Annotated in this window: 50 protein-coding genes and 1 pseudogene (1 of these 51 only partly in view); 30 read left to right on the forward strand and 21 right to left on the reverse strand. The window is 73.1% G+C overall.

Going from position 1 to position 52662, the window contains the following annotated elements:
• The 9 genes from ABD340_RS20980 to ABD340_RS21020 all read left to right on the forward strand — a co-directional run.
• Positions 1 to 156, forward strand: partial view of a tetratricopeptide repeat protein gene (locus ABD340_RS20980; protein ID WP_344590917.1) — the 3' portion only. It extends 1167 nt beyond the left edge of the window; the window shows 156 of its 1323 coding nt (coding positions 1168–1323); the start codon falls outside the window, past its left edge; it ends in the stop codon at positions 154 to 156.
• 147 nt (positions 157 to 303) lie between these two features.
• Positions 304 to 1581, forward strand: a complete 1278-nt coding sequence (locus ABD340_RS20985; RefSeq protein WP_344590919.1) for a DUF5685 family protein — start codon at positions 304 to 306, stop codon at positions 1579 to 1581.
• A gap of 41 nt (positions 1582 to 1622) precedes the next feature.
• Entirely contained in the window at positions 1623 to 3290 is a 1668-nt protein-coding gene (locus ABD340_RS20990) for an AMP-binding protein (protein ID WP_344590921.1), read from the forward strand.
• 71 nt (positions 3291 to 3361) lie between these two features.
• A complete protein-coding gene (locus ABD340_RS20995; RefSeq protein WP_344590923.1) occupies positions 3362 to 3688 on the forward strand; it encodes a hypothetical protein in 327 nt (108 codons plus the stop codon).
• On the forward strand, positions 3681 to 5807 hold the full coding sequence (locus ABD340_RS21000; protein WP_344590924.1) for a bifunctional copper resistance protein CopD/cytochrome c oxidase assembly protein: 2127 nt from the start codon (positions 3681 to 3683) through the stop codon (positions 5805 to 5807). Before ABD340_RS20995 ends, ABD340_RS21000 begins: the two co-directional genes overlap by 8 nt.
• A 74-nt stretch (positions 5808 to 5881) precedes the next feature.
• The gene (locus tag ABD340_RS21005) at positions 5882 to 7177 is read left to right on the forward strand and encodes a sensor histidine kinase (RefSeq protein ID WP_344590926.1); all 1296 of its coding nucleotides are present in this window, start codon (positions 5882 to 5884) and stop codon (positions 7175 to 7177) included.
• On the forward strand, positions 7174 to 7851 hold the full coding sequence (locus ABD340_RS21010; protein WP_344590927.1) for a response regulator: 678 nt from the start codon (positions 7174 to 7176) through the stop codon (positions 7849 to 7851). Before ABD340_RS21005 ends, ABD340_RS21010 begins: the two co-directional genes overlap by 4 nt.
• On the forward strand, positions 7848 to 8456 hold the full coding sequence (locus ABD340_RS21015) for an LLM class flavin-dependent oxidoreductase (RefSeq protein WP_344590929.1): 609 nt from the start codon (positions 7848 to 7850) through the stop codon (positions 8454 to 8456). The genes ABD340_RS21010 and ABD340_RS21015 overlap by 4 nt, the downstream gene beginning before the upstream one ends.
• 106 nt (positions 8457 to 8562) lie before the next feature.
• Entirely contained in the window at positions 8563 to 9657 is a 1095-nt protein-coding gene (locus tag ABD340_RS21020) for a baeRF3 domain-containing protein (RefSeq protein ID WP_344590930.1), read from the forward strand.
• Positions 9658 to 9660: 3 nt separating this feature from the next.
• Here the strand turns inward: ABD340_RS21020 and ABD340_RS21025 are convergent, their stop codons facing one another.
• Entirely contained in the window at positions 9661 to 11085 is a 1425-nt protein-coding gene (locus ABD340_RS21025; RefSeq protein ID WP_344590931.1) for a hypothetical protein, read from the reverse strand.
• 102 nt (positions 11086 to 11187) lie between these two features.
• Between ABD340_RS21025 and ABD340_RS21030 the strand changes: the two genes are divergently transcribed.
• Genes ABD340_RS21030 through ABD340_RS21040 form a run of 3 tightly spaced genes read left to right on the forward strand, consistent with a single transcriptional unit; the run spans position 11188 to position 13900 of the window.
• On the forward strand, positions 11188 to 11862 hold the full coding sequence (locus ABD340_RS21030; protein ID WP_344590932.1) for a response regulator: 675 nt from the start codon (positions 11188 to 11190) through the stop codon (positions 11860 to 11862).
• Positions 11859 to 13346: an ATP-binding protein gene (locus ABD340_RS21035; protein WP_344590933.1), complete on the forward strand. Its 1488-nt coding sequence runs from the start codon at positions 11859 to 11861 to the stop codon at positions 13344 to 13346. The genes ABD340_RS21030 and ABD340_RS21035 overlap by 4 nt, the downstream gene beginning before the upstream one ends.
• Complete coding sequence (locus tag ABD340_RS21040) at positions 13343 to 13900, forward strand: hypothetical protein (protein WP_344590934.1); 558 nt, start codon at positions 13343 to 13345, stop codon at positions 13898 to 13900. Before ABD340_RS21035 ends, ABD340_RS21040 begins: the two co-directional genes overlap by 4 nt.
• Positions 13901 to 13908: 8 nt before the next feature.
• On the opposite strand, the gene ABD340_RS21045 is transcribed toward ABD340_RS21040, so the two are convergent.
• The gene (locus tag ABD340_RS21045) at positions 13909 to 14625 is read right to left on the reverse strand and encodes a metal-dependent hydrolase (protein WP_344590935.1); all 717 of its coding nucleotides are present in this window, start codon (positions 14623 to 14625) and stop codon (positions 13909 to 13911) included.
• 176 nt (positions 14626 to 14801) lie between these two features.
• Positions 14802 to 15170: a winged helix-turn-helix transcriptional regulator gene (locus tag ABD340_RS21050; RefSeq protein ID WP_344590936.1), complete on the reverse strand. Its 369-nt coding sequence runs from the start codon at positions 15168 to 15170 to the stop codon at positions 14802 to 14804.
• An 88-nt stretch (positions 15171 to 15258) separates the two neighbouring features.
• Between ABD340_RS21050 and ABD340_RS21055 the strand changes: the two genes are divergently transcribed.
• Positions 15259 to 15882, forward strand: coding sequence for an NAD(P)-dependent oxidoreductase (locus ABD340_RS21055; protein WP_344590937.1), 624 nt, complete (start codon positions 15259 to 15261; stop codon positions 15880 to 15882).
• Here the strand turns inward: ABD340_RS21055 and ABD340_RS21060 are convergent.
• The 4 genes and pseudogenes from ABD340_RS21060 to map form a co-directional block, all read right to left on the reverse strand.
• Positions 15866 to 16435, reverse strand: coding sequence for an ATP-dependent DNA ligase (locus ABD340_RS21060; RefSeq protein ID WP_344590985.1), 570 nt, complete (start codon positions 16433 to 16435; stop codon positions 15866 to 15868). The two genes, ABD340_RS21055 and ABD340_RS21060, sit on opposite strands and share 17 nt — an antisense overlap.
• A pseudogene (locus ABD340_RS21065) lies at positions 16430 to 16843 on the reverse strand (DNA polymerase ligase N-terminal domain-containing protein); the annotation flags it as partial. The pseudogene ABD340_RS21065 and the gene ABD340_RS21060, both read right to left, overlap by 6 nt.
• A 22-nt stretch (positions 16844 to 16865) precedes the next feature.
• Positions 16866 to 17558 carry a ComEA family DNA-binding protein gene (locus tag ABD340_RS21070; RefSeq protein ID WP_344590938.1) on the reverse strand — a complete coding sequence of 231 codons (693 nt, stop codon included), beginning with the start codon at positions 17556 to 17558 and terminating at the stop codon, positions 16866 to 16868.
• A 78-nt stretch (positions 17559 to 17636) separates the two neighbouring features.
• The gene (gene map, locus ABD340_RS21075; RefSeq protein WP_344590939.1) at positions 17637 to 18488 is read right to left on the reverse strand and encodes a type I methionyl aminopeptidase; all 852 of its coding nucleotides are present in this window, start codon (positions 18486 to 18488) and stop codon (positions 17637 to 17639) included.
• A gap of 70 nt (positions 18489 to 18558) precedes the next feature.
• Between map and ABD340_RS21080 the strand changes: the two genes are divergently transcribed.
• Positions 18559 to 18741, forward strand: a complete 183-nt coding sequence (locus ABD340_RS21080) for a hypothetical protein (protein WP_344590940.1) — start codon at positions 18559 to 18561, stop codon at positions 18739 to 18741.
• A gap of 97 nt (positions 18742 to 18838) precedes the next feature.
• Here the strand turns inward: ABD340_RS21080 and ABD340_RS21085 are convergent, their stop codons facing one another.
• A complete protein-coding gene (locus tag ABD340_RS21085) occupies positions 18839 to 19432 on the reverse strand; it encodes a hypothetical protein (RefSeq protein WP_344590942.1) in 594 nt (197 codons plus the stop codon).
• Between the two features lie 100 nt (positions 19433 to 19532).
• On the opposite strand from ABD340_RS21085, the gene npdG reads away from it, so the two are divergent.
• The 4 genes from npdG to ABD340_RS21105 all read left to right on the forward strand — a co-directional run bounded on the left by npdG (position 19533) and on the right by ABD340_RS21105 (position 22473).
• Entirely contained in the window at positions 19533 to 20222 is a 690-nt protein-coding gene (npdG, locus tag ABD340_RS21090; RefSeq protein WP_344590943.1) for an NADPH-dependent F420 reductase, read from the forward strand.
• 11 nt (positions 20223 to 20233) lie between these two features.
• Positions 20234 to 21265, forward strand: a complete 1032-nt coding sequence (locus ABD340_RS21095) for a potassium channel family protein (protein WP_344590945.1) — start codon at positions 20234 to 20236, stop codon at positions 21263 to 21265.
• 165 nt (positions 21266 to 21430) lie between these two features.
• A complete protein-coding gene (locus tag ABD340_RS21100) occupies positions 21431 to 21772 on the forward strand; it encodes a hypothetical protein (protein ID WP_344590947.1) in 342 nt (113 codons plus the stop codon).
• Positions 21769 to 22473: a hypothetical protein gene (locus tag ABD340_RS21105; RefSeq protein WP_344590949.1), complete on the forward strand. Its 705-nt coding sequence runs from the start codon at positions 21769 to 21771 to the stop codon at positions 22471 to 22473. The genes ABD340_RS21100 and ABD340_RS21105 overlap by 4 nt, the downstream gene beginning before the upstream one ends.
• A 2-nt stretch (positions 22474 to 22475) precedes the next feature.
• Here the strand turns inward: ABD340_RS21105 and panB are convergent, their stop codons facing one another.
• On the reverse strand, positions 22476 to 23339 hold the full coding sequence (gene panB / locus ABD340_RS21110) for a 3-methyl-2-oxobutanoate hydroxymethyltransferase (protein ID WP_344590951.1): 864 nt from the start codon (positions 23337 to 23339) through the stop codon (positions 22476 to 22478).
• 195 nt (positions 23340 to 23534) lie between these two features.
• On the opposite strand from panB, the gene ABD340_RS21115 reads away from it, so the two are divergent.
• The 3 genes from ABD340_RS21115 (at position 23535) to ABD340_RS21125 (ending at position 28023) form a co-directional block, all read left to right on the forward strand.
• The gene (locus ABD340_RS21115) at positions 23535 to 25100 is read left to right on the forward strand and encodes an MFS transporter (RefSeq protein ID WP_344590952.1); all 1566 of its coding nucleotides are present in this window, start codon (positions 23535 to 23537) and stop codon (positions 25098 to 25100) included.
• Positions 25101 to 25113: 13 nt separating this feature from the next.
• On the forward strand, positions 25114 to 25761 hold the full coding sequence (locus ABD340_RS21120) for a TetR/AcrR family transcriptional regulator (RefSeq protein ID WP_344590953.1): 648 nt from the start codon (positions 25114 to 25116) through the stop codon (positions 25759 to 25761).
• 144 nt (positions 25762 to 25905) lie between these two features.
• Positions 25906 to 28023: a SpoIIE family protein phosphatase gene (locus ABD340_RS21125; protein ID WP_344590955.1), complete on the forward strand. Its 2118-nt coding sequence runs from the start codon at positions 25906 to 25908 to the stop codon at positions 28021 to 28023.
• 84 nt (positions 28024 to 28107) lie between these two features.
• Here the strand turns inward: ABD340_RS21125 and ABD340_RS21130 are convergent, their stop codons facing one another.
• Entirely contained in the window at positions 28108 to 29940 is a 1833-nt protein-coding gene (locus ABD340_RS21130; protein ID WP_344590956.1) for an NAD+ synthase, read from the reverse strand.
• Positions 29941 to 29993: 53 nt separating this feature from the next.
• A complete protein-coding gene (locus ABD340_RS21135; RefSeq protein ID WP_344590957.1) occupies positions 29994 to 31238 on the reverse strand; it encodes an MDR family MFS transporter in 1245 nt (414 codons plus the stop codon).
• Between the two features lie 54 nt (positions 31239 to 31292).
• On the opposite strand from ABD340_RS21135, the gene ABD340_RS21140 reads away from it, so the two are divergent.
• A complete protein-coding gene (locus ABD340_RS21140; protein WP_344590958.1) occupies positions 31293 to 32267 on the forward strand; it encodes an ArsR/SmtB family transcription factor in 975 nt (324 codons plus the stop codon).
• Here ABD340_RS21140 and ABD340_RS21145 read toward each other — a convergent pair.
• Positions 32264 to 33304: a terpene synthase family protein gene (locus ABD340_RS21145; protein ID WP_344590960.1), complete on the reverse strand. Its 1041-nt coding sequence runs from the start codon at positions 33302 to 33304 to the stop codon at positions 32264 to 32266. The two genes, ABD340_RS21140 and ABD340_RS21145, sit on opposite strands and share 4 nt — an antisense overlap.
• A gap of 145 nt (positions 33305 to 33449) precedes the next feature.
• Between ABD340_RS21145 and ABD340_RS21150 the strand changes: the two genes are divergently transcribed.
• From ABD340_RS21150 to ABD340_RS21170, 5 genes are all read left to right on the forward strand, one after another.
• Positions 33450 to 34274 carry a transporter substrate-binding domain-containing protein gene (locus tag ABD340_RS21150; RefSeq protein ID WP_344590961.1) on the forward strand — a complete coding sequence of 275 codons (825 nt, stop codon included), beginning with the start codon at positions 33450 to 33452 and terminating at the stop codon, positions 34272 to 34274.
• The gene (locus tag ABD340_RS21155; RefSeq protein WP_344590964.1) at positions 34235 to 35101 is read left to right on the forward strand and encodes an amino acid ABC transporter permease; all 867 of its coding nucleotides are present in this window, start codon (positions 34235 to 34237) and stop codon (positions 35099 to 35101) included. The genes ABD340_RS21150 and ABD340_RS21155 overlap by 40 nt, the downstream gene beginning before the upstream one ends.
• Positions 35098 to 35916: an amino acid ABC transporter ATP-binding protein gene (locus ABD340_RS21160; RefSeq protein WP_344590966.1), complete on the forward strand. Its 819-nt coding sequence runs from the start codon at positions 35098 to 35100 to the stop codon at positions 35914 to 35916. The genes ABD340_RS21155 and ABD340_RS21160 overlap by 4 nt, the downstream gene beginning before the upstream one ends.
• Positions 35917 to 36268: 352 nt before the next feature.
• Complete coding sequence (gene glnA / locus ABD340_RS21165) at positions 36269 to 37630, forward strand: type I glutamate--ammonia ligase (protein ID WP_344590986.1); 1362 nt, start codon at positions 36269 to 36271, stop codon at positions 37628 to 37630.
• Positions 37631 to 37793: 163 nt separating this feature from the next.
• Complete coding sequence (locus ABD340_RS21170; RefSeq protein WP_344590968.1) at positions 37794 to 41021, forward strand: bifunctional [glutamine synthetase] adenylyltransferase/[glutamine synthetase]-adenylyl-L-tyrosine phosphorylase; 3228 nt, start codon at positions 37794 to 37796, stop codon at positions 41019 to 41021.
• Here the strand turns inward: ABD340_RS21170 and ABD340_RS21175 are convergent.
• On the reverse strand, positions 41006 to 42064 hold the full coding sequence (locus ABD340_RS21175) for a phosphatase PAP2 family protein (RefSeq protein WP_344590969.1): 1059 nt from the start codon (positions 42062 to 42064) through the stop codon (positions 41006 to 41008). The genes ABD340_RS21170 and ABD340_RS21175 overlap by 16 nt on opposite strands.
• A 219-nt stretch (positions 42065 to 42283) precedes the next feature.
• Between ABD340_RS21175 and ABD340_RS21180 the strand changes: the two genes are divergently transcribed.
• A complete protein-coding gene (locus ABD340_RS21180) occupies positions 42284 to 43846 on the forward strand; it encodes an alpha/beta hydrolase (protein WP_344590970.1) in 1563 nt (520 codons plus the stop codon).
• Here the strand turns inward: ABD340_RS21180 and ABD340_RS21185 are convergent.
• Both ABD340_RS21185 and glnA (ABD340_RS21190) read right to left on the reverse strand, forming a co-directional pair.
• Entirely contained in the window at positions 43843 to 44247 is a 405-nt protein-coding gene (locus ABD340_RS21185; protein ID WP_344590972.1) for an OsmC family protein, read from the reverse strand. The two genes, ABD340_RS21180 and ABD340_RS21185, sit on opposite strands and share 4 nt — an antisense overlap.
• A 143-nt stretch (positions 44248 to 44390) precedes the next feature.
• On the reverse strand, positions 44391 to 45815 hold the full coding sequence (glnA, locus tag ABD340_RS21190) for a type I glutamate--ammonia ligase (RefSeq protein WP_344590974.1): 1425 nt from the start codon (positions 45813 to 45815) through the stop codon (positions 44391 to 44393).
• Between the two features lie 208 nt (positions 45816 to 46023).
• Here glnA (ABD340_RS21190) and ABD340_RS21195 point away from each other — a divergent pair, with 208 nt between their 5' ends.
• Positions 46024 to 46527: an RDD family protein gene (locus ABD340_RS21195; RefSeq protein WP_344590976.1), complete on the forward strand. Its 504-nt coding sequence runs from the start codon at positions 46024 to 46026 to the stop codon at positions 46525 to 46527.
• Positions 46528 to 46685: 158 nt separating this feature from the next.
• Here ABD340_RS21195 and ABD340_RS21200 read toward each other — a convergent pair whose 3' ends face one another.
• Positions 46686 to 47381: a DUF4191 domain-containing protein gene (locus tag ABD340_RS21200; protein WP_344590977.1), complete on the reverse strand. Its 696-nt coding sequence runs from the start codon at positions 47379 to 47381 to the stop codon at positions 46686 to 46688.
• Between the two features lie 75 nt (positions 47382 to 47456).
• A complete protein-coding gene (lipA, locus tag ABD340_RS21205) occupies positions 47457 to 48386 on the reverse strand; it encodes a lipoyl synthase (protein WP_344590978.1) in 930 nt (309 codons plus the stop codon).
• 145 nt (positions 48387 to 48531) lie between these two features.
• On the opposite strand from lipA, the gene ABD340_RS21210 reads away from it, so the two are divergent.
• On the forward strand, positions 48532 to 49071 hold the full coding sequence (locus tag ABD340_RS21210) for a YfbM family protein (RefSeq protein ID WP_344590979.1): 540 nt from the start codon (positions 48532 to 48534) through the stop codon (positions 49069 to 49071).
• Between the two features lie 9 nt (positions 49072 to 49080).
• On the opposite strand, the gene lipB is transcribed toward ABD340_RS21210, so the two are convergent.
• The 4 genes from lipB to sucB all read right to left on the reverse strand — a co-directional run.
• Positions 49081 to 49752 (reverse strand): lipoyl(octanoyl) transferase LipB, encoded by a 672-nt coding sequence (gene lipB, locus ABD340_RS21215; RefSeq protein WP_344590987.1) that lies wholly within the window; start codon positions 49750 to 49752, stop codon positions 49081 to 49083.
• Between the two features lie 83 nt (positions 49753 to 49835).
• Positions 49836 to 50573 (reverse strand): Type 1 glutamine amidotransferase-like domain-containing protein, encoded by a 738-nt coding sequence (locus ABD340_RS21220; protein WP_344590980.1) that lies wholly within the window; start codon positions 50571 to 50573, stop codon positions 49836 to 49838.
• A gap of 82 nt (positions 50574 to 50655) precedes the next feature.
• Positions 50656 to 51555: a TIGR01777 family oxidoreductase gene (locus ABD340_RS21225; RefSeq protein ID WP_344590982.1), complete on the reverse strand. Its 900-nt coding sequence runs from the start codon at positions 51553 to 51555 to the stop codon at positions 50656 to 50658.
• A gap of 78 nt (positions 51556 to 51633) precedes the next feature.
• A partial coding sequence (gene sucB, locus ABD340_RS21230) for a 2-oxoglutarate dehydrogenase, E2 component, dihydrolipoamide succinyltransferase (protein WP_344590983.1) occupies positions 51634 to 52662 on the reverse strand: 1029 nt, incomplete at its 5' end.

The raw sequence follows: 52662 nt of genomic DNA on the forward strand, positions 1-52662 counted from the left end.
CTCACCCGGGCCGCGACCCATCTGGAGCAGATGGAATCGTCCCGGGAGGCCGCCCAGACCTGGTTCGACCTGGCCGAGCTGCTGGCCGAGACCGGCGCCCCGGAAGGGCCCCGGCTGGACGCCTACCGCCGCGCCCTGACCTGCGCGGGGGTCTGAGAAGGGCGGGGCCGGCCCGGCCGGTCGCGGATCGGAGGAACCTCCGCCGCGACGGTCGCGTCGATGGTGTGTCGATGACGTTCCGTCGTAGCTCGCGCATAGGCCTGGCCGAGAACGCGAGTGCCTGATCTAGGAGTGCTCCCCGAGATGTTCGGAGTGGTTCGGCCGTGCAAGCACGTCTTGTGCGGATCTTTGTTCAAGGACTGGATGGCCCACCTGTGCGGGTTGTGCCTGACCCTGCGCGACCAGCACGGGCAGGCGGCCCGCCTTGTCACCAATTACGACGGGCTGCTGGTGTCGGTGCTGGTCGAGGCGCAGGCTCCGGAGCTGTCGCCGCGCCGCAAGGCCGGGCCATGCGCGCTGCGCGGGATGAAGGCGGCCGAGGTGGTCGAGACGCGGGCGCAAGGGGCGCAGCTGGCGGCGGCGGCCTCGCTGCTGCTGGCGGCGGGCAAGACCCGTGACCATGTGGCCGACGGCGACGGGCCGTACCGGCGCCGGCTGGTCGCGGCGGCCGCGGGCCGGGTGGCCGACCGGTGGGACACCGCGGGCGCCGGGACGAGCGCGGCGGTCGGCTTCGACCCGTCCGTGCTGCGCGACGCGGTCGCCCGGCAGCCCGAGCTGGAGGCCCGGTCGGCGGCGGGGGGCGGGCTGGGCCTGCTGGAGCTGACCGAGCCGACCGAGACCGCCGTCGCCGCGGTGTTCGCGCACACGGCGGTGCTGGCCGGCCGGGAGGGCAACGCCGAGACCCTGGCGGAGGCGGGCCGCTTCTTCGGCCGGCTGGCGCACCTGATCGACGCGGTCGAGGACGTCCACGAGGACATGGAGTCGGGCGCGTTCAACCCATTGCTGGCCTCGGGGACCGATCCGGCCCAGGCACGTCGTTACTGCGACGACGCGCTGCAGGGGTTGCGGTTGGCGTTGGCCGACCTGGAGGTGGAGCAGCCGCGCCTGGTGCGGGCGCTGCTGGAGCGCGAGGTCGGGCGGTCGGTCGACCGCGTCTTCGCCGCGTACCCGCCCGGGGCGCCCGGTTATCCGCCGCAGGGGCCGCACGGCCCGCAGCAGCCCTACCCGCCGCAGCAGCCGCACGGGGGCGGGTACCCGCCCCCGCAGCCCGGACACCCGGGGCACGGCGCGCACGGCGGCGGTGGCGGCGACTGGTCGGGCGGCGGTGGCGGTGGCGGCGGCTGGGGTTTCGGCGGTGGCGGCCACGGCGGCAAGGGGGGCAGGCCGCCGCGGCCGGGCCTTCCCATCCCCTGCTTCACGGGCTCGCTGGTCTGCGTCACCTGCGGCGTCTACCAGCCGAAGTGGAGCGAGCACCACGGCAAGAGCTGCGGAGATCGGTGCTGGTGCACCCGGCACGGCTGCGGCGACTGCGGCGACTGCTGCAGGTGCTGCGACTGCTGCTGCCCCTGCGACGGCTGCTGACGCGCTTGACCAAGCGACTGCTTGGGTGACACCCTCGCGGGGTGGCGAACGCGACCTTCGCGGAAATGGTGCTGGCGCGGGCCGGGGACGATCATCCCGGGCTGCTGTTCGAGGACGAGTCCTACACGTGGGCCGAGGTCGTGCGGGAGGCCCGCAGGCGTGCCGGGCTGCTCGCCGCCCTCGGCCCGCCCCCGCCCGGACGGCCCCGCCATGTCGGCGTCCTGCTGGAGAACGTCCCGGAGTACGTCTTCTGGATCTGCGCGGCGGCCTTGGCCCGGGCCACCGTCGTGGGCATCAACCCGACCCGGCGCGGGGCGGAGCTGGCCGCCGACATCCGGCACACCGACTGCGACCTCATCGTCACCGACTTCGCCCACGCCGGGCTCCTGGACGGCCTCGACACCGGCGTCCCGGACGGCGGCGTCCTGCTGACCGGCACCGCCGCGTACGCGGCCGCCCTGCCCGGGCCCGCCGAGCCGGTGCCGGCCGACCCGGGGGACCGGCTGCTCCTGCTGTTCACCTCCGGCTCGACCGGGGCGCCCAAGGCGGTCGCGTGCGGACAGGGCAGGCTCGCCGCCATCGCCCAGCACGCCGAGCGGATGAGCATCACCCGCGACTCGGTCACCTACATCGCGATGCCGCTCTTCCACGGCAACGCCGTCATGGCCAACCTCGCCATGGCCGTGCACGCCGGGGCCACGGTCGCCATGCGACGCAAATTCTCCGCCTCGGGCTTCCTGCCCGACGTGCGCCGGTACGGGGTCACCTACTTCAACTACGTCGGCCGCGCGCTGGCCTACATCCTCGCCACGCCCGAACGGCCCGACGACGCCGACAACACCCTCCAGGCCCTCTTCGGCACCGAGGCGTCGGCCCAGGACCTGGCCGGCTTCGCCGCCCGCTTCGGATGCCGCGTCATCGAGGGCTACGGGTCCAGCGAGGGCGCGATCTCGCTGCAGAAGACCCCGGACACGCCGCCGGACGCGCTCGGCGTCCCGCAGCAGGGCATGGAGGTGGCCGTCCTCGACGGCCAGACGGGGGCCGAGTGCGAGCGGGCCCGCTTCGACGCGAGCGGCGGCCTGCTCAACCCCGGCGAGGCCATCGGCGAGATCGTCGGGCTCAACGCGGCGGGGGCGTTCGAGGGCTACTACAACAACCCCGAGGCCGACGCCGAACGGGTGCGCGACGGCAAGTACTGGAGCGGCGACCTCGGCTACCGGGACGCCGAGGGCTACTTCTACTTCGCCGGCCGGGGCGCCGACCGGCTCCGCGTCGACGGCGAGAACTTCGCCGCCGCGCCGGTCGAGCGGATCCTGTCCTGCTGGGACCCGGTGGTGATGTGCGCGGTCTACCCCGTGCCGGACCCGCGCACGGGCGACCAGGTGATGGCGGCGCTGGAACTGCGGGAAGGGCCGTTCGACGCCGGGGCGTTCGCGGCGTTCCTCGCGGCCCGGCCCGATCTGGGCACCAAGTGGGCGCCCCGCTTCGTCCGGATCGTCGGGGCGATGCCCCTGACCGCGACCGGCAAGGTCGACAAGCGGCCCCTGCGGAAGGCGCGCTGGGACGCGGGCACCAGCGGACACGGCGGGGTCGTCTGGCGGCGGCCCGGACGCGCCCTGGCGTACGAGCCCCTCACCCTTGAACAGGCCGATGCGCTGCGGGCGGAGTTCGGCGCGAACGGCCGGGCGCACGTACTGACGACCCTGTGACAAGGGCTCAGTAGGGTAGGGAACGACTTCATTGCCCGCGAGAGAACCCGTACGAGAGAACCCGGCTTCCCATGACGACCCTCATACCCCTTCCGCGGGCGCGCCGCGCCGTCACCGTCGCCGCGCTCCTCCTCGCGCTCGGCGCGTTCACGGCCGCTCCGGCGCCCGCCCAGGCCGTCCCCGCCGGCGGCCCGCCCGCGGCCGCCGCTCCGGAAAAGGACGCGGAGGGCGGGAAGAAGGAGTCCGGGGGACCCCCCTGGATCATGCTCGGCGTCGGGTCGCTGATCGGGATCGGCATCGGGATGGCGATCGTGTCCCGGGCCAAGCGCAACCACCCCGGCCCCGGCCCCGGTCCCGGCCCTGGCGCGGGCCGGGCAAAGCGGGGACGCGATGAGTAAGGCGACCGCAGAGGCGGTGAAGAAGGCGGGCCACGGCGGGCCCGACCTGCTGCGCGCCGCCGTGATCGCCGTCGCCGCGGGCGTCGCCGGGCTGGTCGTGGCGCTGGTGCTGGGCGGCGCCGCGGCCGAGAAGGTGATCCCGGGGCTGGGCGACGCGGGCACCGTCACCCGCTGGGGCCTGCCGCTGTCCCGCCTCGCGATGAACCTCTGCGCCGCGGTCACCGTCGGCGCGCTGCTGGCCGCCGCGGCCCTGCTGCCCCTGGAGGGCTCCGGCCGGGCCAAGGACGGCCCGCGGGACGTGCCGCGGCTGAGCGAGGACGCGACCGGCTACCTGCGCGCCGCGTCCTGGCTGGCCGCCGCCTGGGCTACCGCCGCCGCGGCCACGCTGGTGTTCACCGTCGCCGACGTGCTCGGCCAGCCGGTCGGGCAGGTCATCACCGGCAGCGAGCTGAGCGGCTACGTCGGCCAGCTGCCGCAGGGCACCGCGCTGATGATCGTGGTGCTGCTCGCTGTGGTCGTCGCGCTGCTGGCGCGCACCACCGCCACGCCCGCCGCCGCGTTCGGGCTGCTGGCGGTGGCCGGGATCGCGCTGCTGCCGCCGCCGCTGACCGGGCACTCCGCCTCGTCGGCCAACCACTCGGTCGCCACCACCGGCGTGGCGCTGCACGTGCTCGCGGTGGCCCCCTGGGTCGGCGGGCTGGCCGTGGTCGGGGCGCACGCGCTGCTGCGCCGGGACCGGCTGGACGTCGTCGCCGACCGGTTCAGCCGGATGGCCGTCTGGTGCTTCGTCGCCGTCGGCGCCAGCGGGCTGGTCAACGTGCTCGCCCGGCTGCCCGACCCGTCCGAGCTGGTGGGCACCGACTACGGCCGGCTGGCGATCGGCAAGATGATCGCGTTCGCGGTGCTCGGCTGGTTCGGCTGGTGGCACCGCGGCCGGACGCTGCCCGCGCTCGCCGAACGGCGGCCCGGCGCCTTCACCCGGCTGGCCACCGTGGAGGTCGCGGTCATGGCCGCCACCGCCGGGCTCGCGGTGGCGCTGGCCCGAACCGCGCCGCCCGCGCCCACGGCCGAGGAGTCGCCCGTCGAGGCCCTCATCGGGTACGGCATGCCGCCCGCGATCACGCCGGGACGGCTGGCCGGGCTGTGGCAGTTCGACTTCTTCTTCGCCGTGCTGGCCGCCGTGCTCGCCGGGCTCTACCTGGCCGGGGTCGTCCGGCTGCGGCGGCGCGGCGACCGCTGGCCGGTCGGCCGCACCGCCGCCTGGCTGCTCGGCGTCCTCACCATCGTGACCGTCACCCAGACGGGCGTCGCCAAGTACGCCCCGGTCCTGTTCAGCGTGCACATGGTGCAGCACATGGTGCTGAACATGCTGACCCCGATCCTGCTGGTGCTGGGCGCCCCCGTCACGCTGGCGCTGCGCGCCCTCAAACCGGCGCGGATCCGCGGCGACCGCGGCCCGCGCGAATGGCTGGCGGCCGCGCTGCACAGCCGGGCGGCCGGGATCATCGCGCATCCGGCGACGGCCACGGTGATCTTCGTGGTGAGCACGTTCGCGCTGTACTTCACCCCGCTGTTCGAGACGGCGATGCGCAACCATCTCGGGCACATCGCGATGAGCGCGCACTTCCTGCTCGCGGGCACGCTGTTCTTCTGGGTGCTGATCGGCGTCGACCCGGCGCCGCGCAAGCTGCCGTACCCGGGACGGATCCTGCTGCTGTTCGTCACGATGCCGTTCCACGCCTTCTTCGGCATCGCGCTGATGAACCTGGGGGAGCCGCTGGCGCGCGGCTGGTACACCGCGGTCGACCCGCCCTGGGGCGCCTCGACGCTGAGCGACCAGCACACCGGCGGCGCCATCGCCTGGGGCTTCGGCGAGATCCCCACCTTCATCGTGCTGATCGCGATGGCGTTCCAGTGGTACTTCGACGACCAGCGGCAGGCCCGCCGGCTGGACCGCAAGGCCGACCGCGCCGAAGAGCGCCGCGCGGCACGGGCCGCCGCGGCGGGCGGCGACGCGGCCGCCGGACCGGACGTGATCGACGAGGACGACGAGCTCGGCGCCTACAACGCCCGGCTGGCCAAGCTCGCCGAACGCGACGAGCGGTCCCGCGAACGCTGAGATCACCCGCGCGGGGGAGGGGGCCGGGCCTCCCGGGGGAGGCTCCGGGTGCGCGGGTCTGCCAGGATCAAGGCGTGTTCCCCGGTAGCAGCGACGACGTCCGTCCCCGGCGCGGGCCGCGGGCGCTGCTCCGGCCCGCGGCCCGTCCGCTGGCGCCGCTGGGCCGCCGGGCGTACTGGCGGCGCTGGTCCTACCTGGTCGCGGGCGGCGCGCTGCTCATGCCGTACTGGTTCCTCGGCCTGGGCATCGTCCCTCCGCTGCCGTTCGGCGGCCAGGTCACGCAGGTCGTCCTGATCTTCTTCGTGCTGCCGCCCCTCGGTGCTTTCGTGACCGGCCTGGTGCCCGCCGTCCGGCTGCTGGAGGGCGCCGCCGCCAAGGAGCTGCTGGCCGGACCCATCGCCGAGCTGCCGGTGAACCCCGCCCGGACCTGGGCGACCCGGGTCCGCACCGGCGCGTGGTTCGCGCTGCACCTGCACGCCGGGGTGCTGATCAGCGCGCTGAGCCTGCTGGTCCCGCTGGTCGCCGCGGTGATGTTCCTGGCGCCGATGGTGACCTGGGAAGACCAGTTCCTCGGCCCGAACCACCTGCCCGCGGGCCTGTCCGAATGGACCCTCCCGATCGGCGCGGTGGCCGCGGTGGCCGCCGTGCTCGCGGCGATCGGGGGCGCGGGCACGCTGCTGACCCGGCTCGCCCCGCGCCTGCTGGGCCCCTCGGCCGCGGAGCGGCTGGCCGCGCTGGAGGCCCGCGCGCTGCGGCTCGCCGAGCGCAACCGGCTGGCCCGCGAGCTGCACGACTCGGTCGGCCACGCGCTCAGCATCGTCACCTTGCAGGCGGGCGCGGCCGGCCGCGTCCTCGACAGCGACCCGGAGTTCGCCCGGGAGGCGCTCGGCGCGATCGAGGACTCGGCCCGCTCGGCGCTGGAGGACCTCGACCACGTGCTGGGGCTGCTCCGCGAGGACGCACCCTCGCGCACCGCGCCCCAGCCCACCCTGAAGGATCTGGACCGGCTGCTGGAGCAGACCAGGATCGCGGGCGTCAAGCTCGACTCCGCCGTGGGCGCCGAGCTTGAGCAGGTGCCCGCCGCGGTCTCGCGCGAGGCGTACCGGATCGTCCAGGAAGGACTGACCAATGCGCTGCGGCACGCCGGCATGGTGCCGGTGCGGCTCCGGATCGGGGTGCGCGGCGACCGGCTGGAGGTGGAGATGAGCAATCCGCTCGCGGGCGCCCGGCCCGCCGGGCACCACAGCGGACGGCGCGGTCTGGGCGGGGTGCGCGAACGCGTCACCGCGCTGGGCGGCACGATGACCGCGGGGCCCGGCGCCGACGGTGACTGGCGGCTGGTGGTCGCACTGCCGCTGCGAGCGTCATGACCGAGCGGAGCGAGGGCTTGATCGGCGTGCTGCTGGTGGACGACGAGCGGCTGATCCGGGCCGGGCTGGCGGCGATCGTCAACGCCGAGCCGGATCTGCGGGTGGTCGGCGAGGCCGGCGACGGCGCGGAGGTGCCCGGGCAGGTGTCCCGGCTGCGGCCCGATGTGATCCTGATGGACGTGCGGATGCCCAAGCTGGACGGCATCCAGGCCACCCGGCACATCCTGGAGAACGTTCCCGAACCGCCCCGGATCATCGTGGTCACCACGTTCGAGAACGACGAGTACGTCTACGACGCGCTCAAGGCCGGCGCGCACGGGTTCCTGCTCAAGCGGACCCGGCCGGAGGACATCCTGCGGGCGATCCGGATGGTGGTGCACGGCGACACGCTGCTGTTCCCGGCGGCGATCCGGGCGCTGGCGGCCGAGCACCGCGGGGCGGGGCGGGGCGGCGGGACGGGTGCCCGCTGGCACGGGCAGCTGACCGAGCGGGAGGGCGACGTGCTGCGGCTGATGGCGCGCGGCCACTCCAACGCCGAGATCGCCGCCGAGCTCTTCGTCAGCCCGCAGACGGTGAAGACGCATGTCGGGAACGTGCTCGCCAAGCTGCAGGCGCGCGACCGCACCCAAGCGGTGATCTTCGCCTACGAGACCGGATATATCGTCACCGCATGACACAATCGTCGGTCGCGCCCTTCCGGTCCGGCTTCGACGTGGCCCTGGTCCCCGACCACCTGGGGGCGCCCGCCCCGTTCCCCACCATGGTCGCCGCGGCGGACGCGACCGAGCGCCTGCGGGTGGGCACGCTCGTCCTCAACAACGAGTTCTGGAAGCCGCACCTGCTGGCGCGCGAGGTCGCCAGCGCCGACCGGCTCTCCGGCGGACGGCTGGAGCTCGGCCTCGGGGGGGCCACCAGGTCAAGGGGGAGCCGCCCGGCACCTACCGGTTCGGGACCGCGGAGCAGACCGCCGAGCAGGTGGAGTTCGTCCGGAAGCACGCGGGCGACCGCTTCGCCGGGCTGGAGCTCCACCTGCTCGTGCAGATGGTGCAGATCACCGGCGACCGCCGGGCCGCCGCCGCGGAGCTGGCCGCCGGCCCCCTGCCCCCTGCCCTACCTGTCGGTGGAGCAGGTCCTGGAGTGCCCCGTCGTGCTGATCGGCACCGAGGACGAGATCGCCGGGCAGCTGCGGGAGCGCCGCGAGCGGTACGGCTTCTCCTACATCACCGTCCACTCCCCGTTCATGGAGGCGTTCGGCCCGGTCATCGAACGCCTCCGCTGATCCTGGACCGCCGGCCTGCTTGGCATGGCGTGATCGGACTTCTTACGCCTCATTTACCTGCGATTCGTTACAAATGAGACATTGAACGTCATCTGATCGGGGGATCATGGACGCCGCTACTCTGTCCGATCTGCGCAAGCCACGCGATTATCCGGCGGTCTCGGTGCTGATGCCGACCACCCGGCGCACCCCGGCGAACCGCCAGGATCCGATCCGCCTCCGCAACCTGCTCTCCGAGGTGAAACAGCGGCTGCGGGCGGACACGCTGGTCTCCCCGGACACCGCAGACGAGGTGCTGCGCGGCCTGGAACGGGCGGCCGGGGAGTTCGACCCGCGGCACGCGGCCGACGGGCTGGTGCTGTTCGCCGCGCCGGGCGGCGAGCACCACACCTTCACGATCGACCAGCCGGTGGACGAGCGCGTGATCGTCGACACCGGTTTCGCGACCCGCGACCTGGTCGCCGCCCACACCCGTACCCGCCGCTACTGGCTGCTGGCGCTGTGCGAGCACCGCACGCGGCTGTGGGACGGCCGGGGCGGCGAGCTGACCGAGACGGTCCGCGGCGGGTTCCCGATGGCCGCCGAGCCGCCCGGCGAGGACGGCGAGGGTGGCCGCAGGTCCCCGCACGTCGGGCACGCCGACGAACGCCACCGCCGGCTGATCCGCGACGTGTTGGACGGCCTGGACGCCGTCCTGGCCCGGGACCGGCGGCCGGTGGTCGTCGCGGGCGTGACCCGGCACCAGGCGTTCTTCGACGAGCTGGCCGGGCCGCACGTGACCGTGGCGGGCCGGATCGACGGCTGCTACGAGAGCGCGTCCGCGGGCACGCTGGCCGAGGCGGCGCGGCCTGTGCTCCAGGCCTACGAGGACCTGCGCGAGGTCGCGGTGCTGGCCGAACTGGAGGCGGCGCGCAGCCTCAAGCGCTACGCCGGCGGCCTCGACGAGGTCATGCAGCTGGTCGAGGAGGGGCGCGGCGAGCACCTGGTGGTCGAGCGCTGCTACTACTCCCCGGCGGTGCGCACCGGCGGGGAGACCATCCCGATCGAGGGTCCGCTCGGCTCCCTCAAGGGCCACGGCGTCGTGGACGACGTGGTCGACCACGTCATCGAGACGGCGCTGGAGTACGGCGGCGAGGTCACCTTCGTCTCCGACGGCTTCCTGGTCGACCACGACCGCATCGCCCTGGTCACCCGCTTCTGAGCCTCAGAGGCCCGTGTACTTGAGCGCGGCCAGGTTGACGCACAGCAGCAAGACCGCGAGGACGGCCAGCAGGACGGGGTGCCGCAGGCGGCCGAGGAGCGTGAAAGCGGCGAGGAGCCCGAGCGCGGCGGCCGAGGCCGTGAGGAGGTGCAGCCCGGTGCGGTCGGCGGCAAGGAACTCGGTCTCGGGGAAGTCGAAGCGGATGTACTGGTGCGTGCGCAGCCGCTCGCCCGCGTACAGCGCGACCCACAGGCCGCAGACGGCGGTCACGGCGGCGGCGCCTGCCACCTGCCTCAACGTCCGACGGAGGCCGCCGCGGGCGAGCACCGCCAGACCGGCCAGCGTGTAGACCAGCGCGACGCAGGCCAGGTACCGGCCGTAGGCGAAGTTGCCCACCCGGTGCTCGTCGGGCAGCGCGGCCGACGAGGCGTAGGCGATCCCGAACGTGCCCGCCAGCAGGGCCCCGGCCGTGACCCGGAGGCCGGCGTCCGTGCGGCGCCGGACGAGCGCCCCCGCCACGGCGGCCAGCCCGACGCCCCCGAGCCCCCAGGTGGCGACCACCAGGTACCAGATCTGCCCGGCCGCGCCCGACAGCGCCCAGAGCCAGCCGTCGACCGAGGTCAGCCGCCCGGTGAGGAGGCCGGCCAGATCGCGGGCCCCGGCGGGGTAGAAGGCCGCGCGGGCCGAGTCGTTGAGCGCCGCGGCCCCCGCGTACCCGATCGCCGCGGCCGCCAGCCCCAGCACCGCCCATTCCCGCCGTTCCTCCCGCCGGAACGCGATGAAGGCGAGCGCGGCCCCGTGCACGCACATGAGCACGAGTCCGCGCGAGTGGACCGCGTACGCGTAGACCGCGACCAGGCTCGCCCCGGCCGCCGCGTACGGTCCCCCGCTCCGGGCGAACCGGTCCAGGAGCAGCAGCCAGCCGAGCACGACCACCGGCAGCACGGCGTCCGCCAAGGCGAAGGCGCCGAAGAACGTCACCGCGGGCAGGAGCGCCGCCGCCCACGCGAGCGGAAGCGCTTCCCTCGTGCCCACGCGGAGCCGGCGCAGCGCCGCGTACCCCAGGGGGAAGGCCAGCGCGCCCACGAGCGCGTTGACGGCCATGACCAGCGCGTACACGGTGGCCGGGGCGAGGTCCAGGCCCGACACCGGCGCCAGCAGCAGCGGGTAGCCGGGCTGGTAGAAGGTGTGGCCGGACAGATCGCCGCCGGCACCGCCCGCCAGCCAGCGGGCGACCGCGAGGTAGCTGGACTCGTCCGGGTTCGCCGCGGGGCCGGTACGGGTGCGCGACAGCCACAGGCGCACCGCGACCTGGGCCAGCCAGCCGGTCAGCAGCAGCCACGGCAGTGCGCGGCTCGGGCGCCGGACCGGCGGGGCCGGAGGGGCGGACGGGCGAGGTGCGGAGATCGCCGGGAGCATGAGTGACATGCGGTCCACCGTCGCGGCGGCCTGTGCTGATCCCGTCCCGGAAATGTCCGGATCTCGTGACACTGCCCGGCTTTGTATCGCGTCCGGCCGGATAATGACCGGGTGGCGAGCATTCTGTTGGTCGAGGACGACCGCTCCGCCCGCGCCGCGCTGGAACTGGCGCTCAGCAGGCAGGGACACCGGGTGACCTCGTGCGCCAGCGGCGAGGACGGGCTGGCCGCGCTGCGCGCGCGCCGTCCCGAGATCGCCGTGCTGGACGTGATGCTGCCGGGCCTGGACGGCATCGAGGTGTGCCGCCGCATCCGGCGCGCCGACACGCTTCCGGTCATCATGCTGACCGCGCGCGGCGACGACCTGGACGTGGTGCTCGGCCTGGAGGCCGGGGCCGACGACTACGTGGTCAAACCGGTCGAGCCCCGCGTCCTGGACGCCCGCATCCGTGCCGTGCTGCGCCGCGCCGAGAACTCCCACACCGACCGTTCCGCCTACGGCGACCTGGTGATCGACCGGACCTCGCTGAAGGTCACCAAGAACGGCGCCGACGTCCGGCTCACCCCGACCGAGCTGCGGCTGCTGCTGGAGCTGACCCGGCGGCCCGGCCAGGCGCTGACCCGCCGCCACCTGCTGTCGGCGGTTTGGGAGCACGACCACCCGGGCGACTCGCGCCTGGTGGACGCCTGCGTGCAGCGGGTCCGTGCCAAGATCGAGGACGAGCCGGCCGAGCCGCGCCTGGTGGAGACGGTGCGCGGATTCGGCTACCGGTTCGTGGCGCCGTGAAGGCGCCGCACAGGGCCCGCGCCGTCCGCGCCGTCCGGAGCGGGCTGGCGGGACTGCGCGTACGGCTCGCCGCCGCGTTCCTGGCGGTCGCGCTGCTGGCCGCGGTGCTGGTCTCGGGCATCTCCTACATCCTGGTCCGCCGGTCGATCCTGGAACGCACGCAGGAGGCGCTGCTGACCGAGGTGGAGGGGACGCTCTCGCGCATGGTGCCCGCGAACCTGCCCGCGGGCAGCGGGCTCGCGTACGAGATCGAACGGGCCCTCAAGCCGAGCCCCGAGCGCAAGGTGCTCGTGCTGGAAATGCCCGGTGAGGGATTCCCGGACTTCGTGGGATTCGCGGACTGGGCGCCAGAGGCGCTGGTGGACCGGGAGTTCGCCGCGCGCACGGAGCACAGCCTCGTCTTCCAGCGCGTAGTCCGGGGCGGGACCGCATATCTCCTGGTCGGCGCCCGGGTCAAGGTGGGCGAAGGGCGGTCCGTCGCGGCGTTCGTGTCCTTGAGCCTGCGGCGCGAGCAGGCCGACCTGCGGTCGTTCACCTCGGCGGTGCTGGTCGCCGACGCGGTGGCGCTGGCGTTCGCGCTGGCGCTGGCTCTGCTGGCCGCCGGCGGCGTGCTGCGCCCGGTGCGGCGGCTGGGGCGCGCCGCCCGCGCGCTCGGCGACGGGCGGCTGGAGACCAGGGTGGAGGTGCGCGGCGGCGACGAGCTGGCCGACCTGGCCAGGACGTTCAACGGCACGGCCGAGGCGCTGGAGCGCACCGTCGGGGAACTGCGGGCGATGGAGGCGTCCGCGCGCCGGTTCGCCGCCGACGTCTCGCACGAGCTGCGCACCCCGCTCACCGCGATGGTCGCGCTCACCGACGTGCTCGCCGAGGAGGCCGCGGTGTCCGACGACGGCCGGACCGCGGTCCGGCTGGTGGTCGGAGAGATCCTGGGACTGCGCGAGCTGGTCGAGCACCTCATCGAGATCAGCCGGTTCGACTCCGGCACCGCGTCCCTGGTCCTGGACGAGGTGGTGCTCGCCGACGCCGTCGCGGCCACCCTCGCGGCGCGCGGCTGGCGCGGTGCCGAGGTCGAGGTGGACGCGCCACCGGGACTGTCGGCGCGGCTCGACCCGCGGCGCTTCGACGTCGTCATGGCCAACCTGGTCGGCAACGCGCTCGGCCACGGGCGCCCGCCGGTACACGTACGGGCGCGGGCGGCGGCCCGCTCCGGGTGCCCCGGCGTCGAGATCAGCGTGGCCGACCAGGGCCCGGGGATCCCAGAGGAGCTGCTGGACCTGGTGTTCGACCGCTTCGTCAAAGCCGACTCGGCCCGTTCCCGCAGCGCGGGCAGCGGTCTCGGGCTCTCGATCGCGCGCGCCAACGCCGCCCTGCACGGCGGTGTGATCGAGGCGGCCAACGCGCCCGAGGGAGGCGCGGTGTTCACGCTCTGGATGCCGCTCGCCGACGAGCCCGAGGAGGGCGAAGGGGAGGCGGGGGGACGATGAGACCGCGGACGGGACGATCGATCCGGGCGGTGGCCGCCGCGTGCGCGACGGTGCTCGCCTTCGGCGCCGCCGGGTGCGGCGTCCGGCCCACCGGGGTCGTCCGCGCGGGGCCCGCGCCGCGGGCCGCGGCCGATCCCTCGAACAACGTCATCTACCTGATCCGGAACGGGAAGCTGAGCCCGGTGGCGCGTCCCGGCGTCCCAGGGCTCCCGGAGTTCGTCCTGAACCAGCTCGTCCAGGGGCCGACCGAGGCCGAGCGGCGAGCGGGGCTGCGGAGCGAGATACCGGGGAACGTCCGGCTGACGTACTTCCGCCCCGTGTCCGACCGGCGCCAGCCCGACGTCATGGTGCACGGACCGGCGGAGCACTGGTCGGGGAAGCGCCTGCGCTGGTCCCGGCCCGCCCAGGCCCAGCTCGCCTGCACCGTGGGCACGATCCCCGACGTCCGGGGGATCTGGATCTCGCCCGAGGGGGCCGCCCTCAGCCAGTACCGGGCGTACCCCGACATGCCCATGGAGTTGCGCTGCGACCAGTTCCGCGATGTGCGTCCGTGACGCACCGGCTAGCCGCGGGTGAGCCAGTTGGTGGCGACGTCGCCGAGCATCGAGCGGATGGTCAGGATGGCGACGCCGAGGGTGAGCAGCGGGGTGACGACCCAGCGCTCCACCTTGCCGTCGGTGCGCGGGATGGCCGGGATGTCGATGCGCCACTTCATCGGCCAGAACACCGGGCAGCCGCGCGGCGTCAGGCAGTCGCCGGCGACATGGGCCAGGCAGCCCAGTGCGACGGCGAAGCCCGCGAAGCTCATGTCCAGGTCGTGCATGAGGTAGACGGCCAGGCCGGCCACCGCGCAGTCGGCCAGCGCGGACTGCGGCTCCTTGCCCTCGAAGTCCAGCCCGATGCCGCGCAGCCCGAAGCCGACGATGATGAACAGGGCGACCCACCAGCCGTACACGAAATGCCTGGCCAGCGCGTCCATCGCCAGGCCCATCAGGACCGCGAACAGGATCGAGTGGGTGGCCTGCCGGTGCCCGCCGGAAGCCTTCCCGACCCATTTGCAGAGTTTCTTGGTGATCGGACCGAAAGTGTTGGCGATGCGGCCGTTGTGGTGGTCGATGTCGGGCAGCAGCGCCGCGCCCGCGCACACCACGGCGCCGGCGAGCAGCTGGCCGGGGGAGAGGTCGAGCGCGCGATCGCCCAGCAGCCATTCCTGGCTGAGGAGCGGAACGGTGCCCAGCCACACCAGCGCGCCGCTGAGGGCGTGCGTCTGCCCCATCATCCGCGGTAACCCCCGTTATCCACTTGTGCCAATCCCGTCGTCCCCGGCCCTTCTCCTCGCGGACTCTAACCCCGGAAGGGCTGTTCTCCGGGGCGGCGCGCCGATGACGCCTTGTGTCCATTTGGATTGATTACGGGCGTTTCTGGTTCCCCTTCATTTCCGGGGATACGGGACGATCAGCGGCCGCCGGCGGTTGTGTCGTGCTGCTCGCGTGCCTTCATCACCTCGTCGACGTGCTCCTCGGCCCACGCGTTGACGGCCTCGACCGGCCCGCGCAGCGAGTGGCCGAGAGGGGTGAGGGCGTACTCGACCCTGGGCGGGACCTCGGCGAACACCTCGCGGGTGACCAGGCCGTCGCGTTCGAGCGAGCGGAGCGTCTGGGTGAGGACCTTGGGGGTGATCCCGCCGATGGTGTCGCGCAGGACGGTGAAGCGGCGCGGGCCGTCGATGAGGGTGAGGACCACCAGCACCGACCACTTGTCGCCGATGCGGTCGAGCACGAGCCGGGCGCCGCAGCCGGGGTCGAAGGAGTCTCCGGTTCTCATGGTTTCCCCAAGGTACCAATGGCACGTTGAAGTAACCGATATCCGATGGATACCGTCGAGGTGATCGGAGTTCACTGGGAGGTCTGAGATGAAGATCGCGCTGATCGGCGCCACCGGGATGATCGGGAGCAGGATCGCGGCGGAGGCGCGTTCCCGAGGGCACGAGGTCACCGGGATCACCCGGACGGGGAACGAGGGCACGGCCCGGGCGGACGCCGCCGACGCCGCCGCCGTGGCCGGGCTCGTCCGGGGCCACGACGCGGTGGTCCTGTCGGTGTCCCCGCCGCGGGACGGCTCGGAGGCGTCCGGCCCCCTGCTGGCGGCCGGGCGGGGCGTGCTGGAGGCGCTGCGCGAGGCCGGGGTGAAGCGGCTGGTCGTGGTCGGGGGCGCGGGAAGCCTGGAGATCGCCCCCGGCGTGCGCCTGGTGGACACCCCGGAGTTCCCGCCCGGGTACAAGGGCGAGTCGCTGGCCGCGGCCGAGCAGCTGGCGGAGATCCGCGCGGAGGCCGGGGACCTGGACTGGACCTACATCTCGCCCGCCGCGGTGATCGAGCCCGGGGAGCGCACCGGCACCTTCCGCCTGGGCGGCGACCGGCTGCTGTCCGACGCCGACGGCAACAGCCGCATCAGCGCCGAGGACTACGCCGTGGCCCTGGTGGACGAGCTGGAGAAGAGCGAGGCCGTCCGGCGCCGCATCACCGTCGCGTACTGAACGGCAGGTAGCGCCAGGCGCTCGACCGCGTCCCGGGCTCGTAAGGTGAATCCAGCCGCTTGGCGAGGATCCCGGACAGGCCCTGGGCGCGGGCCGCCTCCCGTACCGCCTCGGCCTCGCCCGGATACCAGGGCGAGGTGTGCCGGCGCGGGCCGTCGAGGCCCAGCCCGTCCAGGAGCTCGCGGCGCCGCCGGTACGGCTCGTCCAGCAACGAGCGCCCGTCCAGGTACAGCAGGTCGAACAGCAGGTAGGTCTCCTGGCCCTCCACCTCGGCCAGTTCCCCGTCCAGGACGGCCGGACGCGCGCCCAGCGCCGCCCCCAGCCGCGATCCGAGCCCGGCCGGGCCGCCGACAGCCCGGCCGTCGCCGCCGGTGAACCGGGCCCGGCCGCCCTCGACGTACGCCGCCAGCCGCCGCCCGCCCCAGGCGAACTCGAACGCGTACCCGGCACGGTCGCGCGGCAGGCGGGCGTGCCGCTCCGGCAGCATCGGCCGCACCGCGTCCGGTATCGGCTCGGCGTCCGGGTCCGCGGGCGGATCCATGCGGTGGATCATCCAGTTCTCGCCTTTGGTCCGGAACAGCGCGTACCGTCCCGTGACCCGGGAGCCGTGCAGCACCACCTTGACCTCGCGCTCGGACCACTTCTCGGTCTCGTACGTCCCGCGATCCCAGATCGTCATCCGCCCGGCGCCGTACTCGCCCTTCGGGATCTCACCCTCGAACGCCGCGTACTCCAGCGGATGATCCTCGGTGCGCACGGCCAGCCGGTCGGTCTCCGGGTCGGCCGGGATCCCCTTGGGCACCGCCCACGACACCAGCACCCCGGCGCGCTCCAAACGCAGATCCCAGTGCAGGCTCCGGGCATGGTGCTCCTGGATCACGAACGTGTCGCCGCCGCCCTCGGGGAGCGGCCCCTCCCGCGGGACGGGCTCAGGCGTCCGCCCCGCGGCCCGCTTGCCCCGGTACTCGGCGAGCCGGTCGCCCTCACCTGATGAAGACGGCGTAGTCGGCCACCTCCGAGGTCAGCGCCGGCGGCAGCCCGGCGAGCGCCGCGAGCTCCTCGGCGGACATGAACCCGCCCGTCTCCGCCCGCACCCGCTCGATCTTCACCGCCAGCTCGGGCGTCACTCCCGGCAGCAGCGTCAGCGCCTCCGCGGGGGCGTGGTTGACGTCCACCAGCCCGCCGTCGTTGTACTGCCGCGGCAGGTCCGGACGGCCGATCCGCAGCTCTTTGGCCAGCCCCGGATCCCCGGCCGCCAGCGCGCGGGCCTTCTGCCGCAGCGCCCGCTGCCGCCGCACCGCCTCGATCGCCGCCTCGTTGTCGACCCCCGAAAGCCCGTGCGGGTCGAACACCTTCCGCCGGATCGCGAACGCGTGCCCGCACCCCACCACCGCCAGCAGGAACGTCAGCACCCCCACCGAGCCCTGCGTGCCGCCCGGCTCCTTGTCGATCCCCGGCAGCAGCGTCAGCATCAGCACGAACACCGCGATGTAGGCCGCCGACGCCGCCGTCAGATGCGCGCTGCGACGCCACAGCGCCGCCGCGGCGAAGGTGAACGGGGTCGCGTACCCGAGCGTCAGGAACGGCAGCGCCGCCCAGGTCACGCTCATCGCGGCGCGTCCCGGCGGCATGCTGTCCGACGGCACCCGCGGTTCGTACGGCACTGGGGCTCTCATCGAAGCGCACTCCCGAGCCGGTCTGGGGAGATTGGGCTCTAGATCCTTTTTGTACCCGTGGTCGTGGTCACGGAAGGCTCAGGGAAGAGTCAGGATCTCGTGGCCGTCATCGGTCACCAGCAGGGTGTGCTCGAACTGCGCGGTCCGCCTGCGGTCCTTGGTGACGACCGTCCAGCCGTCATTCCACATGTCGTAGTCGTGCACCCCGAGCGTCAGCATCGGCTCGATCGTGAACGTCATCCCCGGCTGCATGATCGTCGTCGCCGTCGGATCGTCGAAGTGCGGCACCGCCAGGCCCGAATGGAACGTCGTCCCGATCCCGTGCCCGGTGAAGTCGCGCACCACCCCGTACCCGAACCGCTTGGCGTACGACTGGATGACCCGCCCGATCACGTTCAGCGCGCGGCCCGGCGCCACCGCCCGGATCCCCCGCATCATCGCCTCGTGCGTCCGCTCAACCAGCAGCCGCGACTCCTCGTCCACGTCCCCGCACAGGAATGTGGCGTCGGTGTCACCGTGCACCCCGCCGATGAACGCGGTGATGTCGATGTTGATGATGTCGCCGTCCCGCACCACCGTGTCGTCCGGGATGCCGTGGCAGATCACCTCGTTGATCGAGGTGCACAGCGACTTGGGGAAACCCCGGTACCCCAGCGTCGAGGGATAGGCGTCGTGCGCCAGCAGGAACTCGTGCCCGATCACGTCCAGCTCGTCGGTGGTGATCCCCGGCCGGATGTGCTTGCCGACCTCCTCCAGCGCCTGCGCCGCGATCCGCCCCGCCACCCGCATCTTCTCGACGGTCTCCGGCGTCTTGACGTCCGGCTCCCCGGTCTTGGGGCGCTTCTTCCCCACGTACTCCGGACGCGGAATATGCGCGGGAACCTTGCGCATGGGGGAGACACGGCCAGGCCGGAGTAGTTGGGTCGTCATAGTGAGGGAGTGTAGTCAGCCGACCCTGGGCACGAATCCCGAGGCGGTAGGCGAAAACGGAGGAGGCGCCATGAAGGACACCAAGGGCGACGGCGACTGGTGGTTCTGCCTCAAGCACCTGAAGGTCGAACACGGCCCCGGCTGCGCCAACAAGGACCGCATGGGCCCCTACGACTCCAAGACCGCCGCCGCCGGAGCCCTGGAACTGGCCCGCCGCAGAAACGAAGACTGGCGAGCCCAGGACGATGACTAGGCTGTGTTCATTGCAATCCCGGCCTCCGGCATCGCCCCACCGGCCGGCCAACGCGCTCGCGCGCTACCTGAGGCCACTTCGAGACAGGCCCTGGCACTTAGTCCACCGTGGGGCCGCTTACCGCGTCCAGCAGGCGGGCCAGGCGGCGTCTCAGGCCGCGTGGGGTGTTCGTCCGGGGGACGGTTCCGCCCGCGGCGGCGCTGACGAGGTGCTGGGCGCCGTCGAAGCTGATCAGCCCCTCGTCGGGCGGGACGGTCAGCGCCTCGTGCGCCAGGCCGCGCAGGTCGCGGTCGCCGCCCTCCAGGGCCAGGATCACCGCGCCCGTTCGGCGGGCGTCGTCGACCCGCTCCAGCAGCGGCACGGGTGCGCCGTCCTCGGCGACGACGAACAGGGTCTCGCCGCGCCGGGCCGCCTCCAGGCGGTCGAGGCCGACGGACAGGTGGGGCGGCGCGCCGGGGGGAGGCGACCAGCGCACCAAGGTGGGGGAGAGGCCGGGGAGCCCGCCGAGGCGGCTCTCGTCGTCGAGGTGCGCGGCCATGTGCCAGGGGTCCTCGGCGGGGGTGCCCACCAGCAGCAGGCCGCCGGGGGTGCGCGCACTGGTGCGCAGGGCCTGCCCGAACTCCCCGGTGCGCTCCAGCCACCCGGTGGCGGCCAGCACCTCGCGCAGCATCGTGACCTGCTCGGCGTCCACGGGCTCCATGGTGCCCCACGCGGGGCCGTGTGCAGGCGGTTTTCGGGATGCGGCAGGGCGGTCGGAGCCCCTGGTGACGGCACCTGGCAGACTCGATCGCATGACTGAGCGGCAGAAGACCCCTGATGACCTTCCCGACGTGACCGGCTTGACGATCGGGATCCTGGGCGGCACCGGCGACCAGGGCAAGGGACTGGCGCGCCGGTTCGCGCTGGCCGGGCACCAGGTGATCATCGGGTCCCGGAAGGCGGAGCGGGCCCAGGCGGCCGCCGACGACCTGGACGAGGGGCTGCCGGTGCGGGGCGCGGAGAACCCGGTCGCCGCCACGGAGTCCGACGTGGTCGTGGTGGCGGTGCCGTGGGACGGTCACCGGGCCACGCTGGAGTCGCTGCGCGCCGAATTGGCCGGGAAGATCGTCGTCGACTGCGTGAACCCGCTCGGCTTCGACAAGAGGGGCTCGTTCCCGCTGCCGGTCGAGGAGGGCAGCGCCGCCCAGCAGGCCGCGGCGATCCTCGAGGAGAGCCGAGTGGTCGCCGCGTTCCACCACGTGTCCGCGGTGCTCCTGCTCGACCCGGAGGTCGGCGCGATGGACCTGGACGTGCTGGTGCTGGGCGACGACCGGGAGGCCACCGACCTGGTGCAGGCGCTGGCCGGCCGGATCCCCGGGATGCGCGGGGTGTACGGCGGGCGGCTGCGCAACGCCGGCCAGGTGGAGGCGTTCACCGCCAACCTGATCTCGATCAACCGGCGCTACAAGGCGCACGCCGGGCTGCGCGTAACCGACATCTGACCCGCCCCGACGTGCCGGATCGAGGCGCCGCCGCCCCGCGGGTCATGCTGCCCTCGGCCCGTACCGGGCCGATGCGGGCCGTGCTGCAGCGGGTCGGGATCGCGTTATTGCTGCTTTTCGCCGTGGTCGCGGTCGTCTACATCGACCGGGACGGCTACCGCGACAACGCCGGCGGGCGCCTGTCGCTGCTGGACTGCTTCTATTACGCGACCGTGACCGTCTCCACGACCGGCTACGGCGACATCACGCCGGTCAGCGCGGGGGCGCGGCTGGTCAACATCGTCTTCGTCACTCCGGTGCGGGTGCTGTTCCTGATCGTCCTCGTCGGCACGACCCTCGAGGTGCTCGCGGAGCGCACCCGCGCGGACTGGCGGCTGTCCCGTTGGAGGGCCCGGGTGCGCGACCACATCGTGGTGGCCGGCTACGGAACCAAGGGCCGTAGCGCCGTCAAGACCCTGCTGAAGACCGGGGTCGACCGCGAGCACATCGTGGTGGTCGACCCCGATCCGGGGAGCGTCGCGGAGGCCGCCGAGGACGGGCTGGCGGGGATCGTGGGCGACGCGACGCGCACCGCGGTGCTGCGCCAGGCGGCCGTCCACCGGGCCCGGGTCGTGGTGGTGGCCAGCGCCCGCGACGACACCTCGGTGCTGATCACGCTCACCGCGCGGCAGCTGAACCCGGGCGCCAAGATCCAGGCGGCGGTGCGGGAGTCGGAGAACGTCCCGCTGCTGCGGCAGAGCGGCGCCGACCACGTGATCACCTCGTCCGAGGCGGCCGGGCGGCTGCTGGGCGTCTCCACCAGCCAGCCCAACGTCAGCGAGGTCATCGAGGACCTGCTGGAGCAGGGCACCGGGCTGGACCTGGTGGAGCGGGACGTGCGCGCCCACGAGGTCGGCGGGTCGGCCCGGGAGCTGCCCGAGCCGGCGATCGCGCTGGTCCGGGACGGGCGGACGCTGCCCTACGACGACGACGCGTGCGAACGGCTCCAGCCCGGCGACCGGGTCATCGTGGCCCGGTCCGCGCGCCGCCGCGCGGCCGAGTGAACAGTGGCGGGAGCGGTAGCTGACGTTCGCGCGTCCAAGTGCTGACGTTGGTGGATGAGCACGCCGGACCGCCGTGACCGCCAGACGCCCTGGTGGCTTCTCCGGTCGAGGCCGCGGGGCCGTCCCGACGCGCCGTATGATCGGAATTCCCCAGGGCAGGTGAAGATGAGGCAGATCCGGTCGGCAGACCCGTGGAGCACGTTCCTTACCGCGTCCGGCCGAGGCGGCGGTGCCGTCTCCCCGCGGGCCGCGGGGCCGCCGGACCCGGGGGGCGGGCATCCCGACCACGGTGACGCGCCCGACGCCGCCGGGCTGCCGGAGGCATGCCGGCTGGTGCTCGGCAGGCTGGGCGCCGCGTCCGGCCCGCAGAGCCTGGAGCAGCTGCACCACGCCACCGGGCTGGGCCTGCTGGAGGTCGCCGACGCGGTCGAGCGGCTGACGGAGCGCGGCCTGGTGAGCGTCGAACGCGAGGTCGACGAGCTGGTCCGGCTGACGGGCACGGAGTGATCGGCTACCTGGTCGCGGTCTCGCTGAGCTGCCTGGTCGGGGTCGCCGAGCTGATCAGCCGCTACCGGGACCGCCCGACCACCCTGGTACGGGTGCCCAGCACCTGGGCGTACGTGCTGATCAACGGGGCGGCGGGCGCCGGTTCGCTGCTGCTCCTGCACACCTTCGACTGGAAGTTCGGGGTGAAGTCGCCGCAGGTGGCGGGGGCCACCCAGGTGCTGGTGGCCAGCCTGGGCTCGATGATGGTCTTCCGCAGCGCGGTGTTCACCGTCCGGGTCGGCGACGAGGACGTGGCGGTCGGCCCGAGCACCCTGCTCACCTCGCTGCTGGCCGCGGCCGACCGCGGGGTCGACCGGATGCAGGCCAAGACCCGGGCGCACGAGGCCGGCGAGATCATGCGCGGGGTCTCGTTCGCCAAGTCCCGGCTGGCGCTGCCCACCTACTGCCTGGGCCTGCTGCAGAACGTCTCCGCCGAGGACCAGGCCGACCTGCGGACGGCCGTGGACGCGCTGGCCGGCAGCGAGATGACCGACGCGCAGATGGCCCTCAACCTGGGCCTGCTCCTGATGAACGTGGCCGGCCCGGACGTTCTGAGCGCCGCCGTGGAGACCCTCCGCGACGAGATCTCCGTGGCCGGCTCCGGCCCCGCGATCCCGTCCCCAAGGACGTCCACCGAGGAGACCGCCGTCCCCGGCCCGTGATGTCAGTGGTAGGCGTGCTCGGGGGCGGGGAACACGCCGCCGACGACCTCCTCGGCGTAGGAGCGGGCGGCGTCGCCCAGGATCGTGGCCAGGTCGGCGTACTTCTTGACGAACTTGGCGGTGCGCGGGGTCAGGCCGGCCATGTCCTGCCAGACCAGCACCTGCGCGTCGGTGTGGTCGCCGGCGCCGATGCCGATGGTGGGGATCGACAGCGAGGCGGTGACCTTGGCGGCGAGGTCCTCGGGGACGCACTCCAGCACGACCGAGAACGCCCCGGCCGCCTCCAGCGCCTTGGCGTCGGCCATCAGCTCGTCGCCGGCCTGGCCGCGGCCCTGGACGCGGTAGCCGCCCAGGACGTTCACCGACTGGGGGGTGAGGCCGAGGTGGGCCATCACCGGGATGCCCGCGGCGACCATGGCCTCGGCCTGGGGGAGGACGCGGCGGCCGCCCTCCAGCTTGACGGCGTGCGCGCCGGTCTCCTTGAGGAACCGGGTGGCGGTGGCGAGGGCCTCGCCCACGCCACTCTGGTACGACCCGAACGGCAGGTCGGCGACCACCATCGCGCGCTTGGAGCCGCGGACGACGGCGGCGGTGAGGGGGATGAGGTCGTCGACGGTGACGGGGATGGTGGAGTCGTACCCGTACACGACCATGGCGGCGGAGTCGCCGACCAGCAGTACGGGGATGCCGGCCTCGTCGAAGATCCGCGCGGTGAGGGCGTCGTACGCGGTGAGCATGGGCCACTTCTCGTGCCGCTGCTTGGCGGCGGCGATGTCGCGTACGGTGACCCGCCGTCCGCCCTGGCCGCCGTAGAGGGCGGTCGGCTGGGCGCTGTTCTGCCGGTCGGGGGCAGCGGAAGAAGACACGGTTGAACCTCCAGTCTCGAGGCGCCACGGTGGCGTACCCGGACGGATCCGATGATTTCACTGACCCAACGATTCGGGTAGTCCCCAGATTCCGGTCAAGGTTTCGAAACGGTACGTTTGCGTATCGGATTATTTCCGGCGTAAGCTGACGAGATATACGAAACGCAGCCGTATCGGACGCCCCCTGGGAGGGTCGTGAACCCCGAGACCATCCGGCGCCGCCGCTGGTACATCCTCGGCGTGCTGAACTTCAGCCTGCTGGTCGTGGTGCTGGACAACACCATCCTCAACGTCGCCCTGAAGACCATCGCCGACCCCGAGCAGGGGCTCGGCGCCACCCAGAGCCAGCTGGAATGGGCGATCAACTCCTACACGCTGGTGTTCGCCGGGCTGCTGTTCACCTTCGGCGTGGTCGGCGACCGGCTCGGCCGCAAGCGCGTGCTGGTCGCCGGCATGGCCGTGTTCGCCGTGGCCTCGCTGCTGTCGTCGTACGCGCAGAGCCCCGGCCAGCTGATCGCGGCCCGGGCGCTGATGGGCCTCGGCGGCGCCGCGATCATGCCGCAGACCCTGTCGATCATCACCAACGTGTTCGAGCCGCACGAGCGCGCCCGCGCCATCGGCATCTGGAGCGGTGCGGTCGGCGTCGCCATCGCCATCGGCCCGATCACCGGCGGCCTGCTGCTGGAGTACTTCTGGTGGGGCTCGGTGTTCCTGATCAACGTGCCGGTCATCGTGACCGGCGCCGTGCTGATCGCCCTGCTGGTCCCCGACTCCCGCAACCCCGACCCCGGCGGGCTCGACCCGGCCGGAGTGGTGCTGTCGATCATCGGGCTGGTCACCCTCTCGTACGGCATCATCCAGGGCGGCGAGCGCGGCTCCTGGCTGGAGCCCGGCGTGCTCGGCCCGATCGCGGCCGGGCTGGCGGTGCTGGCCGCCTTCGTCTGGAACGAGGCCCGCATCGACCACCCCGCCTTCGACGTGCGGCTGTTCCGCGACCCCCGGCTGTCGGCGGCGGTCGCCGCGATCGCGCTGACCTTCTTCGCGTCCTCGGGCATGTTCTTCTTCACCGGCTTCTACCTGCAGTCGGTGCGCGGGCTGAGCGCGCTGCAGTCCGGCGCGATGCTGCTGCCGTTCGCCGCGGCCCAGCTGATGTTCTCCACCCGCAGCCCCGCCCTGGTACGCCGGTTCGGCGCCAAGGCGGTCTGCACCATCGGGCTCGTGCTCGTCGCCGCCGCGCTGGGCGCCTACCCGGTGCTCGGCATCGGCACCGGAACGCCGCTGTGGGTGGTGGGCGCGGCCTTCTTCCTCCAGGGCGCCGGGATGGCCGTCATCATGGCGCCCGCCACCGAGTCGGTCATGTCCGCGCTGCCCCGCGAGAAGGCCGGCGCCGGATCGGCCCTCCAGAACACCGCCCGCCAGGTCGCCGTCGCCATGGGCGTCGCCCTGCTCGGCTCGGTCCTGGCATCCCTCTACCGCGGCCGGCTCGCCGAGCACCTCGCCGCGATCCCGGCCGGCGCCCGTACGGCCGCGAACGAGTCCATCGAGGGCGCGCACGCGGTCGCCGAACGGCTCGGCGCCGCCGGCCTGGTCGGGCCCGCCGACACCGCGTTCGTCGAGGCCATGCGGATCACCGCCGGCGGCGCCGCCGCGATCGCGCTGCTCGGCGCGCTGGTCGTCCTGAAGTGGATGCCCGGCCGCGCCGCCGGGGACGCGCCCCGGCGGCAGGAGGAGAAGGGCGCACGCGACCGCGCCCAGGTGTGAGAAAGAGGCTCCCATGAGCGAGACGACGACAGGCCAGACCTTCGCCACCGGGTCCGTCCCGGTGGGCCGCGCCCCCGGCCGGCCGCGCAGCGAACGGGCCGAGAAAGCGATCATCGAGGCCACGCTGGACCTGCTGGCCGAGGAGTCGGGCGTGGCCGGCGTGTCGATCGAGGCCGTCGCCGCCCGCGCCGGCGTCGGCAAGACCACCATCTACCGGCGCTGGCCCAACAAGGAGGCGCTGATCGTCGGGGCGCTGGCCGCGGCCAAGCGGCCGCTGCGCGACCCGGGCCGCGGCACGGTGCGCGAGGACCTGCTCGTCCTCGCCCGCGAACTGGGCGCCGAGCGGCGCGACCGGCACGCCCGCTGCTTCTGGAACGTCGCCGGCGGCGCCGAGAAGCACCCCGAGCTGTACGCCCGCTACCGGCACGACGTGATCGAACCGCGCCGCGAGGTGCTGCGGCGGGTGCTGCGCCGCGGCCTCGACCGCGGCGAGCTGCGTCCCGGCGCCGACCCCGAGGTCGCCATCGCGCTGCTCGTCGGCGCCCTCGCGCACCGCGCGCCCCTCGACCGCCTCCCCGAGGGCTTCCCGGAAGCCGTCGTGGACGCCGTTCTCGGCGGTATCGGTGCCGAACCGACGGTACGGGACGATACCGGGCGCTAGAATCGCGGCCCCATCCGATAGAGCTTCCACACTATTTCGGCGCCGGAGACGTGATCTTCTACCTTGATCACGCCTCATGCCCCATACTGGCGCTGGGAGTGCTAGGACGACCGGCTGTCTGGAGCGCGTCTGGTGAGATCCGTCATGGCGTCGCGAGGCGATGCGCCCACCGCCGATTCCGCGTCCCGCACCCTGGTCCTGGGCATCGATGGGACGCGGCGGATCGTGCAGTGCGGGCCCAACGCCCGCGCCGTGCTCGGCTACGCCCCCGCCGACCTGATCGGCCGGGCCGCGGGCGAACTGGCCGGCGATGAGGCCAAAGCCGACCTGGAGACCCTGCTGGAGGCCATCGCCGCCGGCCAGGAACGCACCGCCGTGCTGGCCGTGCGGCGCGGCGACGCCACCGGGGGCGAGGGCGGCACCACCGACGCCGTCGTCACCGCCCAGCCCATGGTCGGCGGCGAGACCGGCGCCGCCCCGATGGGCCTGCTGCACGTGCGGGTCGCGCTGCCGCCCAGCGAGCGCTACCAGGACCCGGCGCTGATGCGCCGCGCCCTGCTCGACGACCCGCTCACCCGGTTCGGCGCCTCCCTCGACCTCGACCAGTCCGCCAAAGGCCTGGTCGACGTGATCGTCCCGCACTTCTGCACCACCGCGTCGGTGCTGGTGCTGGAGAGCCTGGTCGCCGCCGACGAGGTGCACAGTGAGTCGGGCGGCGCCGTGCTGCGCCGCATCGCCGTCACCACCGACGACCGCAACCCCATGTGGACGGCCACCTTCCCGGTCGGCGAGGTGCTCGTCTACCCCGAAGGGACCCCCTACCGCGAGGTCCTGGAGACCGCCCAGCCCGTCCACCTGGCGCACGTCGACGCGGCCAAGGCCGGCGACATCGCCGGCCGGTGGCGGCGCAACCCCGCCGGAGAGCTGCTCACCGGCGTCTCCATGGTGCTGCTCCCGCTGATCGCCCGCGACACCCTGCTCGGCTTCATCGCCTGCACCCGCGTCCCCGGCTTCCGCAAGTTCGACGCCTACGACGTCGAGATCGGTATGGAGTTCGCGGCCCGCGCCGCGATCGTCATCGACAACGCCCGCCGGTTCAGCCGGGAACGCGCCACCGCCCTCGCGCTGCAGCGCAGCCTGCTGCCGCACCGGCTGTCGGCGCCCTCGTCGGTCGAGGTCCGGCACCGCTACCTGCCCGGCAGCCAGCTCGTCGAGGTCGGCGGCGACTGGTACGAGTCGATCGCGCTGCCCGGCGCCCGGGTCGCCCTGATCGTCGGCGACGTCGCCGGGCACGGCGTGCGCGCCGCCGTCACCATGGGCCGGCTCCGCACCGCCCTGCACACCCTGGCCAACCTCGAACTGCCGCCCGCCGACGCCCTGCACGTCATGCACGAGCTGATGATCGAGCTCGGCGAGCAGGAGCCGCACTTCGCCACCTGCGTGTACGCCGTCTACGACGCCACCTCCGGCACCCTCGAGGTGGCCTCCGCCGGCCACCTCCCGCCGCTCCTGGTCGGCCCCGACGGCGCCAGGGAGTACCTCGAGGTCCCGCCCGCCCCGCCGCTCGGCGTCTCCGGCTCGGCCGCCATCGAGAGCCGCGAGTTCGAGGTCGAGGACGGCAGCGTCTTCGTCATCTACACCGACGGCCTGGTCGAGAACCGCGGCCGCGACATCGACGACGGCCTCGCCCGCCTCCGCGACGTCTTCGGCCCCGGCACCGCCGCCCGTCCCATGGAGGACCTCGCCAAGGCCACCCTCGCCGGCGTCTACGCCGACCACCACCGCGACGACATCGCCGTCCTCCTCGCCCGCCTGCGCCGCATCCCCGAAGACCGCTTCACCTCCTGGATGCTGCCCGCCGACGCCGCGGCCGTCCGCCGCGCCCGCGGCCTCGTCCGCACCCAGCTCGACGAATGGGACCTGGACGAGCTGACCTACACCACCGAACTGCTCGTCTCCGAACTCATCACCAACGCCTACCGGTACGCCCCCAGCGGCCCCATCGAGCTCCGCCTCCTCCACGAGCGCACCCTCGTCTGCGAAGTCCTCGACCGCTCCGCCGCACTGCCCCGCCTCCGCCGCGCCGCCGACGACGACGAGAACGGCCGCGGCCTCCTGGTCGTCAGCCAGATCGCCCACCGCTGGGGCTCCCGCCGCACCCCCGCGGGCAAGGTCGTCTGGTGCGAACAGACCATCCCAGGCATAGACCCAGACCCCCCAGAACCAGAATCAACCTGGCCAGGAGAAGCCCACCACCTGTAGCTGTGTTGATCTGGGGGGTGAGGTCTGCGTGCTGAAGGCCGTGGGGCTGACCCCCACCGGAGTGGGGGCCGCCCGTAAGGAGCGCTAGCGACTGGAGGGGGCGTCCGCCCCGCCGGGGGGTGTGGGGGGTCGTCTCCCCACCAGCAACTCCCGCCAACGATTGGTTATGGGGAGGCGGCGGTCGCGGCCGAAGTTCTTTGGGGTGATCTTCGGGCCGGGCGGGTACTGGCGGCGCTTGTATTCGGCGAGGTCGACCAGGCGGATGACGCGTTCGACCAGGGCGGGGTCGTGGCCGGCGGCGATGAGGGCGTCGCGGCCCATGTCGCGTTCGACGTAGTCGACCAGGAGCGGGTCCAGGACGTCGTACGGGGGGAGGGTGTCGCGGTCCTTCTGGTCGGGACGGAGTTCGGCGGACGGCTCCTTGACGATGACGGCCTCGGGGATCGGTTCGTCCTCGAAGGGGTGCAGGAAGGGGCGGTCGGCGCCGACCTGGGTGTTGCGCCATCGGGCCAGGGCCCACACCATCGTCTTGGTCAGGTCCTTGATGGGGCCGAAGCCGCCCGCGGAGTCGCCGTAGAGGGTGGAGTAGCCGGTGGCCAGCTCGCTCTTGTTGCCTCCGGTGAGGACGAGGTGGCCGTGCTCGTTGGACAGGCCCATCCAGACGTTGGCGCGGATGCGCGCCTGGAGGTTCTCGGCGGCGAGGCCGTGCAGGTCGAGTTCGGCCTCGAACGCGTCGACCATGCCGCGGATCGGGACGATGCGGGAGTGCAGGCCCTGCCGTTTGACGAGCTCCTCGGCGTCGGTGATGGAGCCTTCGGTGGAGTAGCGGCTGGGCAGCAGGACGACGTGCACGAGGTCGGGGCCGATGGCGTCGGCGGCGATGGTGGCGACCAGGGCGGAGTCGATGCCGCCGGACAGGCCGAGCAGGACGGAGCGGAAGCCGTTCTTGCGGACGTAGTCGCGGGTGCCGAGGACGAGCGCGCCGTACACCTCGGCGAGGTCGTCGAGGGGCTGGGCGGCGGTGTGCGGGGCGGGGTCGTAGGCGGGGACGGGGTCTTCGCTGACGACGCGGTGGTCGATGCTGATGGTGGTGCCGTCGAGGGCGTTGATGGGGCCGGTGACCGGTTCGAGGGCGGCGGGCAGGTCGAGGTCGGCGACGAGGAGGTGTTCGACGAACTGCGGGGCGCGGGCCAGCGGTTCGCCGTCGGCGCCGACGATGACCGAGTCGCCGTCGAAGACGAGCTCGTCCTGGCCGCCGACCAAGTTGACGTAGGCGAGGGCGCAGCCGGCCTCGCGGGCGCGGTCGGCGCACAGTTCCAGGCGGACGTCGTCCTTGTTGCGCTCGTAGGGGGAGGCGTTGATGGCGAGGAGGAGCCCGGCGTCGGCGGTGGAGGTGACGCTGACGGGGCCGCCGTCCTGCCAGAGGTCCTCGCAGATGACGGTGGCGACGTCGACGCCGTGCACGCGGACGACGGGCAGCGTGTCGCCGCGTACGAAGATGCGGTACTCGTCGAAGACGCCGTAGTTGGGGAGGTGGTGCTTGGCGGAGCGGATGAGGACCTCGCCGTTGTGCAGCCAGGCGGCGGCGTCGAGCGGGGAGCCGGCCGGCAGCCCGGCGCGGACCATGCTGACCGGACGGCGGTCGAGGTAGCCGGTGACGACGGGGAGGTCGCCGAGGCCCTCCTCGGCGAGGGCGCGGGCGGCGTCGGCGAGGGCGCGCTGGGAGGCGTGCACGAACGAGGAGCGCAGCGCGAGGTCCTCGACGGGGTAGCCGGTCAGCATCATCTCGGGGAAGGCGACCAGGTGCGCGCCCGCCTCGGCGGCGCGCCGCGTCCATTCCACCAGGAGGCCGGCGTTGCCTTCCAGGTCGCCGACCGTCGGGTTCACCTGCGCGAGCGCGATCCTGAGTTGTGCCACGTCAACCAGCCTAAGGGACGGCAATAAGTATCGTCATTATGACGATAAGAGGGTCAGGGCGCCAGTGCCGCCCGCTGCCGGTGCCGGATCGCGGGGCCCAGGGCGAGCTGTGCGGCGGCCGCGGTGAGGCCCAGGGCCAGGCAGGTCAGCCAGAGGACGGGCGCGCCCGCGCTCAGCAGTTGCGTACCGCCCAGCGGCGCCAGCAGGAAGCCGCCCGACCAGGACAGCCCGTACAGGCCGCTGTACCGGCCGCGCAAATGCTTGGGGGAGAGGTCCGCCACGACGGCCTGGAGCACGGACGCGGCGATGATCTCGCCGAGCGTCCAGACGAGGATGGCGCCGGCGTACCCCCAGACGTCGGTCGCCGCGGCGGTGAGGCCGTAGCCGATACCGACGACGGCGAAGCCGGCGGCCAGCACGCGGCTGTGGTCGCGGCGGCTGAGCCAGGTGCCCACCAGCGGCTGCACCGCGATGATGAGCACGCCGTTGGCGGCGATCGCGGTCCCGTAGGCCTGGGGTCCCAGGCCCTGGTCCTTCATGGCCAGCGGCATCGTCGTCATGCCCTGCATCAGCACGAACGTGTAGACCGTGGTGATCAGCACGTACCCGACCATGATCCGGTCGCGCAGCACCGTGGTCCAGGAGCCCGCGGCGCGGTCCTCGGCCGGGGACTTCGGGCGGGTCTCGGGGACGGCCCGCCACACCAGGATCCCGAACGCGGCGCAGCTGAGCGCGTCGATCCAGAACAGCCACAGGAAGCCGTGCCCGGCCAGCGCGCCGCCGAGCACCATCGCGACCGCCCAGCCCAGGTTGACCGCCCAGAAGAGCAGCCCGAACGCGCGCGGCCGGTCGGCCGGGGAGATCAGGTCGGCGACCATGGCGGCGGCCGCCGGCCGGTACATGTCCAGGACGAGGCCGAGCACGAACGCGGTCGCCACGATCGCGGGGATGCCCTGGACGTAGCCGAGCGCGAGCATCGCCGCGCCGGTCGCGACCGTCCCGGCGGTGAGCGTCAGGCGCCGCCCGACGCGGTCGGCGAGCGCCCCGCCGGCCAGCTGCCCGGCGAGCGAACCGGCGCCCAGCACCGCCATCACCGCGCCCGCCTGGACCGGCGACAGACCCCGGACCGTGGTCAGGTAGAGGCCGAGGAACGGCTCCACCATCGTGCCGAGCCGGTTGAGGAGCTGCCCGGCCCACAGCACCCAGAAGGGGCGGGGGAGCCCGCCCAGGCGGGGGCCGAGGAACGCGGCGACGCGGCCGGGCGCGGGCAGGGCGGCTTGGGATTCGAGGGGGGTCACACAGCGATCGTCGGAGGACCGCGGGCGCCTGCACAGTGATTTAGCCTGGGCTAAATGATCGAGTTCGTGTTCACGCCGGACGACGTGGCGCGGGTGCGGTTCGCCTTCTCGCCGCTGTGGGAGCTGGTGCACGGCCTGCGCGTGCTCGCCGACCCGTCCGGGCACGCCCTGCACCTGCCGTGGGTGCGGCAGGTCCTGCCCCGGCTGCGCGGGCTCGACCGGGGGCTGCTGGACGAGCTGATCCCCGCCGAGGGATACGTTCCGGACTTCCTCACCCCGCCCCCGGTCACCCCGCTGCCCGACTTCGCGGCCGAGCTGGAGACCGTGCGGGCGACGCGGCCGGAGGTCGTCGCGGAGGAGATCCTCTGGGCACGGCCGGGGAACCCCGTCCGGCCCGGGCGTCAGGCCATGGCCGACGACGCCGAACGCACCCTGGAACGCGTCGTCGACCAGCTTGAACGCTTCTGGGCCCTGGCCGTCGAGCCGTACTGGGAACCGATCAGGGACCTGCTGGAAGGCGACGTGCTGCGCCGGAGCCGGGCGCTGGCCGCGCACGGCGCCGAAGGCGTGTTCGCCGATCTGCACCGGGGCGTGGCATGGCGCACCGACACCCTGGTCGTGGACCGTCCGTGGAGCTTCCGCAGCGAACTGCGAGGGCGCGGGCTGCTGCTGGCGCCGAGCGCGTTCGTGTGGCCGCGGGTGTCGGTGATGGTGCCGCCGTACCAGCCGATGCTCAGCTACCCGCCGCTCGGCGTGGCGACGCTGTGGGAGCCCAGGCCGGCGGCGCCGCCGGACGCGCTGGCCGCGCTGCTCGGCCGCCGCCGCGCGCAGCTGCTGGCCGCGCTGGAGACGCCCGCCTCGACCACCGACCTGGCCCGCAGGCTGGGCGTGACGGCCGGCGCGGTCAGCCAGCATCTCGGCGTGCTGCGCGCCTGCGGCCTGGTCACCGGGCACCGTCTGGGCCGCCGGGTCCTGTACGCGCGGACCGCCGCGGGTGACACACTGTCCGCGGCCGGACGCCCGCCCTAGCGCAGCGAGGCCAGGCCGTCCAGGCGCAGGCCGACGTGCCCGGACGGGCCGGCGGACGAGCCCTCGGGCGGGCTGTAGCGGCCGGACTCGGAGAGCCAGTCGATGTGCGCGCGCGGCGCGTTCAGCAGGACGCCGATCACCTGGTTCGCGGCCTCCCGGTCATGCTCCGCGAGGCCCAGCCGGTCGACGGTGCCGCGCAGTGTCTCGGCCGATTCCCGCAGGCGGTCCGCCAGCGCGGCGATCCGCTCGGCGACCCGGCGCATCGACTGGGACGGGTCGACGCCGTGCGCGGCGGCCATCACGATCACATGGTTGTGCACGTCGCCGAGCACCGCCTCCCGGCCGTAGGAGGCCAGGTCGTTGGACCAGGTGATCACGTCCGCGGTGTCCTCCAGCAGCGTCTGCCAGGCCGGCAGGGCCAGCGGGCGGGGCGGCAGTTCGACGCCGAGCACGGGCTCCATCAGGTCGTACAGGAACGGGCCCGCGGCGCGGCGGCGCAGCGCCGGATACTCCTCCGGGGTCGGCATCTGCCGCGTCCGGCGGAACACCGCCTGCTCCGAGCAGCCCCGGCGGTGGTCCTCCAGGTGCCCCAGGAAGCGGCGCCGCCAGTCGCGGCTCATCCCGGCCGCGGTGTCCTGCCACAGTTCCACCAGCGTGCTCTCCAGGGGCCGCGCCCCCGGGCTGGCGTGGCCGCGGCGGATCGCGCGGAGTAGATCGTCGCACACAGCCTGTACGGCGGTGGCGCTGCCGGATACTGTGGCCTGGTCGAGGGTGTCGTCCAGCGCGAACGTCCAGGTGAGCCAGCGCGCGAACAGTTCGACGCGGTCCGGTTCGGCCTCGGGGAACAGGCGGGCGGCCAGGCGCTCGCAGCGTGCGCGGCCCAGTGGTGTGGTGTCCGGATCGCCCAGCACCAGGCCCCGGCCCCGCGCCCAGGCGTCCAGGCGCTCGCCGAGTTGCCACACGTCCGGATGCATGGCCGACGGGACGGCCAGGGCGGCCGTCCGGTCGGCGAGTGAAAGCAGCAGTGAGGTGTTCACGACTCCACAACGTTATTGATCAACCCGGTGGCGAGCCGATGATCGCCACGTCAATTTTGGGAAAATGGAAGGGTGAGGGCGGACCGTCCGGCACCCGCCAGGGCGGAGCCAGAACGGCGATTCGCCACACACCTCTGGAGGAATCGTGTCCGGAACCACCCCCCGCCGTCTCGCGGCCGGAGCGGCCGCACTCGTCCTGACGCTGTCCGCGGCCGCGGCCTGCGGCGGCGACGAGGGCGCCACCGTGCAGGGCGTCAAGCTGATCAAGAAGGGTGCGCTGACCTCGTGCACCCACCTGCCCTACCCGCCGTTCCAGGAGGAGCGGGGCGGCAAGGTGGTCGGCTTCGACGTGGACATGGTCGACCTGGTGGCCAAGAAGCTGGGCGTTCCTCAGAAGATCGTGGACACCCCGTTCGAGACGATGAAGACCGGGGCGGCGCTGAACGCCGGCAAGTGCGACATCGTCATGGGCGGCATGACGATCACTCCCGACCGCACGAAGTTCATGGACGTCAGCAAGCCCTACTTCGACGCCACCCAGGCGCTCCTGGCCAAGAAGGACAGCGGCCTCAGGTCGCTGGAGGACGTCAAGAGCCGCAAGGTCAAGCTGGGCTCCCAGGCGGGCACCACCGGCGAGGAGTTCGTCAAGGGGAAGGGCCTTGACCCGCGCTCGTTCGACAACTCCCTGGCCGAGCTCGACGGGCTGCGCACCGGCCAGGTCGATGTGATCGTGCAGGACTACCCGGTCGTCAAGAACTGGCTGAAGAACCCGGCCGACGCCGCCAAGTACACCATCGTGGCCAACCTCGACACCGGCGAGCAGTACGGGCTCTGGTTCCGCAAGGGCGACAACCCCAAGCTGGTCGAGATGACCAACCAGGCGATCGCCCAGGCGAAGGCCGACGGCACCTACAAGAAGACGTACGAGAAGTGGATCGGGCCGATGCCCAAGACCGGCGGCGCTTCGTGACGACCGAGCCGGTGAAGTCGGCGGCGCCGGCGGGCATGTCCCGGCGGCGCCGGCGGCGGCTGGCCCTCGGCGTCCAGTACGCGCTGTTCGCGGCGGTGGTGCTGGCGATCGCGCTGCTGGCCGACTGGCCGCAGCTGCGGGCCAACTTCGCCAACCTGGAGGTCGCCCGGACGCTGTTCCCCGACATCCTGACCGTCGGGCTGGTCAACACCGCGCTCTACACCGGTCTGGGGTTCGTGCTCGGCCTGGCGGCGGGCCTGGTCATCGCGCTGATGCGGCTGTCGTCGGTGGCGCCCTACCGCTGGTTCGCCACCGCCTACATCGAGATCTTCCGCGGCCTGCCGCTGCTGCTGATCTTCATCTTCGTCAGCGTCGGGGTGCCGCTGGCCTTCCCCGGCGCCAACGTCCCCGGCGGTGTGGCGGGGCAGGCCGGGCTGGCGCTGGGGGTGGCCGCCGCGGCGTACATGGCCGAGACGATCCGGGCCGGCATCGAGGCGGTGCCGCGCGGCCAGCTGGAGGCGGCCCGGTCGCTGGGCATGTCGCAGGCCCGGGCGATGCGCTCGATCATCATCCCGCAGGCGTTCCGGATCATCATCCCGCCGCTGACCAACCAGCTGGTGCTGCTGTGCAAGGACTCCTCGCTGGTGCTGTTCCTGGGCGTCACGCTGGAGCAGCGGGAGCTGACCAAGTTCGGGCGGGACCTCGCGGGGCAGGAGGGCAACACCACGCCGATCATCGTGGCGGGCATCTGCTACCTGCTGCTCACGATCCCGCTGAGCCTGCTGGCCCGGCGGCTGGAGGCCCGGCAGCGGAGGGAGCGGCGATGAGCGAGACCCCGGAGCAGGGCCCGGACGTCCCGGAGGCGGGCGCGAGCGCGATCGAGATCAGGGACCTGCACAAGTACTTCGGCCGCAACGAGGTCCTGCGCGGCATCGACTTCCACGTGGAGCCGGGCGAGGTGGTCTGCGTGATCGGGCCGTCGGGTTCGGGCAAGTCCACCCTGCTGCGCTGCGTCAACCTGCTGGAGGAGCCCACGTCCGGGACGGTCCGGGTGGCCGGCGTGGAGATCACCGACCCCGAGGTCGACATCGACGCGGTGCGCCGCCGGATCGGGATGGTGTTCCAGGCGTTCAACCTGTTCCCGCACCTGACCGCGCTGGGGAACGTCACGATCGCGCAGCGCAAGGTGCTGCGCCGGGGCCGGGCCGAGGCCGAGCGGACCGCCCGCCAGGTGCTGGAGCGGGTCGGGCTGGCCGACAAGCTCGCCTCCTACCCGGCCCAGCTGTCGGGCGGGCAGCAGCAGCGGGTGGCGATCGCCCGCGCGCTGGCGATGGGCCCGCGGGTCATGCTGTTCGACGAGCCCACCTCCGCGCTGGACCCCGAACTGGTCGGGGACGTGCTGGGCGTCATGCGGGAGCTGGCCGAGGAGGGCATGACCATGCTGGTGGTCACCCACGAGATGAGCTTCGCCCGCGAGGTCGCCGACCGGGTGGTGTTCATGGACGACGGGGTGGTCGTGGAGGAGGGGCCGCCCGGGCAGGTGATCGCCGATCCGCGGCACGAGCGCACCCGCACGTTCCTGTCCCGCGTCCTGGATCCCGCCGCCGCGCGGGTGGGGGAGGCCGGGGAGGGCGGCGGCTGATCGGCGCGGCCGCCGGCCGGTCCGCGGGCCCCTCCGCTCGGCCCGGTCCGGTCGGCGTGCCGGGCACACCGCGCGGTGTGGCAGAGTTTGGAACGGTGTTATGAGCGGTTTTGTGCCGTGCCGCCTCCGCGCAGGTGAGCTGTAACGTCGCGGTAACAGCGGCCGGGCATACTGCAAGGTGGCCGGACCGTCGGCTCCCGCCTCGTACCTGCGCCAACGCGAGCGGAGCGGGCAGACCCGTCGCCGGCCGCCCGGTAGCGGGCGCCGGTAGCCGGGTACGGCTCGGACAAGGGCAAAGACACGGCACGCAGAGACACAGGCACAGGGCACGGCATCGTCGAGGGAGATGGCTTTGGACCGTCAGCAGGAGTTCGTGCTCCGCACGCTGGAGGAGCGCGACATCCGCTTCATCCGGCTGTGGTTCACCGACGTGCTCGGGTTCCTGAAGTCCGTTGCGGTCGCGCCCGCCGAACTCGAGGGGGCCTTCGCGGAGGGCATCGGCTTCGACGGCTCGGCGATCGAGGGCTTCGCCCGGGTCTACGAGGCCGACATGATCGCCAAGCCCGATCCGTCCACCTTCCAGGTGCTGCCCTGGCGCAGCGAGGCGCCCGGGGTCGGCCGCATGTTCTGCGACATCCTCATGCCGGACGGCACGCCCAGCTTCGCCGACCCCCGGTACGTGCTCAAGCGCGCCCTCGCCCGCGCCGCCGACCTCGGCTTCACCTTCTACACCCATCCCGAGGTCGAGTTCTTCCTGCTCAAGGACAAGCCGGAGGACGGCCGCGAGCCCGAGCCGGTGGACGCCGGCGGCTACTTCGACCACACCCCGCACAGCGCGGCGCACGACTTCCGGCGCAACGCGATCATGATGCTGGAGTCGATGGGCATCTCGGTGGAGTTCAGCCACCACGAGGGCGCCCCCGGCCAGCAGGAGATCGACCTGCGGTACGCCGACGCGCTCACCACCGCCGACAACATCATGACCTTCCGCCTGGTGATGAAGGAGGTGGCGCTGGAGCAGGGGGTGTTCGCCTCGTTCATGCCCAAGCCGTTCACCGAGCATCCCGGTTCGGGCATGCACACGCACATGTCGCTGTTCGAGGGCGACCGCAACGCCTTCTACGAGCCGGGCGCCGAGTTCCAGTTGTCGAAGGTGGGCCGCGCGTTCATCGCGGGCATCCTGCGCCACTCGGCCGAGCTCACCGCGGTCTGCAACCAGTTCGTCAACTCCTACAAGCGGCTGTGGGGCGGCGTGGGGTCGACGGCGGGCGCCGGCGGCGAGGCCCCGTCCTACATCTGCTGGGGGCACAACAACCGTTCCGCGCTGGTCCGCGTCCCGATGTACAAGCCGCACAAGGGGCACTCCACCCGGATCGAGTTCCGCTCCCTGGACACGGCCACCAACCCCTACCTGGCGTTCGCGGCCATCCTCGGAGCGGGCCTGAAGGGCATCGAGGAGGGGTACGAGCTGCCGCCGGGCGCCGAGGACGACGTGTGGGCGCTCACCTCGGCCGAGCGGCGGGCGCTGGGCATCCAGCCGCTGCCGCAGAGCCTGGACGAGGCCATCCACGCGATGGAGCGCAGCGAGCTGATGGCCGACGTGCTGGGCGAGCACGTGTTCGACTTCTTCCTGCGCAACAAGCGCGCCGAGTGGGAGGAGTACCGCCGCCAGGTCACCGAGTTCGAGCGCAAGCGCCTGATCGCGGTTCTCTAGCGGCACCGCTCCCTTCAAGAACCGGACATCATCGGCCAAACCCGTTCAAGCTGGTTGGGGCAACGGCGGCCGATGGGCGCGGTGAGGGGAACGCAGCGAAATTGAAACCTTTCGCGGCCCGGATAGCCGTCAGCGGCGGGGCCGCCCGATTACGGTTGAGGCCGTGAGCGAGCCGTGGACACCTGATCGCCGTCCCACCCTGGCCGGGCGTCTGGCCAGGCTGGGGTTCACCGATGCGGGCCGTGCGGAACGGGCGCTGCTGGAGGCCGGGCGCGGCGGGGGTGCGGCCCCCTCCGACGACCTGCTGGGCGCGCTGGGCGCCACGGCCGACCCCGATCTGGCGCTGGACGGGCTGCTACGGCTCCTGGCGGCCTCCCGTGAGGCCGGGGAGGGCGCCGAGTTGCGCTCCGTCCTGGCCCGGGAAGGCCCGCCACGTGAGCGGCTGCTGGCCGTGCTGGGGGTGAGCGCCGCGCTCGGTGATCACCTCGCCCGCCATCCCGGCCACTGGCGCGCGCTGCTGGACGATGGACCGATCCAACCCGGGCCCGTCCAACCCGCGTCCGCGGTAACGACGGCGCACGCCGTTCCCGAACCGCGCACCGCCACCACCACCGCCGAGCCGGGTGCGACCCTCCGCAAGGCGGAGGACAAACAGGCCCCGAACGGCACGGACGCCGCCGACGCCGCGGTGCGCGCCTCGGGAGGGCCGCCCCTGGAACTGCTGCGCGCGGAGCTGCTGCGCGCCGTGGGGGCCGACCAGGCCGCCGCCGACCCCGTGGCCCGCGACGCGACCCCGGACACGCTGGTCGCGCTGCGCGCCGAGTACCGGCGGCACCTGCTGGCGCTGGCCGGCCGCGACCTGACCGGGGCGGCCGGGGTCGGGGACGTGGCCGCCGAACTCGCCGACCTCGCCGCCGCCGCGCTGGAGGCGGGCCTGGCCTTCGCCCGCGCCGAGGTGCCCGAACACGCCGCCTGCCGGCTGGCGGTGATCGGCATGGGCAAGTGCGGCGGACGCGAGCTCAACTACGTCAGCGACGTGGACGTGATCTTCGTCGCGGAAGCGCGGGGCGCCGACGAGGACGCCGCCCTGCGCGCCGCCAACCGCCTCGCCGCCGCCACGATGCGCGCCTGCTCGGCCAGCACGGCCGAAGGCTCGCTGTGGGAAGTGGACGCGGCGCTGCGTCCCGAGGGCAGATCGGGGCCCCTGGTCCGCACGCTGGCCAGCCACCGCGCCTACTACGAGCGCTGGGCCAAGACTTGGGAGTTCCAGGCCCTCCTCAAGGCGCGCCCCGTCGCCGGCGATGCCGAGCTGGGCGCCCGTTACATCGCCTCCATCACCCCGCTGGTCTGGAAGGCCGCCGCGGGAGAGGGCTTCGTCGAGGACGTCCAGGCCATGCGCCGCCGCGTGGAGACCCACCTCAACCAGCGCAGCGCCGAGGCCGAACGCCAGCTCAAACTCGGTCCGGGCGGCCTGCGCGACGTGGAGTTCGCCGTCCAGCTGCTCCAGCTTGTCCACGGCCGGGCCGACGAGGCCCTGCGCAGCCCGAACACGCTCGAAGCGCTGACCAGCCTGTCCCAGGGCGGGTACGTGGGGCGCGACGACGCCGCCGCGCTCACCTCCGCCTACCGCTTCCTGCGCCGCGTGGAACACCTCGTCCAGCTGCACCGGCTGCGGCGCACGCACCTGGTGCCCGACGACGCGGCCGACCTGCGCCGCCTGGGCCGGGCCCTGGGACTGCGCACCGAACCCATCGGCGAGTTCACCGCGCTGTGGCGGCGGCACGCGCGCGAGGTCCGGCGCATCCACGAGAAGCTGTTCTACCGTCCGCTGCTGCGCGCGGTGGCCCGGCTTCCCGGCGAGGAGGCCCGGCTCACGCCCGAGGCGGCCCGCACCCGCCTGGTGGCCCTGGGCTACCACGACCCCGCCGGGGCGCTGCGCCACATCGAGGCGCTCACCTCCGGAGTGTCCCGGCGCGCGGCCATCCAGCGGACCCTGCTGCCGGTGATGCTCGGATGGTTCGCCGACGCCCCCGACCCCGACGCCGGCCTCCTGGGGTTCCGCAAGGTCAGCGACGCCCTCGGCACCACCCCCTGGTACCTGCGGCTGCTGCGCGACGAGGTCACCGTCGCCGAGCGGATGGCCTGGCTGCTGGGGTCCAGCCAGTACGCGACCGACCTCCTGCTCCGCGCCCCCGAGGCCGTGACCATGCTCGGCAACGCCGCCGAGCTCGCCCCCAGGCCGCACGACGCGCTGCGCACCGAGGCCCTCGCCGCCGTGCGCCGCCACGCCGAGGGCCTGGGCGGGGAGGGAACGGCCGGCGGCAAGGCGGTGCCCGCCGAGGACGCCGTCGCCGTCGTGCGCGGCCTGCGCCGCCGCGAGCTGTTCCGGGTCTCGGTCGCCGACCTGCTCGGCCTCGCCGACGTCCGCGCCGTCGGCGAGGCGCTCACCGACATCGCCACCGTCACCGTCGAGGCCGCGCTCCGCGCCGCCATCAGCAAGATCGAGGTGGCCCGCCGCGGATCGCTGCCCACCCGGATGGCCGTGGTGGCGATGGGCCGGTTCGGCGGCCACGAACTGGGCTACGGCAGCGACGCGGACGTGATGTTCGTGCACGACCCGCTGCCCGGCGCCGACGAGCGGGACGCCGGCCGCGCCGCGCACGCCGTCGCCGAGGAACTGCGCAAGCTGCTCGCGCTGCCCGCCCCCGATCCGCCGCTGGAGATCGACCCCAACCTGCGTCCCGAGGGACGCCAGGGGCCGCTGGTGCGGACCCTCGCCTCCTACGCCGCGTACTACGCCCGCTGGTCGGCGCCCTGGGAGAGCCAGGCGCTCCTGCGCGCCGATCCGATCATCGGCGACCCGGAGCTGTGCGAGCGCTTCCGCGCCCTCATCGACCCGGTCCGGTGGCCGGAGGACGGCATCGACGACGCCGCCGTCCGGCAGATCCGGCGGCTCAAGGCGCGGATGGAGTCCGAGCGGCTGCCCCGCGGGGTGGACCGGCGGCTGCACACCAAACTGGGCCCCGGCGGGCTCTCGGACGTGGAATGGGTCGCCCAGCTGCTCCAGCTCAGGCACGCGCACGACGTCCCGGCGCTGCGCACCACCCGCACCCTGGCGACCCTAGACGCCGCCGCCTCCGCGCGCCTCCTGGACGGGGAGGACGCCCGGGTGCTGTCGGAGGCGTGGCAGCTGGCCACCCGCATCAGGAACACCATGATGCTCGTGCGGGGACGGGCCTCCGACCTGCTGCCCACCGACCACCACAAGGAGCGCAGCGCCGTCACCCGAGTCCTGAACTACCCCGGCACAGGGGACTTGCTGGAGGACTACCGTCGGCATGCCCGCCGCGCCAGGGCCGTGGTCGACCGGGTCTTCTACGGCGTCACCTGATTCGGCCGCGCCCCCGGGCCGCCCCCCGGGCCGCCCCCCGAGCCGTCCCCCGAGTCGGCCCCCTTGCCGGGCCCTGAGCCGGGCCTCGGCCGCGGCCCGGAGACGCCCCCGACGGCCTCCGGGTCCCGGGCCGAGGTCCACGCGGCGGGTGCCGTCCACGAGGCCAGCCCGCTGCCCTGCGCCTTCAGCGCGGGCCAGGCGATCCGCCGCAACAGCACGTGCGCCACCTGCCGGCACATCCTTCTCAGCTCGGCGGGGTAGCGGTGGTACAGCAGCCAGGACAGGCCCAGCGCCGCGCCGATCAGCGCCCAGCCGGCCACCGCGTCCAGGATGTAGTGGTTGGCGGTGCCGAGGATGACCAGCACCGTGGTGACCGGGTACAGCACGCCGAACACCTTCGCCCAGCTCGGCGCGGCCAGCCGGACCAGGACGAACCCGCACCACAGCGCCCAGCCGGCGTGCATCGACGGCATCGCCGCGTACTGGTTGGTGAACGTCGCCGAGGCGTCCCCCGCGTACAGGCCCAGCGTCCGCAGCGCGGTGACCGGGTCGACGAAGCCCTCATCGCCGAGGAACCGCGGCGGCGCCAGCGGGTAGAGCCAGTAGCCGATCAGCGCGAACCCGGTGGCCATCATGATCCCCGTGCGCAGCCAGCGGTAGTCGTGCGGACGGCTGCGATAGAGCCAGATCACCGTTCCCAGCGTCACCGCGAAGTGCGCGGTGGCGTAGAAGACGTTGGCCGCCCGTGCCAGCCACGGCACCTGCAGCAGCGCCTGGTTCATGCTCAGCTCGACGTCGATGCCCAGCAGCCGCTCGGCGGCCAGGATCTGGTCGGCGTGCGAGAACGCCGCACCCGTGCCGTCTTGAACCAGGAGCAGGCGCGTCAACGTATAGGCGGAGTAGAAGAACACGATCAGCAGGAGCTCGCGCCAGATCGGTGGCGCGGTGAGCGCCCGCGGTAGCGGAGGGCGGCCCGCACGCGCGGTGGCGCGGCGAGCCTGGTCGGTGCGGCCTTCGGGGGTGGCCGGGGCGATTTGCGCCATGCTCGCAACTTTGCCGCGAAGTGATCAGTTTGAGATCACCGCGGCGAACGGTCTTTTCCTCAGACTTGAGTAGTACGAAACCCGGACTTTTTCCGGACTTCCGGCCGAGTGATCTCAGGGTTACGGAGAAGTGCGAGGTCAGAGCCGGTCGAGGAATCGTCCTCCAGGACGATGGGTAAGGCACCGGCATCCCCCCTCGGTCGAATCGGAGGGGGCCCAATGGCGCGGACGGCGATCGCATTCCTCACACTGAGCGCCTGCGGGCTGGCCGGCGCTGCGGCCGCGTGCACCGGCGGCCGGGCCGGTTCGTCCGGCGCCGCGCAGGGCTCCGGCGGGCCCGGCGGCCCGCCGTCCTCGATCACCACCCAGCGGCCCGTCTGGAAGCCCTGCCGCGACCTGCCGCTGCCCCGCACCGACACCGCCACGCCCGCCTTCGAATGCGCCACGGTCAAGGTGCCGCTCGACTACGCCGCACCCCGCGGCCGGACGATCCGGATCGCCCTCCTCAGGATCAAGGCGACCAAGCCCGACCGCCGCATCGGCTCGCTGCTGTTCAACTTCGGCGGGCCCGGCGCGTCCGGGGTCGAGACCCTCGCCCAGGCCGCCGGCGAGTACCGCACCCTCAACACCCGCTACGACCTCGTCGGCTTCGACCCGCGCGGGGTCGGCCGCAGCGCCCCGGTCACCTGCGTGGACGACCGGCGCATGGACCAGCTCACCGCGATGGACGACTCGCCCGACGATCCCGCCGAGGAACGCGCCCTCACCGACGCCCGCGCCTCCTACGACCAGGGCTGCGAGGCCCGGTCCGGATCGATCCTGCCGTACGTCGGCACCCGGTCCGCCGCGCGTGACATGGACATGGTCCGCGCCGCGCTGGGCGACGCCCGCCTCCACTACTTCGGGATCTCCTACGGCACCTGGCTCGGCGGCAGCTACGCCAACCAGATCCCGCGCAACGTGGGCCGCGCGGTCCTGGACGGCGCCGTCGACACCAAGATCAGCGACGTGCAGCTCGGCCTCCAGCAGGCCGCCGCGTTCCAGCGTGCGCTGGGCGCGTTCGGCGCCGCCTGCGCCGGCCACGGGCCCACCGCCTGTCCGCTCGGCCGCGACTCCCGCGCGGTCGTCGCGACCGTGGCCGGGCTCCTGAACGGCCTGGACGCCCGTCCCCTGCCGACCAAGGACCCCGCGCGTCCGCTCACCCAGAGCCTGGGCACCACCGGCGTGGCCGCGGCGCTCTACTCCGAGCAGCTGTGGCCGATCCTCGCCCGCGCCCTCACCGAGGCCGTCCGGGGGCGCGACGGCACCACGCTCCTCACCCTCGCCGACCTCCAGCTCGGCCGCCAGGAGGACGGCCGCTACACCAACCTCGTGGCCGCCGGAAACGCGATCACCTGCGCCGACACGACCGAACGGCACACCGTCGAGGAGGTGCGGCGCCTGCTGCCCCGCTTCCGCGGCGCGTCACCGATCTTCGGACCGGACATGGCCTGGAGCCTGCTGGGCTGCACCGGATGGCCGGTGCGCGGCGACGCCGCGGCCGGGGAGGTCGGCGCTCCGGCCGCGCGGCCCATCGTCGTCATCGGCAACACCGGGGACCCCGCCACGCCGTACGCGTGGGCGCCCGCGCTCACCAAAGCGATCGGCGGCCAGGCCACCCTGCTCACCCTCAAGGGCCAGGGGCACGGCGCGTACGACACCGGCGACAGATGCGTCCGCAAGGCCGTGGACCGCTACCTGCTCGACGGGACCGTCCCGCCCAACGGGACCGTCTGCGACTAGGACGGGCCCGGAAGGACCTGCTCGACCTTCATCGGCTCCTTGAGGGCGTTGCCCACGGTGCAATAGCTCTCGTGGACGCGCCGCGCCACCTTGGCGAACACCTCGGCCGCCGCCTCGTCGCCCTCGGGCAGTTCGACGTCGTAGGTGATCGTGATGGTGCCGAGCCGGCTGGTGGCGACCTTCTCGGCCTCGACGGTGGCCGCGAGCCGCGCCAGCCGGTGCCCGCGCTTGGCCGTCAGCGGTTCCACGCTCACCTGCTCGCAGCCGCCCAGCGCCGCCAGGAGCAGCTCCACCGGCGAGAACACCCCCTCCTGGTCCGACGTGCCCATCAGCACGCGCGCCCCGCGGTCGTTGGTCGCCTCGAACACGTCCCCGGTGCGCTCCACGTTCACGCGGGCCATGGGCTCCCCTTTGATCGTTCCGATGTCAGATCAGGGAACGCGCCCTCCGCCCTCGTTCTTCCCGGCCCGGCGGCGATACGCGCGAAGGCCACCGGCCGCGCCCTGGACGGGCGACCGGCCGATGGCCTTTCCGATCGCAGTGATCAGATGTCGTAGTAGAGCTCGAACTCGTGGGGGTGCGGGCGCAGGCGGATCGGGTCGATCTCGAACTCGCGCTTCATGGAGATGTAGGTCTCGATCAGGTCGGGCGTGAAGACGCCGCCCTCCAGCAGGAAGTCGTGGTCGGACTCCAGGGAGTCCAGCACGCCCTCCAGCGAGCCGGGCACCTGCGGGATCGCGCGGGCCTCCTCGGGCGGCAGCTCGTAGAGGTCCTTGTCGATCGGCTCGGCGGGCTCGATCTTGTTCTTGATGCCGTCCAGGCCGGCCATCAGCATCGCCGAGAAGGCCAGGTACGGGTTGCAGGACGGGTCGGGCACCCGGAACTCGATCCGCTTGGCCTTCGGGTTGGACCCGGTGATCGGCACGCGGATGCAGGCCGACCGGTTGCGCTGCGAGTAGACCAGGTTGACCGGGGCCTCGAAGCCCGGCACCAGGCGGTGGTAGGAGTTCACGGTCGGGTTGGTGAACGCCAGCAGCGACGGCGCGTGCTTGAGCAGGCCGCCGATGTAGTAGCGCGCGTTGTCCGACAGCCCGGCGTAGCCGACCTCGTCGTAGAACAGCGGTGAGCCGTCCTTCCACAGCGACTGGTGGCAGTGCATGCCCGAGCCGTTGTCACCGAAGATCGGCTTGGGCATGAACGTGACCGTCTTGCCCGCGTCCCGCGCGACGTTCTTGACGATGTACTTGTAGAGCATCAGGTTGTCGGCCGTCTTCAGCAGCGTGTCGAAGCGGAAGTCGATCTCCGCCTGGCCCGCGGTGCCGACCTCGTGGTGCTGCATCTCGACGTGGATGCCCGACTGGATCAGCTGGGCCACCATCTCCGAGCGCAGGTCGGTGTAGTGGTCCATCGGCGGGACGGGGAAGTAGCCGCCCTTGTACGGCGGCTTGGCGCCCAGGTTGCCGCCCGGCTCCTCGCGTCCGGTGTTCCACGCGCCCTCGACCGAGTCGAGGAAGTAGTAGCCCGCCTGCTCCTTGGTCTCGAAGCGGACGTCGTCGAAGATGTAGAACTCGGCCTCGGGGCCGAAGAAGACGGTGTCGGCGATCCCCGTGCCGCGCAGGTAGTCCTGCGCCTTCTTGGCGACGTTGCGCGGGTCCCGGCTGTAGGGCTCGCCGGTCAGCGGGTCGTGTACGAAGAAGTTCAGGATCAGCGTCTTGTGCTGGCGGAAGGGGTCGAGCACCGCCGTGCTCGGGTCCGGGAGCAGGAGCATGTCCGACTCGTGGATCTCCTGGAACCCGCGGACCGAGGACCCGTCGAACATCAGCCCCTCGGTGAAGACGCTCTCGCCGAAGCTCTCCACGGGGAACGTGAAGTGCTGCATCTTCCCGGGCAGGTCCACGAACCGGCAGTCGACGAATCGCACTCCTTCGTTCCTGATATAGCTCAGGACCTCGTCGGCGCTGCTGAACATCCAGCCTCCTTGGGGCGCTTTTTGGCTCTTGGCAGCCTAAGAACCGGCCGTTTCCCGGCCGTGTCTCATATGTTTCGCCTGTGTTACGCATCACTCTGTGCGTTGCGTCACACCGGCGGGCGTGTACGGCCAAGGTAGACCCGGCGGGCGCCGCCGGGAGGGCGGTATCCGGGTAAGAGTTCTCCAAGGGACCGGATAGCGTAGGGCCATGAGCAGCACCGGTAAGGAGCGGCAGGCCGCCGGCCAGCGTTGGACGCAGACATGGCTGGGTGGTGCCCGCTCGGGCGGGGCCGACCTCGGGTACCCGGGGGAGCGGCTCGGCCTTCCGGAGAAGGGCGGCGGCGCGGTCGCGGGTTACGGCCGCCGGCTCCTGGCGCTCTTCATCGACTGGGGCCTGTCGCTGCTGGTGGCCAGTTTCCTGGCGCGCTCGTTCGACTGGACGCCGCCGCAGCGCAGCCTCTGGACGCTGGTGATCTTCGGCGTGCAGGTGTGGCTGCTGGTCGGGCTGATCGGCACCACCATCGGCAAGCGGCTGTGCGGCATCCGCGTGGTCCGGCTCGACGGCCGCGCGGTCGGCCCGGTCTGGGGCCTGGCCCGCGCCTTCCTGATCCTGCTGGTCGTCCCCGCGCTGGTCTGGGACCGCGACTACCGCGGCCTGCACGACCGCGCCGCCAACACGGTCGTCGTCAACCTCGGGTCTGTCTCGAAGTAGCCTCGGGTGCTGAGTGAGCGCGTTACCTGGTCGGTGAGGTGATGCCGGAGGCGAGCGTCGCCGGGCGGATCGCGAAGCGATGTCGCGCTCGCCGAGGCCCGGTCAGGGGCGAGCCGCCAGGCGAGCGCCGTAGGCCGGGACTTTAGAACACAGCGGGGTCAGCGCGTCTTGGGCTTGGGCCCCTTCGGCATCCGGACGCCCTTGGGGATCGGGCCCTTGGGCATCTGCATGGAACGCGGCAGCGCCTGGAGCCGGTCGTTGAGCTCCGCGACCTGGCCCTTGGTCAGGTTGCGGGGAAGCTTCATCAGGTGGCGCTGCAGCTTGTCGACGGGGATCTGGCCTTCGTCCGTCCCGACCTGCACGTCGTAGATCGGCACCTGCTGCGCGGCGCGGGAGATGCGCTTCTTCTCCGCGCCCAGCAGCGGGCCCACCCGGTTGCGCGGGCCCTCGGAGACCAGCACCACGCCGGCCCGCCCCACCGCGCGGTGCACCATGTCGAGGTTGCGGTTGCCGCTGACCGCCTCGGTGACCGTCCAGCCGCCGCGCATGTTCTTCAGGATCGCGGCGGCGGCGCCGGGCTGGCCGGCGATCACCTTGTACTGGGCGCGCTGCGCCATCTGGCCGAACACGATCATGCCCACGGCGGCGGCCGCCAGGATGCCCAGCGGGATCGTGAAGAACAGCTGGTCGATCAGCAGCCCGATCAGGATGACGACGACCAGGGTGCCGATCGCGGCGGCGAACACGATCGGCAGGGCCTTCGGGTCCGCCTGGCGGAGCACCTGGGCGACCATGCGGATCTGCTTGAGGCGGCCCGGACGCTCCTGGGCCCCGTCCGTGGGCTTTTTCGACATGACCACAAGGATAGTCCGGTTGCGCCCGTCAGCCGACAGCCCCGCGGCCCGGGAGACCCGGGCGGGGGCGGCGGGTCAGCGCGTCCTGGCCTCGATCGCCTGCTTGTACAGGCGCCCGGCGCGGTAGCTGGAGCGGACCAGCGGCCCCGACATGACGCCGGCGAAGCCGATCTCCTCCGCCTCCGCCGACAGCTCGACGAACTCCTCCGGCTTGACCCAGCGCTCCACCGGGTGGTGGCGCGGCGAGGGGCGCAGGTACTGGGTGATGGTGATCAGCTCGCAGCCCGCCTCGTGCAGGTCGCGCAGCGCCGCGGAGACCTCCTCGCGGGTCTCGCCCATGCCGAGGATGAGGTTGGACTTGGTGACCAGGCCGTCCTCGCGGGCCCGGGTGATGACCTCCAGCGAGCGCTCGTACCGGAAGGCGGGCCGGATCCGCTTGAAGATCCGCGGGACGGTCTCCAGGTTGTGCGCCAGCACCTCCGGCCGCGATCCGAACACCTCGGCCAGCTGCTCGGGCCGGGCGTTGAAGTCGGGGATCAGCAGCTCGACGCCGCAGTCCGGGAGCGCCGCGTGGATCCGCCGGACGGTCTCGGCGTACAGCCAGGCGCCGCCGTCCTCCAGGTCGTCGCGGGCGACCCCGGTGACGGTGGCGTACCGCAGGCCCATCGAGACCACCGACTCGGCGACGCGGCGCGGCTCGTCGCGGTCGAGCGGGCTGGGCTTCCCGGTGTCGATCTGGCAGAAGTCGCAGCGCCGGGTGCACTGGTCGCCCCCGATGAGGAAGGTGGCCTCGCGGTCCTCCCAGCACTCGAAGATGTTGGGGCAGCCGGCCTCCTGGCACACGGTGTGCAGGCCCTCGGACTTCACCAGGCCGATGAGCTCCCGGTACTGCGGGCCCATCTTCAGCCGGGTCTTGATCCAGTCGGGCTTGCGCTCGATCGGGGTCTGGCTGTTTCGGGCTTCAATGCGCAGGAGCTTGCGCCCCTCGGGTGTCACCGTCGTCACCCTCACAGGTTACGTCCCGATTCCGGGTGCCCCCCGCGAGGGCAATGGAGATCACATACCGGGTACCGGGTCGATATCCATGTTCCGTCGATATCCGGGTTTCCGCCATGGCGGCCACCCGATCTCCTAGGGTGACTCCCTGTTCGTGAAGCAGAGCAGTTTCGCAGGAGGATCCACCGTGGGCCTGGCCATGTCGTACCTCAGGGTGCCGCCCGTGCTGGAGGGGGAGCGGGATCCGGGCGCGATCGCCCGGCTGATCTTCGGGGTCGCCGACTGGCGGCGCCGCCAGCCCGCCCCGCAGGTCCTGGACCTGGGCCGCGGCTGGCAGGCGCTGCACTACCTGATCACCGGCGACCCGTGGGACGGGCGCCCGCCGGCGGCCGACGTGGTGTGCGGCGGCCGGCTGCTCACCGAGGACGGCGCGGGCGAGCTCGGCCTTGACGTGATCTACCTGGCGCCGGACCGGGTCAAGCCCGCCGCCGACCATCTGGCGTCCACCCCGTACGGGGGGCTCGCCGGGCGGTACGACCCGGCCGCGATGGCCTCCGCCGGGGTGCAGGACGCCGCCGCGCTCAAGCCCGGTGCGGACCAGTTCCGTCCCGCCTACGAGGGCCTGGCCCGGTTCTTCCAGGCCGCCGCCGACGAGGGCCAGGCCGTCTACAAGGTGATGGCCGAGCAATCCTGACAGCGCCGCCTAGCGGAGGTCGAGCTGGGCGGTCGTACGGTGGAAGGACTCCGTCGCGCCCAGTGCCCCGGCCAGGTGCCGCTCGATCAGCGGGGTGACCTCGGCGACGGTGACCCGGCGGCCCAGTTCGGCGCTGAGCGAGGTGGAGCCCACATCGCGGATGCCGCACGGGATGATCCGGTCGAACCAGCTCATGTCGCAGTCGCAGTTGAGCATGAAGCCGTGCATGGTGACGCCGCGCGAGACGCGGATCCCGATGGAGCCGATCTTGCGGTTGGGCGTGCCCTCCACCCACAGCCCGCTGTGCCCCTCGACCATGGTCGTCGGGAGGCCCAGTTCGGTGCAGACATCCTGCATCATCCGCTCCAGCAGCCGCACGTAGGCGACCACGTCCACCGGGTCGGGCAGCCGGACGATCGGGTAGCCGGTGAGCTGCCCGGGGCCGTGCCAGGTGATCTTGCCGCCGCGGTCCACGTCCACCACCGGGGCGCCGGGGTCGCCGAACGGGCGGTCGGCCGGGCCGGTGCGCTTGCCCGCGGTGTACACGGGACGGTGCTCCAGCAGCAGCACGGTGTCGGGGATCTGGTCGTCGGCGCGGCGCTCGTGGGTGCGCCGCTGCAGCTCCCAGCCGTCCTCGTAGCCGACGGCCGCCGTCCCGAACCCCGCGTGCACGAACACCAGCTCGCCGGTCCGCGCCGCCGCCCCGGTGACGCGCTCGTCCGCTTCGCGTACTTTCAACTCGCTCACGCCGTTCAGCTTATGCGTCAGAGCGAGGCGAGCAGCCTGGGGGCGATCGGCGACTCCTTGGCGGCGCCCGCGCCGTCGGGCTCGATCCGGTAGGCGCCGGCGTCGCGCGCATAGGAGACGGCCTGGACGAACTCGGTGCCCACATAGTGCAGGCCCACCGCCTCGTCGGCCGCGTACCCGCCCGGCAGCGTGCCCTCGCCGACCAGCTGCTGGAGCAGCGGGCGCCGCTGGGCGTCGCTGTCGTAGTGGACGCCGCAGGAGTACGGCAGGAAGCCCAGCCCGTCGGTGAGCGGCCGCAACCGCGGCCCGTAGGAGTCGGTGTTGCCGCCCACGTGCCAGCACAGCGCCCCGGCGCTCTGCCCGGACAGCACCACGCCCTCCTGCCACGCCTCGCGCATGATCTCGTCCAGGCCGTGCAGGCGCCACAGCGCCAGCAGGTTGGCCACGCTGCCGCCGAACACGTACACCAGGTCCTGTGCCAGCAGGTGCGAGCGCATGTCGGCGACGTTGGGCATCGGGAACAGCGCGATGTGGCTGACCTCGGCCTCCATCTGGCTGAACGCCGCGTAGGCGCGCCCGATCTGGTCGATGCCGTCGCCGGTGGCGGTGGTCAGGAAGCAGATCCGGGGACGGTCCTGGCCGGTCAGGTCGACGGCGTAGCGCAGCAGCGGGCTCGGGGCCATGCCGTAGCGGTCGTCGGGGACGAAGCTCCCACCGCCGATGGCGAGGATGTGCGGCTGTCCGTCGGTGCTCATGGACCTCACGCTAGAGCCGGGGTTTGGAACGGGGCAGGACTTTGACGAATCTTGAAAGGGGACCCGGCGCTCTGACGGGGACTCAGCGCGGGCCCAGGACGGCGGCGAGCGCACCCTCCAGATCAGGGTGGGCGTGGCGGAAGCCGGACTCCTCCAGCCGCCGCGGGACGATCCGCTGGCTGATCAGCGGGCCCTCGTCCGCGAAGCCCAGCAGCGCGGCGCGCAGCGCGACCGCGGGCACCGGCACCACCGCCGGACGGTGCAGGGCCCGGCCGATCGCCCTGGTGTAGGCGGCGTTGGTGACCGACTCCGGCGCCACCACGTTCACCGGGCCGGCGAGGTCCTCCCGGTCGATCAGATGGCGCAGGGCCGCGACCGCGTCGTCCAGGGTGATCCAGCTGACCCACTGCCGCCCGTCCCCGAGCCTGCCGCCCAGCCCCATCCTGAACAGCGGCAGCACGCGGCCGAGTATCCCGCCGTGGGCGGCGAGCACGATCCCGGTGCGGGAATGCACGACCCGCGCACCGGCCTCGGCCGCGGGACGGGCCGCGGCCTCCCAGTCGCGCACCAGCTCGGCGAGGAAGCCCTCGCCCATGGGCGCCGACTCGTCGACCGCCCGGCCGCCGGTGTCGCCGTAGTAGCCGATCGCCGATCCGGAGACGAACACGCGCGGCCCGTCACCGGCCCCCGCGATCGCCTCGGCGAGGGTCCGGGTACCGCCGATCCGGCTGTCGCGGATCAGCCGCTTGCGCGCCCGCGTCCAGGGGCGGTCCCCGACGCCCGCCCCGGCGAGGTGCACCACCGCGCCGGCCCCCCGGAGGGCCTCGGCGTCGACCGTTCCGCCCGCGGGGTCCCAGCGCGCCTCGTCCGGGCCCGTGGCCGCGCGCCGCACCAGCCGTACGACCTCGTGCCCGTCGTCCCGCAGCGCCCGGACCAGTGCCGTCCCGATCAACCCGCCGGCACCCGAAACGACCACCTTCATGGCCCCAGCCTAGGACGGCGAGGACCCCGCCGCCCGTTTCGGGGCGGCGGGGTCCTCGGACGACGACCGTAGGGAGGATCAGAGGCCGAGCTCGGCCTCGAAGTTGCCCTCCTCCAGGCGGTGCTTGATCGTGCCCAGGAAGCGGGCCGCGTCGGCGCCGTCGACGAGGCGGTGGTCGTAGGTCAGCGCCAGGTAGATCATCGAGCGCACCGCGATGACCTCGCCCAGTTCGGGGTCGTCGATCACGGCGGGGCGCTTGACGACCGAGCCGGTGCCGAGCATGCCGACCTGCGGCTGGTTGAGGATCGGGGTGTCGAACAGCGCGCCGCGGCTGCCGGTGTTGGTCAGCGTGAACGTGCCGCCCGCCAGCTCGTCCGGGCTGACCTTGTTGGTGCGGGTCCGCTCGGCCAGGTCGGCGATGCGCTGGGCGAGGCCGCCCAGGTTGAGCTGCCCGGCGTTGTGGACGACCGGCACCATCAGCCCGCGCTCGGGCACGTCTACGGCGAGGCCGAGGTTCTCCACGTCGTGGTAGGTGACCTCGTTGGTCTCGCTGTTGATGACGGCGTTGAGCTTGGGGTGGACCTTGAGGGCCTCGACCGCCGCCAGCGCGAAGAACGGCAGGAACGACAGCTTGACGCCCTCGCGGGCCTGGAAGTCGGCCCTGGCCCGCTCGCGCAGCCGGGCGATCTTGGTGACGTCGACCTCGACGACCGTGGTGAGCTGCGCGGAGACCTGGAGCGACTCCACCATCCGGCGGGAGATGGTCTGCCGGATCCGGGACATCTTCTCGGTCTTGCCGCGCAGCGCGATCTGCTCGGCGGGCGCGGTGGCCGGCGCCGGACGGGCCGCCGCGGGGGCCGCCGGAGCCGCCGCGGGGACGGCCGGGGCCTGCGCGGCGGCGGCCGCGGCGGCGGGGGCCTGGGCGGCCTGCTGCTTGTCGCGGGCGGCCTCCAGCACGTCCTGCTTGCGGATGCGGCCGCCGACCCCGGTGCCCTTGACGCTGCCCAGGTCGACGTCGTGCTCGGCGGCGAGCTTGCGCACCAGCGGGGTCACGTACGGGCCCTCGCCCGCGGGGGCGGGGGCCGGAGCGGGCGCCGCGGCCGGGGG

It is taken from the genome of Actinomadura vinacea, assembly GCF_039532545.1.
Taxonomy (GTDB): Bacteria; Actinomycetota; Actinomycetes; order Streptosporangiales; family Streptosporangiaceae; genus Spirillospora; species Spirillospora vinacea.

Coding starts and splice junctions, on each gene's coding strand:
- ABD340_RS20985 (WP_344590919.1), top strand. CDS start 304: ATGTTCGGAGTGGTTCGGCCGTGCAAGCACGTCTTGTGCGGATCTTTG.
- ABD340_RS20995 (WP_344590923.1), top strand. CDS start 3,362: ATGACGACCCTCATACCCCTTCCGCGGGCGCGCCGCGCCGTCACCGTC.
- ABD340_RS21000 (WP_344590924.1), top strand. CDS start 3,681: ATGAGTAAGGCGACCGCAGAGGCGGTGAAGAAGGCGGGCCACGGCGGG.
- ABD340_RS21010 (WP_344590927.1), top strand. CDS start 7,174: ATGACCGAGCGGAGCGAGGGCTTGATCGGCGTGCTGCTGGTGGACGAC.
- ABD340_RS21015 (WP_344590929.1), top strand. CDS start 7,848: ATGACACAATCGTCGGTCGCGCCCTTCCGGTCCGGCTTCGACGTGGCC.
- ABD340_RS21020 (WP_344590930.1), top strand. CDS start 8,563: ATGGACGCCGCTACTCTGTCCGATCTGCGCAAGCCACGCGATTATCCG.
- ABD340_RS21025 (WP_344590931.1), bottom strand. CDS start 11,085: ATGTCACTCATGCTCCCGGCGATCTCCGCACCTCGCCCGTCCGCCCCT.
- ABD340_RS21040 (WP_344590934.1), top strand. CDS start 13,343: ATGAGACCGCGGACGGGACGATCGATCCGGGCGGTGGCCGCCGCGTGC.
- ABD340_RS21045 (WP_344590935.1), bottom strand. CDS start 14,625: ATGATGGGGCAGACGCACGCCCTCAGCGGCGCGCTGGTGTGGCTGGGC.
- ABD340_RS21050 (WP_344590936.1), bottom strand. CDS start 15,170: ATGAGAACCGGAGACTCCTTCGACCCCGGCTGCGGCGCCCGGCTCGTG.
- ABD340_RS21055 (WP_344590937.1), top strand. CDS start 15,259: ATGAAGATCGCGCTGATCGGCGCCACCGGGATGATCGGGAGCAGGATC.
- ABD340_RS21060 (WP_344590985.1), bottom strand. CDS start 16,435: ATGATCCACCGCATGGATCCGCCCGCGGACCCGGACGCCGAGCCGATA.
- ABD340_RS21070 (WP_344590938.1), bottom strand. CDS start 17,558: ATGAGAGCCCCAGTGCCGTACGAACCGCGGGTGCCGTCGGACAGCATG.
- map (WP_344590939.1), bottom strand. CDS start 18,488: ATGACGACCCAACTACTCCGGCCTGGCCGTGTCTCCCCCATGCGCAAG.
- ABD340_RS21080 (WP_344590940.1), top strand. CDS start 18,559: ATGAAGGACACCAAGGGCGACGGCGACTGGTGGTTCTGCCTCAAGCAC.
- npdG (WP_344590943.1), top strand. CDS start 19,533: ATGACTGAGCGGCAGAAGACCCCTGATGACCTTCCCGACGTGACCGGC.
- ABD340_RS21100 (WP_344590947.1), top strand. CDS start 21,431: ATGAGGCAGATCCGGTCGGCAGACCCGTGGAGCACGTTCCTTACCGCG.
- ABD340_RS21120 (WP_344590953.1), top strand. CDS start 25,114: ATGAGCGAGACGACGACAGGCCAGACCTTCGCCACCGGGTCCGTCCCG.
- ABD340_RS21125 (WP_344590955.1), top strand. CDS start 25,906: ATGGCGTCGCGAGGCGATGCGCCCACCGCCGATTCCGCGTCCCGCACC.
- ABD340_RS21140 (WP_344590958.1), top strand. CDS start 31,293: ATGATCGAGTTCGTGTTCACGCCGGACGACGTGGCGCGGGTGCGGTTC.
- ABD340_RS21160 (WP_344590966.1), top strand. CDS start 35,098: ATGAGCGAGACCCCGGAGCAGGGCCCGGACGTCCCGGAGGCGGGCGCG.
- ABD340_RS21175 (WP_344590969.1), bottom strand. CDS start 42,064: ATGGCGCAAATCGCCCCGGCCACCCCCGAAGGCCGCACCGACCAGGCT.
- ABD340_RS21180 (WP_344590970.1), top strand. CDS start 42,284: ATGGCGCGGACGGCGATCGCATTCCTCACACTGAGCGCCTGCGGGCTG.
- ABD340_RS21185 (WP_344590972.1), bottom strand. CDS start 44,247: ATGGCCCGCGTGAACGTGGAGCGCACCGGGGACGTGTTCGAGGCGACC.
- glnA (WP_344590974.1), bottom strand. CDS start 45,815: ATGTTCAGCAGCGCCGACGAGGTCCTGAGCTATATCAGGAACGAAGGA.
- ABD340_RS21195 (WP_344590976.1), top strand. CDS start 46,024: ATGAGCAGCACCGGTAAGGAGCGGCAGGCCGCCGGCCAGCGTTGGACG.
- ABD340_RS21200 (WP_344590977.1), bottom strand. CDS start 47,381: ATGTCGAAAAAGCCCACGGACGGGGCCCAGGAGCGTCCGGGCCGCCTC.
- ABD340_RS21220 (WP_344590980.1), bottom strand. CDS start 50,573: ATGAGCACCGACGGACAGCCGCACATCCTCGCCATCGGCGGTGGGAGC.
- ABD340_RS21225 (WP_344590982.1), bottom strand. CDS start 51,555: ATGAAGGTGGTCGTTTCGGGTGCCGGCGGGTTGATCGGGACGGCACTG.